Annotated in this window: 46 protein-coding genes (1 of these 46 only partly in view); 24 read left to right on the top strand and 22 right to left on the bottom strand. The window is 71.4% G+C overall.

Going from position 1 to position 57,671, the window contains the following annotated elements:
* Positions 1–23: 23 nt before the first annotated feature.
* Positions 24–782, top strand: coding sequence for a DeoR/GlpR family DNA-binding transcription regulator (locus tag ABGB14_RS33285; protein WP_347647806.1), 759 nt, complete (start codon positions 24–26; stop codon positions 780–782).
* 19 nt (positions 783–801) lie between these two features.
* On the opposite strand, the gene ABGB14_RS33280 is transcribed toward ABGB14_RS33285, so the two are convergent.
* Genes ABGB14_RS33280 through ABGB14_RS33265 form a run of 4 tightly spaced genes read right to left on the bottom strand, consistent with a single transcriptional unit; the run spans position 802 to position 4,678 of the window.
* A complete protein-coding gene (locus ABGB14_RS33280; RefSeq protein WP_347647805.1) occupies positions 802–1,398 on the bottom strand; it encodes an ATP/GTP-binding protein in 597 nt (198 codons plus the stop codon).
* The gene (locus ABGB14_RS33275) at positions 1,379–1,729 is read right to left on the bottom strand and encodes a DUF742 domain-containing protein (protein WP_201760457.1); all 351 of its coding nucleotides are present in this window, start codon (positions 1,727–1,729) and stop codon (positions 1,379–1,381) included. Before ABGB14_RS33275 ends, ABGB14_RS33280 begins: the two co-directional genes overlap by 20 nt.
* Positions 1,726–2,151, bottom strand: a complete 426-nt coding sequence (locus ABGB14_RS33270) for a roadblock/LC7 domain-containing protein (RefSeq protein WP_347647804.1) — start codon at positions 2,149–2,151, stop codon at positions 1,726–1,728. The genes ABGB14_RS33275 and ABGB14_RS33270 overlap by 4 nt, the downstream gene beginning before the upstream one ends.
* Positions 2,132–4,678 carry a nitrate- and nitrite sensing domain-containing protein gene (locus ABGB14_RS33265; RefSeq protein ID WP_347647803.1) on the bottom strand — a complete coding sequence of 849 codons (2,547 nt, stop codon included), beginning with the start codon at positions 4,676–4,678 and terminating at the stop codon, positions 2,132–2,134. Before ABGB14_RS33265 ends, ABGB14_RS33270 begins: the two co-directional genes overlap by 20 nt.
* A gap of 476 nt (positions 4,679–5,154) precedes the next feature.
* Between ABGB14_RS33265 and ABGB14_RS33260 the strand changes: the two genes are divergently transcribed.
* The 7 genes from ABGB14_RS33260 (at position 5,155) to ABGB14_RS33230 (ending at position 12,994) form a co-directional block, all read left to right on the top strand.
* Positions 5,155–5,934: an IclR family transcriptional regulator gene (locus tag ABGB14_RS33260; RefSeq protein ID WP_347647802.1), complete on the top strand. Its 780-nt coding sequence runs from the start codon at positions 5,155–5,157 to the stop codon at positions 5,932–5,934.
* Complete coding sequence (locus ABGB14_RS33255) at positions 5,931–7,238, top strand: aminotransferase class III-fold pyridoxal phosphate-dependent enzyme (RefSeq protein WP_347647801.1); 1,308 nt, start codon at positions 5,931–5,933, stop codon at positions 7,236–7,238. The genes ABGB14_RS33260 and ABGB14_RS33255 overlap by 4 nt, the downstream gene beginning before the upstream one ends.
* Positions 7,235–8,290 (top strand): ABC transporter ATP-binding protein, encoded by a 1,056-nt coding sequence (locus ABGB14_RS33250; protein WP_347647800.1) that lies wholly within the window; start codon positions 7,235–7,237, stop codon positions 8,288–8,290. Before ABGB14_RS33255 ends, ABGB14_RS33250 begins: the two co-directional genes overlap by 4 nt.
* A gap of 15 nt (positions 8,291–8,305) precedes the next feature.
* Positions 8,306–9,403 (top strand): extracellular solute-binding protein, encoded by a 1,098-nt coding sequence (locus ABGB14_RS33245; protein WP_347647799.1) that lies wholly within the window; start codon positions 8,306–8,308, stop codon positions 9,401–9,403.
* 13 nt (positions 9,404–9,416) lie between these two features.
* The gene (locus tag ABGB14_RS33240) at positions 9,417–11,123 is read left to right on the top strand and encodes an ABC transporter permease subunit (RefSeq protein WP_347647798.1); all 1,707 of its coding nucleotides are present in this window, start codon (positions 9,417–9,419) and stop codon (positions 11,121–11,123) included.
* Complete coding sequence (locus ABGB14_RS33235; RefSeq protein WP_347647797.1) at positions 11,120–12,052, top strand: succinylglutamate desuccinylase/aspartoacylase family protein; 933 nt, start codon at positions 11,120–11,122, stop codon at positions 12,050–12,052. The genes ABGB14_RS33240 and ABGB14_RS33235 overlap by 4 nt, the downstream gene beginning before the upstream one ends.
* A 90-nt stretch (positions 12,053–12,142) precedes the next feature.
* Positions 12,143–12,994: an SPFH domain-containing protein gene (locus tag ABGB14_RS33230; RefSeq protein WP_347647796.1), complete on the top strand. Its 852-nt coding sequence runs from the start codon at positions 12,143–12,145 to the stop codon at positions 12,992–12,994.
* A gap of 78 nt (positions 12,995–13,072) precedes the next feature.
* Here the strand turns inward: ABGB14_RS33230 and ABGB14_RS33225 are convergent, their stop codons facing one another.
* On the bottom strand, positions 13,073–14,029 hold the full coding sequence (locus tag ABGB14_RS33225; RefSeq protein WP_347647795.1) for an AraC family transcriptional regulator: 957 nt from the start codon (positions 14,027–14,029) through the stop codon (positions 13,073–13,075).
* A gap of 83 nt (positions 14,030–14,112) precedes the next feature.
* On the opposite strand from ABGB14_RS33225, the gene ABGB14_RS33220 reads away from it, so the two are divergent.
* Positions 14,113–14,967 carry an NAD(P)H-binding protein gene (locus ABGB14_RS33220; RefSeq protein ID WP_347647794.1) on the top strand — a complete coding sequence of 285 codons (855 nt, stop codon included), beginning with the start codon at positions 14,113–14,115 and terminating at the stop codon, positions 14,965–14,967.
* A gap of 70 nt (positions 14,968–15,037) precedes the next feature.
* On the opposite strand, the gene ABGB14_RS33215 is transcribed toward ABGB14_RS33220, so the two are convergent.
* Positions 15,038–15,268 carry a hypothetical protein gene (locus ABGB14_RS33215; protein ID WP_347647793.1) on the bottom strand — a complete coding sequence of 77 codons (231 nt, stop codon included), beginning with the start codon at positions 15,266–15,268 and terminating at the stop codon, positions 15,038–15,040.
* Between the two features lie 68 nt (positions 15,269–15,336).
* Entirely contained in the window at positions 15,337–15,741 is a 405-nt protein-coding gene (locus ABGB14_RS33210) for a hypothetical protein (RefSeq protein ID WP_347647792.1), read from the bottom strand.
* Between the two features lie 49 nt (positions 15,742–15,790).
* Here ABGB14_RS33210 and ABGB14_RS33205 point away from each other — a divergent pair, with 49 nt between their 5' ends.
* Positions 15,791–15,940: a hypothetical protein gene (locus tag ABGB14_RS33205; RefSeq protein WP_347647791.1), complete on the top strand. Its 150-nt coding sequence runs from the start codon at positions 15,791–15,793 to the stop codon at positions 15,938–15,940.
* 21 nt (positions 15,941–15,961) lie between these two features.
* Here the strand turns inward: ABGB14_RS33205 and ABGB14_RS33200 are convergent, their stop codons facing one another.
* From ABGB14_RS33200 to ABGB14_RS33190, 3 genes are all read right to left on the bottom strand, one after another.
* On the bottom strand, positions 15,962–17,491 hold the full coding sequence (locus ABGB14_RS33200) for an alpha/beta fold hydrolase (protein ID WP_347647790.1): 1,530 nt from the start codon (positions 17,489–17,491) through the stop codon (positions 15,962–15,964).
* Between the two features lie 146 nt (positions 17,492–17,637).
* Entirely contained in the window at positions 17,638–18,534 is an 897-nt protein-coding gene (locus ABGB14_RS33195; protein ID WP_347647789.1) for a sugar phosphate isomerase/epimerase, read from the bottom strand.
* A gap of 9 nt (positions 18,535–18,543) precedes the next feature.
* Positions 18,544–20,679 carry a PQQ-dependent sugar dehydrogenase gene (locus ABGB14_RS33190; RefSeq protein WP_347647788.1) on the bottom strand — a complete coding sequence of 712 codons (2,136 nt, stop codon included), beginning with the start codon at positions 20,677–20,679 and terminating at the stop codon, positions 18,544–18,546.
* 536 nt (positions 20,680–21,215) lie between these two features.
* Here ABGB14_RS33190 and ABGB14_RS33185 point away from each other — a divergent pair.
* From ABGB14_RS33185 to ABGB14_RS33120, 14 genes are all read left to right on the top strand, one after another.
* Entirely contained in the window at positions 21,216–21,851 is a 636-nt protein-coding gene (locus ABGB14_RS33185) for a GntR family transcriptional regulator (protein ID WP_347647787.1), read from the top strand.
* A 57-nt stretch (positions 21,852–21,908) separates the two neighbouring features.
* Positions 21,909–22,058: a hypothetical protein gene (locus ABGB14_RS33180; RefSeq protein WP_347647786.1), complete on the top strand. Its 150-nt coding sequence runs from the start codon at positions 21,909–21,911 to the stop codon at positions 22,056–22,058.
* 223 nt (positions 22,059–22,281) lie between these two features.
* Positions 22,282–23,043 carry an NAD(P)-binding domain-containing protein gene (locus ABGB14_RS33175; RefSeq protein ID WP_347647785.1) on the top strand — a complete coding sequence of 254 codons (762 nt, stop codon included), beginning with the start codon at positions 22,282–22,284 and terminating at the stop codon, positions 23,041–23,043.
* A gap of 50 nt (positions 23,044–23,093) precedes the next feature.
* On the top strand, positions 23,094–23,795 hold the full coding sequence (locus tag ABGB14_RS33170) for a PIG-L deacetylase family protein (RefSeq protein WP_347647784.1): 702 nt from the start codon (positions 23,094–23,096) through the stop codon (positions 23,793–23,795).
* A complete protein-coding gene (locus ABGB14_RS33165) occupies positions 23,792–24,430 on the top strand; it encodes a 4-carboxy-4-hydroxy-2-oxoadipate aldolase/oxaloacetate decarboxylase (RefSeq protein WP_347647783.1) in 639 nt (212 codons plus the stop codon). The genes ABGB14_RS33170 and ABGB14_RS33165 overlap by 4 nt, the downstream gene beginning before the upstream one ends.
* Positions 24,427–25,506 (top strand): ABC transporter ATP-binding protein, encoded by a 1,080-nt coding sequence (locus ABGB14_RS33160; RefSeq protein WP_347647782.1) that lies wholly within the window; start codon positions 24,427–24,429, stop codon positions 25,504–25,506. The genes ABGB14_RS33165 and ABGB14_RS33160 overlap by 4 nt, the downstream gene beginning before the upstream one ends.
* Positions 25,506–27,260 (top strand): iron ABC transporter permease, encoded by a 1,755-nt coding sequence (locus ABGB14_RS33155; protein WP_347647781.1) that lies wholly within the window; start codon positions 25,506–25,508, stop codon positions 27,258–27,260. The genes ABGB14_RS33160 and ABGB14_RS33155 overlap by 1 nt, the downstream gene beginning before the upstream one ends.
* A gap of 23 nt (positions 27,261–27,283) precedes the next feature.
* Complete coding sequence (locus ABGB14_RS33150) at positions 27,284–28,381, top strand: ABC transporter substrate-binding protein (RefSeq protein WP_347647780.1); 1,098 nt, start codon at positions 27,284–27,286, stop codon at positions 28,379–28,381.
* Between the two features lie 88 nt (positions 28,382–28,469).
* Positions 28,470–29,111, top strand: a complete 642-nt coding sequence (locus ABGB14_RS33145; protein WP_347647779.1) for a GntR family transcriptional regulator — start codon at positions 28,470–28,472, stop codon at positions 29,109–29,111.
* Positions 29,105–30,157: a 4-oxalomesaconate tautomerase gene (locus ABGB14_RS33140; protein WP_347647778.1), complete on the top strand. Its 1,053-nt coding sequence runs from the start codon at positions 29,105–29,107 to the stop codon at positions 30,155–30,157. The genes ABGB14_RS33145 and ABGB14_RS33140 overlap by 7 nt, the downstream gene beginning before the upstream one ends.
* A complete protein-coding gene (locus ABGB14_RS33135) occupies positions 30,154–31,317 on the top strand; it encodes an MFS transporter (RefSeq protein ID WP_347647777.1) in 1,164 nt (387 codons plus the stop codon). Before ABGB14_RS33140 ends, ABGB14_RS33135 begins: the two co-directional genes overlap by 4 nt.
* A 76-nt stretch (positions 31,318–31,393) precedes the next feature.
* Positions 31,394–33,436 (top strand): serine/threonine-protein kinase, encoded by a 2,043-nt coding sequence (locus ABGB14_RS33130; RefSeq protein ID WP_347647776.1) that lies wholly within the window; start codon positions 31,394–31,396, stop codon positions 33,434–33,436.
* 45 nt (positions 33,437–33,481) lie between these two features.
* Positions 33,482–35,470, top strand: a complete 1,989-nt coding sequence (locus ABGB14_RS33125) for a serine/threonine-protein kinase (RefSeq protein WP_347647775.1) — start codon at positions 33,482–33,484, stop codon at positions 35,468–35,470.
* A 33-nt stretch (positions 35,471–35,503) separates the two neighbouring features.
* Positions 35,504–36,322 (top strand): hypothetical protein, encoded by an 819-nt coding sequence (locus ABGB14_RS33120; protein ID WP_347647774.1) that lies wholly within the window; start codon positions 35,504–35,506, stop codon positions 36,320–36,322.
* 50 nt (positions 36,323–36,372) lie between these two features.
* On the opposite strand, the gene ABGB14_RS33115 is transcribed toward ABGB14_RS33120, so the two are convergent.
* The 12 genes from ABGB14_RS33115 to argG form a co-directional block, all read right to left on the bottom strand.
* Complete coding sequence (locus ABGB14_RS33115) at positions 36,373–37,512, bottom strand: M20 family metallopeptidase (protein ID WP_347647773.1); 1,140 nt, start codon at positions 37,510–37,512, stop codon at positions 36,373–36,375.
* Positions 37,513–37,537: 25 nt separating this feature from the next.
* Positions 37,538–39,085 carry an AbgT family transporter gene (locus ABGB14_RS33110; protein WP_347647772.1) on the bottom strand — a complete coding sequence of 516 codons (1,548 nt, stop codon included), beginning with the start codon at positions 39,083–39,085 and terminating at the stop codon, positions 37,538–37,540.
* Between the two features lie 187 nt (positions 39,086–39,272).
* The gene (locus ABGB14_RS33105) at positions 39,273–39,593 is read right to left on the bottom strand and encodes an AzlD domain-containing protein (protein WP_347647771.1); all 321 of its coding nucleotides are present in this window, start codon (positions 39,591–39,593) and stop codon (positions 39,273–39,275) included.
* On the bottom strand, positions 39,590–40,351 hold the full coding sequence (locus tag ABGB14_RS33100; protein WP_347647770.1) for an AzlC family ABC transporter permease: 762 nt from the start codon (positions 40,349–40,351) through the stop codon (positions 39,590–39,592). The genes ABGB14_RS33105 and ABGB14_RS33100 overlap by 4 nt, the downstream gene beginning before the upstream one ends.
* Before the next feature lie 2 nt (positions 40,352–40,353).
* Entirely contained in the window at positions 40,354–45,723 is a 5,370-nt protein-coding gene (locus tag ABGB14_RS33095) for an amino acid adenylation domain-containing protein (protein ID WP_347647769.1), read from the bottom strand.
* 17 nt (positions 45,724–45,740) lie between these two features.
* The gene (locus tag ABGB14_RS33090; protein WP_347647768.1) at positions 45,741–49,604 is read right to left on the bottom strand and encodes an amino acid adenylation domain-containing protein; all 3,864 of its coding nucleotides are present in this window, start codon (positions 49,602–49,604) and stop codon (positions 45,741–45,743) included.
* Positions 49,597–52,551, bottom strand: a complete 2,955-nt coding sequence (locus ABGB14_RS33085; RefSeq protein ID WP_347647767.1) for an amino acid adenylation domain-containing protein — start codon at positions 52,549–52,551, stop codon at positions 49,597–49,599. The genes ABGB14_RS33090 and ABGB14_RS33085 overlap by 8 nt, the downstream gene beginning before the upstream one ends.
* Positions 52,552–52,603: 52 nt before the next feature.
* On the bottom strand, positions 52,604–53,434 hold the full coding sequence (locus ABGB14_RS33080) for an SDR family oxidoreductase (protein ID WP_347647766.1): 831 nt from the start codon (positions 53,432–53,434) through the stop codon (positions 52,604–52,606).
* Positions 53,431–54,144, bottom strand: coding sequence for an alpha/beta fold hydrolase (locus tag ABGB14_RS33075; protein ID WP_347647765.1), 714 nt, complete (start codon positions 54,142–54,144; stop codon positions 53,431–53,433). Before ABGB14_RS33075 ends, ABGB14_RS33080 begins: the two co-directional genes overlap by 4 nt.
* A gap of 716 nt (positions 54,145–54,860) precedes the next feature.
* On the bottom strand, positions 54,861–55,388 hold the full coding sequence (locus tag ABGB14_RS33070) for a hypothetical protein (RefSeq protein WP_347647764.1): 528 nt from the start codon (positions 55,386–55,388) through the stop codon (positions 54,861–54,863).
* A gap of 92 nt (positions 55,389–55,480) precedes the next feature.
* Positions 55,481–56,206, bottom strand: coding sequence for a LuxR C-terminal-related transcriptional regulator (locus tag ABGB14_RS33065; RefSeq protein WP_347647763.1), 726 nt, complete (start codon positions 56,204–56,206; stop codon positions 55,481–55,483).
* A gap of 65 nt (positions 56,207–56,271) precedes the next feature.
* Positions 56,272–57,671: the 3' portion of an argininosuccinate synthase gene (gene argG, locus ABGB14_RS33060; RefSeq protein ID WP_347647762.1), read on the bottom strand. 46 nt of this gene lie beyond the right edge of the window; only the last 1,400 of its 1,446 coding nucleotides appear in the window; the start codon falls outside the window, past its right edge; its stop codon occupies positions 56,272–56,274.

Below are 57,671 nucleotides of genomic sequence, written 5' to 3'. Positions count from 1 at the left end.
CAACAAGGGAGAACGAAGACGGCATGGGCGTCAGGAGCAGCGTGGACCTGGAGAGCAGGCGTCAGGCTCTGGCCGACCTGCTGTCGTCCAGCGGCAGTCTGCGCATAGAAGACCTGGCCGCCCGCTTCGAGGTCAGCACCATGACCATCCGCCGGGATCTGCAGGCGCTGGAGGACGAAGGCCTGGTCCGCCGGGTGCGCGGCGGCGCCGTCAGCTCGGCGCAGCCCTTCGAGGCCCGTAAGAGCCGGGCATGGAGGGCCAAGGAGGAGATCGCGCGGAAACTGACCAGCCTGGTGCCCTCGGGCGGGGTGGGCATCTGCATGGACGCCTCGTCGACGCTGGCCGTGCTCGCCGGCTCGATGCCTCCCGCCGACAACCTCTCCGTCGTCACCGACGGGATCGAGACCTTCCTGACCCTGACCAGGAACCCACGCGTACACGCCTATCTGACCGGAGGTCAGAAGGACCCCAACGCGGGCAGCCTCGTCGGTCCCCTGACCTCACTGACGCTGAAGCAGTTCTCGTTCGCGCGGGCGTTCCTGTCCGCCGCCGCCATCGACCCGCACTTCGGCACCAGCGAGTTCAGCGCGGAGGAATGCGAGATCAAGCGGCTCATGGCCGAGCTGTCCGAGCACGTCGTCATGGCGGTCGACTCGCAGAAACTCGGCACGGGAGCCGCCGCCCGCTGCCTGCCCTGGGACGGGATCGACCTGATGGTCACCGAGCTCGATGTCTCCGACGACCGGCTCGACCCCTACCGCGACCACGTCGAGCTGCTCTGACCCCGCCCCTGCGCCGCCGCTACGGCATCCCGCGTCCTGCGCCTTCCACCGCGTACGTGACCAGCGTGGTGAGCACGTCCCTGACCGACGTGCGGTCGCGCACGTCGCAGAGCACGATCGGGACGTGCGCGGTCAGTCCGAGCGCCCGCCGTACCTTGGCCGGGTCGTGGCGGCGGGCGCCGTCGAAGCAGTTCACGCCGACCACGAACGGGATGCCGCGCTGCTCGAAGTAGTCCACCGCGGGGAACGAGTCCTCCAGGCGGCGGGTGTCGGCGAGCACGACCGCGCCGAGCGCGCCGAGCGCGAGCTCGTCCCACATGAACCAGAACCGGTCCTGCCCGGGGGTGCCGAACAGGTACAGCCAGAGCCCCTCGCGAATGGTGATGCGGCCGAAGTCCAGTGCCACGGTGGTGGTGCTCTTGGACTCCACCCCCGAGACGTCGTCCACCCCGACGCCGCGCTCGCTCAGCAGTTCCTCGGTGTGCAGCGGCCGGATCTCGCTGATCGTGCCCACCATGGTCGTCTTGCCGACACCGAACCCGCCCGCGACGAGGATCTTGATGGCCAGCGCCGAGGTGACCGCGGTCGCCCCCGGCTCATAGGCTGCGTAGTCCATCCAGCACTTCCCTGTAGATGTGTTCGTCGATCGTCTGCGCGACCGGGCGCGGGCGCTCGATGGTGACGAAACCCTCGCGCCGGAGGTCACCCAGGATCACCCGGGTGACGTTGAGCGGCAGCCGGAGGTGCGCCGCGACGTCCGCCACCGGCGTCGGTCTGCGGCACACCGACAACACGGCCCGATACTCCGGGATCAGGTCCGCGAGAGTGTGCGGGCCGCCGACCGTCGTGACGATGGCCACCAGGTCGAACGTCTCGCCCTGCGGGCGCGCTCTTCCCCCTGTCAGGCCGTACAGCCGGATCAGCGGCCCGGGATCCTGGCCTGTCACGGCCGCGAGCCGTTCCAGGCGGGTGCCGGTGCCGCTCCTCTCGGCTGCGCGGAGAGGTGCTCGCCGACCCTCTTGACCATGAGCGCCATCTCGTACGTGACCATGCCCAGCTCGGCGTCACTCGCGGCGAGCACGGCCAGCCGCGCGCCCTGACCGGCGGCGGTGACGAACAGGAAACCACCCTCCATCTCGATGATGGTCTGCCGCACGCCGCCCAGGTCGAAGTGCCGTCCCGCGCCCATGGCGAGGCTGTGGCTGCCGGCGGAGATGGCGGACAGGTGCTCGGCGTCCTCCCGGGTCAGCTCCCGGGAACCTCCCATGGCCAGTCCGTCGGAGGACAGCACGATGGCGTGCCGGATGCCGGGGACGCGCTGGGTGAGGTCGTCGAGGAGCCAGCTCAGTTCACTTCTGGGGTCGGGCATCGGGATGGTCGTCCTTTCGGTTCCACATGTCGGCTCCGTGCTCGACGTGGCGGCGTCCTTGCCGCCAGCCCTGCTGCATGGACGACATGAGTTGTGCGAGTTCCTCAGGCGAGCGCGCCGATACCGGTCGCCGCGCAGGGCCTCCGGTGGAACGCAGCTGGGGAGCCATGCTTGCCTGCGGTATCCGCATCGGCAGCCCGTCGAGGTCTTCGTCCGCGTCCTGAGCCGGCACCGTGACGCTCCAGTCGACGGGCGGTCCTGGCGGGTGGGTGGCGGAGGGGGGAGCCTGCCATGGGACCGGCCCGGAGATAGGTCCCGGGATCGGCCCGGAGATCCGCCTAGAGACAGGGCCGGAGACAGGGCCGGTCAGCGGCTCGTCCGCCGGCCGGGCCGGGTCGCCGCGTCTCGGCGCGGGCACGGCCTCGAACCAGGTGGGTCGTGCGGGCTCGGGAGAGGGACCGGCCGGATCGGCGTGCTCGCCGGGGACGCTCGCGCCGTTCACCCCGTCCGGCCGTTCGGGAGCCGCGGACACGGTGCCAGAAAGGGCGCCGGAAAGTATGCCGGAGGGAGGGCCGGCGGGCGCCGTGCCGAGCGCCCGCGTCGGCTTGCCCGCGCGGTCTCCCGCGGTGACCGAGGGGTTGCCGGCCTCGGCGAGCAGGACGGTGGGCAGCAGCACGATCGCGGTGGTCCCGTCGTACGGCGAGGGGCGCAGCGAGACCTTGATCCCGTGCCGGGCCGCGAGCCTGGCCACCACGAAGAGGCCGAGCCTGTCGCTGTCGGCCAGGTCGAACTCGGGCGGCTCGGCCAGCCGGGCGTTGTACTCCTGGATCACGGCCTCGGGCAGCCCCAGCCCTCGGTCCTCCACCTCCAGGGCGAAGCCGTTGGCCGCGGTCATGCTGCGGATCTGCACGGTCGTGTCGGGTGGGGAGAAGACGGTGGCGTTCTCGACCAGCTCGGCGACCAGGTGGATCACGTCGGTGACGGCCGCGCCGACGAGCAGCGGGGCGTCCGGCATGGGGGCGACGGAGACGCGGGTGTAGTCCTCGACCTCCAGCACGGCCGCGCGCACGACGTCGAACAGCGGCACCGGGTCGCGCCAGCGGCGGGCGGGGGCGGAGTCGGCCAGGATGATCAGGTTCTCGGCGTGCCGGCGCATGCGGGTGGTGAGGTGGTCGAGCTTGAACAGGTCCTCCAGGACCTCCGGCTCCTCGACGCGGCGCTCCATGGTGTCGAGCAGCGAGAGCTGGCGGTGCAGCAGCGCCTGGTTGCGCCAGGCCAGGTTGAGGAAGACCTGGCTGACGCCCTTGCGCAGGGTCGCCTGGCCCACCGCGGCCTCGACCGCGGTGCGGCGTACGGCGGAGAACGCGTTGACCACGCGGTCGACCTCGGCCGTGTCGGCGGGGGCGAGGCCGGGCGCCTCGGTGGCCGGGTCGACGTCCTCGCCGCGGCGCAGCCGCGCGACCAGCCGGGGCAGCCGCTGCTCGGCCAGCTCGACCGCCGAGGCCTGCAGCCGCTTGAGCTCGTCGATCAGGGACTGGCCGAACCGGTACGACAGGGCCAGCGACGCGACCATGGCCGCCAGGCCCAGCAGCAGGACGAGCCCGATCCGCCAGTAGGCGCCGGTCTTCTGCCCCTCGGCCTCGGCGGCGGCGCGGGCCAGCTCCTCCTGCGTGTCGCGGTTGATCGTGTTGAACACGGCGTCGGCGTCGCTCTTCCACTGGGCCGGCTCGACCGGCGGCGCCCCGTTGGTGTCCCAGCTGAACAGCTCGTCCTCGACCTCGACCAGCCGCTTGTAAGCAGCGCTCGCGACCAGCTTGTCGTAGTCGGCCCGCAGGTCGGGGCCGGCGTCGCGTTCGGCGTTGGCGAAGACGAGCCGGCGGCTGGTCATCGCGGCGACGAAGGCGGCACGGTCGGTGGCGGTCATCTTGCGCTGCACGATCGTGCTGGTGAGCACCGCGTGCTCGCGGCCCAGGTATTCCGCGGTGGTGTTGTAGGCGGCCATGCCGCGCACCGCGCGGTAGGAGGAGACGCTGCTCAGCGCGTCGCGGTCGTCGAACTGCCCGTTGGCGACGCTGATCAGGTTGTCGTACGCCTGGATGATCGTCAGCGGTGGGGCGAGCACGCCGCCGTCGGCGGAGGCCCGCAGCGACTGGAGCCCGTCGAGCGCCTGCACGAGCGCCTGCACCTGGGCCGGGGTCTCGGCGCCCGCGGACTCGACGTCGACGGCGCCGATGACCTCGCGTAGGCGTTCGACCTTCTCGTCGGTGACGTGCCGCTGCTCGGCCAGGGGCGCGTACGTCGCCGTGCTCTTCGGCGCCTCAGCCGAGAGCTGGCGTTCCCGCTGCAGCTCGACGATCAGTTGTAACAGGGGCGAGCCGATGGCTTCCCAGCGGTCCTGGGTCTGGGAGACCTCGACGATCTCCTCCACGCTGGAGTAGGCGATGAACCCCCAGAGGGCGACCATGGACACGAGCGGGAGCAGGAGGATCCTGAGCAGCTTGGTGCGGAGAGGTGGGGGCGAGCTCATGCATCTTGTCCAATTCCGCGCGTGATGATGCGCCGCTGGCAGTCGCAACCTGGTACCGGCCCCCGAGAATCCCGTCACGACTGGTACGCCTGTGGTCCGTCCACTATGCCGATGGGGCAGATGTACTTCAAGCAACAGATGTGAACATTCGTCCCGAATGGTGTGTTGACTCTTTGTCAGCACACGATTCGTGAAGGTAACCCTGGGTGAGGATCACGGACGGTGATTCCGGGTCCGCGTTTCCTTACCGGAAGGCCTTATCCGTAAGGCTTCACGGTCACCATGTTCGCCCCCTCCGCCACGGTTCGGCCGAGTCACGCCGGCGATGTCCGGGTGCTCGCTGCCTGCACGACGGCGGGGTTCCGTTCTGCCCCGATTCAAGGGACGATGCGGTAGGAACCGGGCAAAACGGTCAGGCAACGGTTTTTGGTCTGCTCTTGACGTCCGCTAAGGGACGTTCCTAAGTTGGCCTCCCAATGAACGCAAAGACAGTTCCACTGAGTGGAAGCGAAGCCCGCACCAGCTACCTCGCCCGGTTGCTCGACGTCCTGGACGTCGCGGTCACCCACGACCGCGCCCCCCTGCAACTGGGCGAGATCGCCGCGGCGGCGGGCGTACCGCCATCGACCGCGTCGAGGCTGGTCGCGCTGCTCGTCGAGCGCGGATTCCTGGTGCAGCTGGACAGGTCCGGCTACGCCGCGGGGCCCAGGCTGCTGCACCTGTCGGTGCGCACGCTCGACCAGATGCACGCCGCCGACCGGCTGAAGGCCTCCGTGGAGGCCCTGGCCGAGCAGACCGGCGAGAGCGCGAGCGCGGGGCTGCTGGTGGGCGACGAGATCGTGCTGGTGGCGCGGAAGGAGCCCGCGCACTCGCTGCGGGCCGTGGCGCGCGTCGGTGACGTGCTCAACCCGCACACCTCGGCCATGGGCAAGGCCGTCCTGGCGATGTTGCCGGCGCAGCGGCGGCTGGAGGTCCTCCGCACCGCCGTCGGCGACCGGGCCGAGCAGGCGCTGCGCGAGACGGAGGCCGAACTCGCCACCGCCCGCCGGGAGGGGTTCGCCGTCGACGAGGAGAGCTACGCGGTCGGCCTGCGCTGTCGCGCCGCCGCGATTCTCGACCGGTCGGGACACGCGGTGGGCGGCATCTCGATCGCCGGGCCCGCGGCGCGCTTCACGCGCGAGAACGCCAACGCCTGCGTGCCCGCGCTGCTGGCCGAGGTCAAACGGCTGTCCCTGGAGATCAGGAGAAACAATTGAGCACGTCGCAGACCCTCTACGAGCGCGCGAGCCGGTACGTCCCCGGCGGGGTGCATTCCAACACCCGCTTCCAGGCGCCGCATCCCGTCTATTTCCACCGTGCCGAGGGCGCGTACCTGTGGGACGTCGAGGGCGAGCGTTACCTCGACTGCACCATGGGCAACGCCTCGGTGATGCTCGGCCACGCCCGCCCCGAGGTGGACGCCGCCGTCGCTGGCGCGGTGAGCCGCGGGCTGACCACCGGCGTGGAGACCGAGGCCGCGGTGACCGCGGTGGAGCTGCTCGCCGGGATGATCCCGGATTTCGGCCGGGTCAGGTTCGCCAACACCGGCACCGAGGCGCTGATGCACGCGCTCACGATCGCCCGCCACCACACCGGCAGGGAGCGGGTGGCCAAGGCCGAAGGCGCCTACCACGGCTGGTTCGACCCGCTCTGGGTGTCGACCTGGCCCACCCCCGACCAGGTCGGGCCCGCCGAACGGCCGGCCGCGCCCCCCAGCTCCGCCGGCCTGTCGCGCTCGGCGCAGGGCACCGTGGTGCTTCCGTGGAACGACGCGGCCGCCACCGAGCGGCTGCTGCGCGAGCACGCCTCCGACCTGGCCGCCGTGGTCGTGGAGCCCGTGCTCATCGACATCGGTTTCATCCCGGCGACCGGCGAATACCTGCGGCTGCTCCGCGACCTCACCGCCGAGCTGGGCATCGTGCTCATCTTCGACGAGCTGCTCACGGGCTTCCGCCTGGCGCCGGGCGGCGCCCGCCAGGTCTACGGCATCACCCCCGACCTGACCACGTACGGCAAGGCCATCTCCAACGGTTACCCGCTGGCGGCGGTCGAGGGCCGCGTGGACCTGCTGGCCGCCACCGACCCGTCGAGCGGCGGCCCGGTCGGCTGGGTCGGCACCTACAACGGGCACGGCTCGGCGGTGGCCGCGGCCGCGGCGACCCTGCCGCTGCTGGCCGACGGCTCGGCCCAGGCCCGCCTCGACCGGCTCGGCGGCCTGGTGCGGGACGGCTTCGCCGAGTTGTCGCGCACGTACGGCATCCCGGCCGTGGTCGCGGGCGGGGGCGGCCACTTCCAGCCGTACTTCCTGTCGGAGCCGGTCACCGGCTACCGCACGGCCATGGTCAGCGACCCGGCCCGCTACGCGATCCTGCACGGCGTCGCGCGCGAGCACCGCATCCTGCTCCCGGCCAAGCCGCTGCTGCACGCGGCGCTGTCCACCGCGCACACGGAGGCCGACGTCGCCGCCCTGCTGAAGGCGGCCGAGGAGGCGTTCGCGGAGATGAGGAGGAGGACGACATGACCGGTGCCGCGACCAGCAGCGGGCCCGATGCCGAGCTCCGCGGCATCCGCAAGGTCTACGACAACGGCGCCAGAGGCGTCGAGCAGGTCGACTTCACCGTGGCCAAAGGGGAGTTCTTCTCCATGCTGGGCCCCTCGGGCTGCGGCAAGAGCACGACGTTGCGCATCCTGGCGGGGCTGGAGGAGCCCACCTCGGGCGAGGTGCTGATCCGGGGCGAGCCGATGCGGGGCCGTCCCGCGCACCGGCGCCCCACGAACATGGTCTTCCAGCGCCTGGCCCTGTTCCCGCACCTGACCGTGGCCGACAACATCGCGTTCGGGCCGAAACTGCGGCGCAGGCCGGCCAGGCAGGTGGCCGAGATCGTCGGCTCGATGCTGGACCTGGTGGACCTGGCCGGGTACGGCAAGCGCTACCCGGCCCAGCTGTCGGGCGGCCAGCAGCAGCGGGTGGCCATCGCCCGCGCGCTGGCCAACGAGCCGGCCGTGCTGCTGCTCGACGAGCCGCTGGGCGCGCTCGACCTGCGGCTGCGGGTGCAGATGCAGCAGGCGCTCAAAAGGATCCAGCACGACTCGGGCACCACGTTCGTCTACGTCACCCACGACCAGGTGGAGGCGCTGACGATGTCGGACCGCATGGCGGTGATGAACGAGGGCCGCATCGAGCAGATCGGCCCGCCGGCCGAGCTCTACCGGTCGCCGGCCACCACGTTCACCGCCACCTTCCTCGGCGACACGAACCTTTTCGAGGGCGTGTACGAGGGCGGCCTGCTGGAGTCGGAGGGCATCGGCGTCAAGGTGGCCAGGCCCGGCCGCGCGGTGTCCGTACGGCCCGAGCACGTCGCCGTAGGCAAGGGCTTGACCTGCGCAAACCGCTATCACGGCCGCCTGGAGGACGTGATCTTCCAGGGTGCGAGCACGCGTTACCACGTACGCCTGGCCTCCGGGGTCCTGGTGATCTCCGAACGGCGCGAAGAAGCCGGATCCACCCTGACGGTCGGCGACGAGGTCGAGATCGGCTGGGACGTGGACGCCGGTGTCGTCCTCGACCACTGAGGGAGTTAGATCGAAATGACGGATATCTCGCGACGCCGGTTTCTCGGTACCGCGGCCGGAACGGCGGGCCTGGCGCTCGCCACGGCCTGCGGCAGCGTGTCCCCCCAGTCCGCCGCGCCGTCCGCGTCGAAGGGCGGCAAGCTCACCCTGACCATGTTCGCCTTCCTGGGCGGCGACCTCGGCAAGATGCCCAAGGAGTTCGCCAAGGAGTACATGGCCTCCCACAAGAACGTCGAGCTCAAGATCTACGAGCAGTCGAACTCCGTCGGCTACACCAAGATGCTGGCCCAGAAGAAGGCCGCCCCCGACCGGCCGCTGGTCAACTTCGGCTTCTTCAACGCCCAGACCTCCGTCCAGGGCGCCGACGACAAGATGTTCACCAAGCTCGACTACGCGGCGATGAGCAACGCCGCCGACATCGACGAGCGGTTCCGCTACGACGACGGCATCGGGATCGGCATCGGCATCGACCAGCTCGGCCTGCTCTACAACAAGCAGGAGATCGCGCGGGCCCCCGGCTCGTGGGCCGACCTGTGGAACCACGCCCACCAGGGAAAGGTCGCGTTCTTCTCCTTCCCCTGGTACGCCGTCTACATGGCCGCCAAGCTCAACGGCGGCGGCCTGGAGAACATGGAGCCCGGCTGGGAGTTGTGGAAGCGCGAGGCCGGGCAGATCCGGCTGCTGGTCGAGTCGAACCCGCAGTACCTCAACGTGCTCAGCAACGGCACCGCGCCGCTGACCGCCTACTTCGCCGGCACCGGACAGCAGTGGATCAACTCCGGCGCCCCGCTGGCGTACGTCGTGCCCAAGGAGGGCGCGATCCCGCTGCCGGTCAACCTCCAGGCCGTCGCGGGCCAGTCGCAGAGCCAGCTCGAGGCCATCCACGACATCATCAACGAGATGCTCTCGCCCAAGTGGTGCGCCCGCTGGGCGGAGACGAGCGTCGAGGTGCCCGCCAACACCAAGGCCGAGCTGCCCGAGAACCTGGCCGGGCTGCCCGCCTTCAGCAAGGCGACCAGCGACGGGTTCCAGCAGATCGACTACGGCATCGTGGGACGCAACAACGCCGAGTGGCAGAAACGCTGGGAAACCGACGTCGCCTCGCGCATCTGAGAGGCCCGGCGACATGCGCAGACATCGCACGGCCTACCTGCTGGCGGCGCCCAGCGTCGTCCTGCTGGCCGGTGTGTTCGCAGGGGCCATGCTCACCCTGCTCGAATACAGCTTCCACCAGTATCTGCCCGACGGCACCGACATCGCGCACACCACGGCCACCTGGCAGACGTTCCTGACGGGCGGCTACCACTGGCAGATCGTCAGGGAGACCGTGGTGCTCGGCCTGATCACCACGGTCGCCGCCGCGGTGGTCGGCTATCCCACGGCCTACGCCCTGCACCGGGTGCGGCGGTCGCGGTGGCGTTACGTGGGCCTGTTCATCATCTTCGCCCCGCTGCTGACCAGCGTCGTGTCCCGCACCTACGGCTGGGAGCTGATCCTGGGCGACAGCGGGGTGCTCAACAGCCTGCTCGAACCGGCCGGGCTCGGCCCCGTGGAGCTGCTCTACGAGCGCTCGTCCGTGGTGATCGCGCTGGTGCACATCCTGCTGCCGTTCATGGTCTTCCCGATCACCCAGTCGCTCGGGCAGCTCGACCCGGCGTTCGGGGAGGCGGCGGGCGACCTCGGCGCGGGCGCGTTCCTGCGCTTCGTCAAGGTCACGCTGCCGCTGACCATGCCCGGCCTGATCGGCGGGGCACAGCTGGTGTTCGCGCTGTCGATCAGCTCGTTCGCCACGCCCAGCCTGCTCGGCGGCGGGCGGGTGAACGTGCTGGCCACCGAGATCTACGACAACGTCAACAACGTCGACTGGCCGCTCGCGGCGGTGTCGTCGTACGCGCTGCTCGCGCTGGCCGTCGTCGCGCTGGGCGTCTTCGGCTGGCTGCAGCGGCGCAGCGGGCGGGCCGAGCAGGGCGGGGTGACGGCGGCGGGCGCGGCCTCCACCGGAGCGCGCGGCTGGAGCGTGTGGCTCGCGATCGTCTACGCCTACGTGCTGCTGCCGCTGGTCATCATCGTCATCAACTCGTTCTCGTCCGTCTCGTACGGCACGTGGCCGCCGCCGGGGCTGTCGGCCAAGTGGTACGCCAACCTCTTCGAGCAGGAAGGGCTGGGCGCGGCGACCCTGCTGAGCCTGGAGGTGGCGATCGCGGCCACCGTCCTCGCCATGGTCATCGGCACGGCCGTCGCGGTGGCGCTGGTCCGGCACCGCATGCCGGGGCGCGGGCCGCTGCAGTCGTTCGTGCTCTCGCCCACCGTCGTGCCCAAGGTGGCCTTCGGCTTCGCCGGGTTCATCTACCTGCACCGGCTGGGCCTGTTCGGCGGGGTGGCCGGCCTGGTCGTGACGCACACCGTGATCGTGCTGCCGTTCGTCGTCATCGTGGTGACGGCGGCGCTGATGCGGGCCGACGCCACCCTCGACGCGGCCGCCAAGGATCTGGGGGCCGCGCCGCTGCGGGCCTTCCGGCTGGCCACGCTGCCGCAGGTCAGGCCCGCGCTGATCGCGGCCGCGCTGTTCGCGTTCGTGGTGAGCTTCGACGAGGTCGACATGACGGTCTTCCTGCTCTCGCCCGACCAGAACACGCTGCCGGTCTGGATGTTCGTCTACATGCAGAAATTTCAGGACCCGACGCTGGCCGCGCTCTCCACCCTGCTCATCGTCGCCGCCCTGGCCGTCGCCGCGACCGTCGCGGTGCTGCTGGCCCGCTCCGGCGTGTTCTCCTCGCTGACCACCTCCCCAGAAGAACCCGTAGAGAAAGTGAAGGAAGGAACCTCCGCATGACCGTCGAACAGATCCCGGTGACCACCCTGGCCAGTGGCCACCGCCTGGAGCTGACCGTGCACACCCTGCGAGGCGCCTCCGACGGCCCGCGCATGGTGATGTTCGGCGGCATCCACGGCGACGAGCCGATGGGATCGGAGACGGTCCGCCGCCTCCTGGATGCCATCGACCCCGCCCATCTCAGCGGCACCGTCGTCGCGGTCCCCGTGGCCAACCCGTACGCCCACCAGGCGCTGACCCGCAACACGCCGCTCGACGGCGTCAACCTCAACCGCATCTTCCCCGGCGACAGGGGCGGCAGCGTCACCGAGCAGCTGGCCGCCGTGCTCTCCGGGATCCTGGAGGGCGCCGACTACTTCATCGACTTCCACTCGGGCGGCAACTTCGCCACCGTCGAGTACGCCTACCTGCACGACGCCGGCGCCGAGATGTCGCGCGCGTACGGCACGTCCGTGCTCTACCGCGGCCACCCGTACGGCGGGTCGGCCACCGGCTGGGCGCTGGAGAAGGGCGTGCGCTGCATGGTCAGCGAGCTCGGCGGCGGCGGCCAGCGCATCGAGCACTACCTGAGGCGGGGCGTCGACGGCACGCTGAACGTCCTGCGCGCCGTCGGCATGCTGCCGGGCGACCCGGTGGCGCCGCCGGAGGACCAGGTGGTCGTGGACACGCTGACCACGCTCAGGCCCACCGTCGGCGGCACCGTGCTGTCGGACTTCGGCGCCGCACGCCTGGGCGAGCGCGTCCCCAAGGGCACGGTGCTGGCCAAGGTCGTCAGCCCGTACACGTCCGAGGAGCTCGAAGTGATCACCGCGCCGTACGAGCCGAGCATCCTGGTCCTCGGCCGCGAGCACCTGACCAACGTCGCGCCCGGCGACTACGGCTTCATGGTCGCCGACGGGGCCACCGCCAAGCCGGCCGACCCGGGCTGAGCGACAGGGACGCGTGGAGGGATGCCGAAGCGTCACGCAGCGTCGCCGTGATGCGTACTACCGTCATCGGGTATGAGGCACACCACCGTCATGACATCGTTAGCCGCCGCCTTTCTGGTCGCCGGTTGCTCGATCACCACCCCCGAGCCCGACCAGAAGGGCATCGTCTACGACGCGGGCATCTTCTCCGACACCACGTTCCAGAACTGCGTCGAGCCGGGCGTGCGCGACGTGTCCGGCCCGGGAGACCAGGGTTACGTCTATCCGGCCGGCCAGCGCACGTTCGAGTTCGCCGCCGACCCCAATGATCCGGAAGGGGAGAAGACGAAGCCGGGGGCCGAGTCCGGGCCGCTGACGATGTGGACCAAGGACCCGCTGGAGATGCGGGTGTCCGGCGTCGTCACGTTCTCGCTCACCAGCGACTGCAAGACGTTGCGGCAGTTCCACGAGCAGATCGGGCTGAAGTACGACGCCGACACCGACGAGGGCTGGGACAAACTGCTCAGCGTCTACATCGGGCAGCCGCTCGACCGGGCCCTCGACGCGGCCAGCAAGGAGTTCGCCTGGCGCGAGCTGACCTACCGCGACCCGCAGGCCAAGCAGCAGTGGGAGGCGAAGGTCGCCGAGTACATGGGGCAGTTCCTGCGCGAACAGGGCGGCACCGCCTTCTTCGACAAGTTCTCGGTCACGCTGCAGCAGCCGCAGCCGCCGCTGAAGGTGCGCGAGGCGATGGCCGCCGTACAGCAGGCTCAGGAGGAGAACACGGCGCAGAAGGCGAAGAACGAGAAGGCGCGCACCGAACTGGAGGCCATCAAGGCGCTGAAGGACGTGCTCGGCGCGCAGGGCGCGGTCATGTGGCAGGCCGTCAAGGACGGGCGCATCCAGATCATCGTCTCCGACAGCGGCCAGATCAACGTCACGCCGAACCAGGGTCGGAAGTGAACTGAGCGCCCGTGTACAGACTGATCGTCAGATCGATCGGAGCGGGCGCGGATCGCCCGAGCCGGCGACCCATGGCGGTCACGTCCGGTCGCGGTGGCGTTGTGGACTGATCCCCCGGGCTCGTTTGAAGGCGGCGCTGAACGCGAACGCGCTCCCGTAACCGACCTGACGGGCTATGGAGTCAATCGTGGCGTCTGAGTCCTCAAGGAGATCGGCGGCCAGGTCGATGCGCCGTCCTGTGAGGTATGCCATGGGTGGCATACCGATGAGATCGGTGAAGCGGCGGGCCAGCGTCGCTCGGGACACTCCGGTCCGCCCGGCGAGCGCAGCCACCGTCCAGGGATGGTCCAGGTGGCCGTGCATGAGTCGCAGGGCAGGCCCGACGACGGGATCCTGGCTGGCTCGGTACCAGGCTGGCGCATCGGCATCGGGCCGGATGAACCATGTGCGGAGGAGCGCGACGAGCAGGGAATCCAGAAGTCGGTCGAGTACGAGATCTTGGCCCGGCTCGTTCCGCACGGTCTCCTCGGCGAGTAGCGACACCAGCACAGATCCGCTGTGGGCGGCCCGGGGGATGACCAGAAGCGGCGGCAACGCGTTGAGCAGGCGCGTGGCGATCTCGCCTGGCGCCTGGTATTTGCCGATGAGCAGCACCGTCGAGTGATCCGGGCCGTCACCACAGGTTCGCATGCCGTTGGCCCAAGTGCGCACCCCGGTGTCGGCGACCTCGGGCGACCCCGGGCTGGCTCGGGTCGTGCGTCGGGGGCCTGGCTGAACGACTACCTGGATCGGAGTGCGGGGATCATCGGCGAAGGTGAACGTGTCCGGGCCACGCATCACCGCGATATCGCCTGCGTCCAGTCGGACCGCATCGCCGGCGCTGGGCACTACCCAGGGCATCCCGCGCAGGGTGGCGACCACGCTGAGCGGTGCCCTGTCCTGTACCTGCACCGACCACGGTGGGCTCTGGATGGTCCGCAGCACATACGCGTCCCTGGCTCTGGCTCCGTCGAGCAGGGTCGACAAGGGGTCCACTGGCGCAGTGTAAGACGCACCATTATGGATACGCGAGCCTCGAGCATGGCCGGTGAACACGACGTACTGGTGGACTGTGGATCATGACAGCGACTGCTCCAACGACGTTGGTCCTCGCGGGGACCGGTAAGACCGGACGCCGCGTCGTGTCCGGGCTCGTAGCGCGTGAAGTGCCGGTACACATGGGCTCACGGCGTGCCGAGCCGCCTTTCGACTGGCAGGACGACACCACATGGGAACCCGCGCTGCGAGGCATGGACGCGGCTTATGTGGCCTTCTATCCTGATGCGGCGTTCCCCGGTGCGGCCAGGACCGTGGGTTCCTTCGCAGACCTGGCGGTGGCCTGCGGCGTCCGGCGCCTCGTTCTGCTTGCTGACCGCGGTTCTGCCGAGGCCGAGCGGTGTGAACAGGCGGTGCGGGACTCGGGTGCGGAGTGGACCATCGTGCGGGTGGGCTTCATCACCCAGAACTTCAGCGAGGGGTTCCTCGTAGAGATGGTCCGCGCCGGTGTGGTCGCGCTTCCGGCTGGCGATGTCGCGGAACCGTTCACTGACGCAGAGGACATCGCGGATGTCGCCGTTGCGGCGCTGACGGAGAACGACCATGCCGGCCGGATCCACGAAGTGACCGGACCACGACTGCTCACCTTCGGCGATGCCGTCAGCGAGATAGCGAGGGCGACCCGCAGGGAGGTTCGGTATCTGCCGCTCAGTCCTGAGGAGTTCGTCTCATCCCTGACCGGACGAGGCGTACCGGCCGAGTACGCGACGCAACTGGCCGGCCTGATGGTCGAGGTCTTCGACGGCCGTAGGTCCAACGTGACCGACACCGTCGAGCGCATTCTTGGCCGGCCGCCCCGCGACTTCGCGGATTACGCGCACCAAACCGCAGCAACCGGTGTCTGGGATACCCACGCTCAGTCCTCTGGTGGAGCCTGACGTGCTACACGGGCACTGAGCGGCCCACCCCCGGTCGGCGCCTGTCCGCCGGGTCAGGCGAGCCGGGGCCTCAGAGCTTGAAGAGCTTGGGGTACGGCGCGGCGATGCGGCGGGTCTGGGCGCCGAAGTCGACGAGGACGGCGACGCCTTCCTCGACCCCGACGACCGAACCGAGGCCGTAGGTGTCATGGCTCACCATGTCCTGCAGGACGAAGCTCTCGAGCGGGGGCGGGGCGACTTCGGGGACGTTGAACGGGCTCCCGGGAAGGCGTCGCCGAGGTGCGGATCGGTTTGACGTCATTGATACAGTATGCGCTGTTTCAGGGGAAAATATCTCGATCTTCGCATTGAAAACGGTGTTTGTGCAGGTCAGGGGGTTGACGACGGGTGGCGATCCGGATCGCGAAGCGGCCGGTGACGTCGGAGCAGCCTGGACGATGCGGGGGCACCAATCTCGACGGCTCGACGCTGGTCAGCAGCAAGCCGGCGGGCGACGGGGTCTATGACTAGCGCAACCTGGTGGTGGCCACCCAGCTGCCCGTGCTGAACCACCGGCAGCTGCGCAACGACCTGGTGGCCACGCCCAGCTACAAACACCTGACCTCCGTTCCGCCCGACCAGGCGGCCATCGACATCACCGTCGAGCGGCCCATCCTGCACGTCGAACTCGACCAGGGCGGCGGCCGGCGACTGCACGTCATCAACGTGCACCTGAAATCCAAGCTGCCCACCGAGATCCCCGGTCAGAAGATCGACACAGACAGTCCCCGCCACGGCCCGCTACACCCTTTTCCACCAGGGCCGGGGCAACATGTTCGACCACATGCTCATCACCCGCAACCTGCTGGCGAACTACCTGGGCTCCGAGATCTACAACGAGCTCCTGCACGACGAGTCGGCCGCCTTCGCCGTCGATCGCAAGTATCCCGAATCGGACCACGCCCCGGTCGTCGCCACCTTCCAGTTCGACTGACCCCTGAGGACAGCCGCCCGGTCAGGCCGGTTCCGGGCGTGTGGGGCACGAGTCGGTGGTCCGGCCGGTCTCGAAGTACGCGAGCACCTTCGTGACGCAGCCGGGCACCTTGATGGCGGAGCCGTGCACGTCGTCGTCCATGCGCACCAAGGTGCCGCCGATGGTCTTCTGCGTGGCGACGACGCCCTCCCACGGCGACAGGTTCTCGTACCGGTGGCCCGACAACATCAACGAGCCGCCGTGGCGCTTGAGCGGCGTCTTGTTGACCGCCAGCGGCCATCCCGCGCACGCCGGCGCGACGGGGGTGGTCCTGCCGGTCACCGGATAGCGCTTCAGGCGCTTCTGGTAGGCGTTCCAGGCCGACTCGAACGAGCGCGAGCCCAGATCCTCGTTGCAGTGGTACGCGAGGTTCGCCGTCTTGTCGGTGCCGGAGGGCGCGCCGGACGGCGGGCTGCCGAACACCTTCCTGACCGTCGGCGGGGCGTTCGGCCCTTCGGCGTCCCGCAGTTCGCTCAGCACCTGGGCCATCTGGGACCAGTTGAAGCTCGGGCTGCCCGCGGCCTGGGAGATCAGGGCACCGTCCACGGTGAGGTCGATGTCGGTGAAGGTCAGAGGCTCCTCGTCATACGACTTCCGCATCTTCTCCACCGCCGACACCACCTGCCGGCGGGTCGTGCCGAGTCCGTACTCGTCGTTCCGCTCGGCGATCCAGGCGGCCATGCGCCGGAAGTTGCGGTCGGTGGCCTCGGCGCGCAACTCCGTGGCGACGTCCGTCCTGGAGTAGGGCGGTGCCGGGCTGTCGAGCCACATCCGGGCGATCTTGCCGCCGTGGATGCTGCGCAGGACGGTGCCGAGCCATCCGCCCCAGGAGACGCCGTAGAAGCTGATCTTCTTCTCGCCCAGCGCGGCGCGGATCCTGTCGACGTCATGGGCCGCGTTCTCGGTGGTGAGCTGCCCGATGAGCTCGGGGTTCGACTCGGCGCACGCCTTGTTCCGCTTGACCGTCTGGTCGTAGGCCTTCCTGGCCTGCTCCTTCGTGACCGGGCCCGGCTGCGGCCGTCCGCCCTGGCCGCCGTCGGAGCAGTCGGCCTTGGTGCTCCGGCCCACACCCCGAGGGTCGAATCCGATCAGGTCGTAGCGGTCGTCCAGCTCGACGCCCGTGGCGACGAACTCGACGGGCATCAGATAGCCGCTGCCGCCCGGTCCTCCGGGGTTGAGCACCATGGTGCCGAGCCGGCGCTTCTGGTCGGTGGCCTTCAGCCGGGTCAGAGCAACGGTGATCTGCTCGCCGCGCGGGTCGTCGTAGTCACGGGGGACGCTGATGGTTCCGCACTCCATGCGGTCAACCAGTTGCCTGGCCTTGGCGAGCTGCTCCTCGGACAACTTTCTGCCCAGCTCGTCGTCCGAAAACGCAGGGCACGTCGCCCAATCGACGGCGGAGGGCTTGGTCCAGGCGCTCACCGCCGCGGTCGGCGAGGCGAGGACGACGGAGCCCGTCAGCAGAGCTCCCAAGGTCATGCCGGTCATGCCGGCCGCTGTCGTGCGATTCACAACTCGAAGTCCTTCGGAAGGAACGCACCGCGGAGACGACACCGCGGTGTGCCGGGAATTCCGGGCTTCTCAGTTGTGCACCAGCGGCCGTTTCCGCTGCGTTTCCGAGCCGGCCCCCACCCGTGCCGGGTGAGGGCCAGGCGTCCCTAGAACCGCACCTTCCGCAGGTAGCGGTACCCGACCTCCGCCGTACGCCGGGGCGTCACGTCGGGGGTGTCGTTCTCGACGATGTACTCGATCACCCGGTGCTTGTCGAAGATCCGCCGGAAGTCGATCGTCCCGGTGCCGAGGTCGGCCATGTCGCCGTCGAGATGCCGGTCCTTGACGTGGAACTGCAGGACCCGCTGCGGCGCCCGGCGGATCACGTCGAGCGTGAAACGCACCGGATCGCGCTCGCCGCGCCCGACGCCGCCGGTGACCGCCCAGTAGAGGTCGATCTCCAGGTGGACCAGGCGCGGATCGAGCTCTGAGGTGAGCACGTCCCAGGGCGTCCTGCCGCCCCCGAGGTCGATGGTGAACTCGTGGGCGTGGTTGTGGTAGCCGTAGCGCAGCCCGGCCTTGCGCGCGGCGGCCGCCTCCACGTTCATGCGCTCGGCCCAGGCCTTCCACTGGTCCTCGCTGCCGGAGTTCAGGTAGGGCACGACCATGAACGACTGGCCGAGCGTCAGCGCGTTCTCGATCTTGGTTTCCAGCCCGGCGTCGTCGGCGCTGATGTCGTCGTGGCTGGAGGTGGAGCGGATGCCGATCCCGTCGAGGAACTCACGCAGCTGCTTGGCCGTACGGCCGAAATAGCCCAGCGCCAGCTCGACCTTGGGGTAGCCGATCTCGGCCAGGTAGGTGAGCGTGGCGTCGTAGTTCTGGGCGAGGTCGTCGCGCACCGTCCAGAGCTGCATGCTGATCTGGCCCGGCGGGATGCGGTGCTTGCGGTTGTGGTGGGGCGGCGTGGCGGCGGCGGGTGAGGCGGCGCCGGCGATGGCCGCCGTCCCGAGCCCGAGTCCCGCCGCCAGCAGCGAGCGCCTGCTGGGGCCGTAGCCGTAACACATGGGGATCTCCTATCGCGTGGGCTGGAGCACGACCCTGTCGGTGCCGGTCAGCGGCGGCAGATCGCCGCCGGGGTCGGTGTAGGTGGCGACGAAGACGCCGGTCAGCTCGTCGGTCTCCGGGTCGTGCCCGCTCGGCTCGGTGGTCTGGATGGAGCCGGTGCAGCCGCGGGCCGTCGTCTGCGGATGGCCGTGGTCGTCGTGGCCGAGGATGTAGTCCACGGTCACGTCGGCGCAGTCGACCTCCTGGTCATCGGTGACCCGCACCTCGAACTCGACCACGTCGCCGAACGTGAACGGGTCGCCGTCCACGGGCCTGACCAGCTCCACGACCGGCGTGGCGTTGCCCACCACGATCCGCACCGACGTCGCCGCCGACCTGCCGTGCCGGTCGGTGACCTTCAGCGTGGCCTCGTACAGGCCGTTCTCCTCGTACGTGAACGACCCCTCTGCGCGGCGGGAGTCGACCCGCCCGTCGGCGTCGAAGTCCCACGCGTAGCTGAGCCGGTCGCCGTCGGCGTCGGTGGTGCCGTCGGCGGTGAAGGCGACGGCGAGCGGCGCGTGGCCGGCCGTCACCGACGCCGTGGCCGCGGGGACGGGAGTGTGGTTGCCGGTGTTGCCGATGTAGTCGTAGCGCGCCAGCTGGGCGTCCTCGTTCTCCTGGAAGTAGCCGTCGCCGTACTCCAGCACGTAGAGGGCGCCGTCGGGGCCGAACTCCATGTCCATCGGGTTGTCGAAGACGAGCGACGGCAGCACGTCCTCGATGCGCCCGTCACGGTGGAACGCCTTCACGTAGTCGCGGGTCCACTCGTAGAACAGCGGGACGCCGTCGTAGTGCTTCGGCCAGCCCACCGCCGTGCGTCCGTGCGTGTCACGCCGGTCGTAGTCGTAGGCCGGGCCCGCCATCGGGCCGATGCCGCCGGTGCCCAGCTGCGGGAACTCCGCCGAGGGGCCGTACGAGTACCACACCTGCGGCTGCACGACCGGCGGCAGCTCGCGCCTGCCGGTGTTGTGCGGCGACTCGTTGACGGGCGCGGCGCAGTCGAACGCCGCGCCGGACGCGCCGGTCGCGAAGTCGTAGTCGACGTACGGGAGCCCCGCCGTCGCGCAGTACGGCCAGCCGTAGTTGCCGGCCTTGCGGATCGTCGTCCACTTGCCCGTGCCCGCCGGGCCGCGCTGGGGGTCGGCCTCCTGCTCGTCGGGGGAGTAGTCGCCCACGTACAGGTCCCCGGTGGAGCGGTTGAGCTCGATCCTGAAGGGGTTGCGCAGGCCCATCGCGTAGATCTCCGGCCGGGTGCGCGGCGTGCCGGGCTTGAAGAGGTTGCCGCGCGGGATCGTGTACGAGCCGTCCGCGCGGACCTTGACGCGCAGGATCTTGCCCCGCAGGTCGTCGGTGTTGCCGGAGCTGCGCTGGGCGTCGAAGGCGGGGTTGCGGTCGGGCCGCTCGTCGATCGGGGTGAAGCCGTCGGAGGAGAACGGGTTGGTGTCGTCGCCGGTCGACAGGTAGAGGTTGCCCTGGGCGTCGAACACGATGTCGCCGCCGACATGGCAGCAGATGCCGCGGTCCACCGGCACGTCCAGCACGCGCTGCTCGGTGCGCAGGTCGATCGTGTCGCCGGTGAGGCGGAATCGGGACAGCCGGATCAGCCCCTTGAAGGGCGCGAAGTCGTCCGGCGTGCCGGTGAGCGGGGCGTCGCCCTCGTTGACGTCGGGGGTGGCCGGGTCGTCGACGGGGGTGTCGAGCGGCGGGGAGTAGTAGAGGTAGACCCAGTCGTCCTTCTTCGATCCCTGGCCGAAGCCGGGGCTGAGGGCGATGCTCTGCAGCCCTTCCTCGTCGTGCTGGTAGACGTCGAGCCGCGCGGCCAGGGTGTTGAGGCCGGTCTCGGGGTCGTGCAGCCAGACCTCGCCCTTCCTGGTGGTGTGCAGCACCCGCGAGTCCGGTAACACCGCCAGGTCCATGGGCTCGCCCGGATGGTCGTTCAGCGTCACCTTCTGGAACTGGTCGTCGGGCGGCGGGGCCGCGCCTCCGGACGTCCCGGAGGCCGGCGCAGCGGCCGTCGCGGTGGCGGTCGCGGCGGCGTTCGTGGTGGCGGCCGGCAGGAGGATCGCCGCAGCAGCGATGGCCGCGATCACGGTTCTCGTTCCCATCAGATCCTCCTGAGGGGGCCGTCGCCCTGAGGCGACGGGGGAATGGGGAGCGGGAGGGGCGCCAAGGCCCGAGCATGCCCTGACCTGTCGGGTCCGCGCATCACGGATGCCCTTCCTGTTTGCCGGCGCCAGCAGATATCGTGACGTTGTCGTTACCGAGCGTGATGAGAGGTGGGCCGGGTTCGCCTGTACGGCGTGCGGGCAGGCCGCGCTCGCCGACGCGAACGCGGCGGTCAACATCTCGGGGGCAGGGCTCGCCCTTCGCCAGGCTGCGGAAGCGGCTCAGCGAGAAGCCGCTCCCTTCAGGAAGCGGAGGAGTCACGCCTCTCCCTTCGGTCTGCTCGGGGGGTCAAGAGAGAGCGAAGCACCGTGAATGTAACCCGGCTTCCGCCGGCCAAGGAGGCCCCAATTTCGTTGGCTGGAGCACTTTCGCCTCCGATCGGACTAAGTGCTTCGCGCGGCCTGCGGGCACCTCCGAGCACGGCGCCGGCGCTCGGCCTGAGCACGCGCGGCGGGGGGAGAGCGACGCGGACGCCGTGCTCGGCGAGATCCGCGATGCCATCGTCAGGGGCGAATACGTGCCCGACCAGCGCCTGGTGGAGGCCGACCTGAGCGCGCGCTTCGGCGCCGGCCGCAGCGCCGTCCGCGCGGCGCTGCTCCAGCTGGCCAACGAAGGGCTGGTGGAGCGCGTGCAGAACCGTGGCGCGCGGGTGCGGACCGTCTCCCTGGAGGAGGCGATCGAGATCTCCGAGGTGCGGATGGTGGTCGAGGGCCTGTGCGCGGCCAAGGCGGCCGGGCGGGCGACCGCCGCCGACGCGGCGGAGCTGCGCGGGATCGGCGCCCGGATGGAGGCGGCCGTGGCCATGGGCGACGTGCTCGGCTACTCCGAGGCCAACCAGCTGCTGCACCGGCGGATCCGCGACCTCAGCGGCCAGGGCACCGCGGAGCGGGTCCTGGAGCGGCTGCGCGCGCAGGGCGTGCGCCACCAGTTCCGCCTGGCGCTCCAGCCCGGCCGCCCCGCCGTCTCGCTGCCGGAGCATCTGGCGATCATCGAGGCGATCTGCGCCGGTGACGCCCGGGCGGCCGAGCGGGCGGTCCGCCGCCACCTCACCAGCGTGATCGAGGCCCTGAAGGCGACGAATCCCCGACCGGCGGGAACGTCGTTGCGGTAATCGCCCGGCCCGCCCGCCTCTTGACGGTTGTCGCACAGATTGTTACTCCGGGCTGCGTTGACGTCGGCGTGCTCAACGAAACCGCACGGTTTCGCCCGGGCCTCCTACGACACCGCCGTCGAGTTCCACCGCGAGACCGGCCTGATCGACCGGTTCCCGTCGTACGAGGAGATCGTCCCGGAGAGCCTGAGGATCGCCGGGTCCTGACGCCCGCCGCCAGGACTTCAAGATCGCGGGTCGCGGCCGGTGAGGCGGCCGGTGGGGTGGCCGGCAGACGCCGGGGCCCATGAGCCGGGGCCCGGCTCGGCGGCATGCCCGCAACCAGGTCCGGAAATCCGCCGGTCATTCGACCGAAATAGGGTTGACATTGGCCATCAGATTGTCAACAATTCTGGCTACTGTTTCATCGACAGGATGGTCGGGAGCCGGCGTGACAAAGATCGCGATGTTGGGACTGGGCGAGGCTGGTCGGATTTACGCACGTGACCTGCGTGCGGCCGGTTTCGACGTGCGGGGCTTCGATCCGTACGCGCAGGCCGGCGACGACGTGGAGCAGGTGTCCTCCGTGGAGGAGGCCGTGGCCGGCGCCGACCTCGTCCTCAGCCTCGTGGGCGCCCGCGCCGCGGAATCGGTCGCCCGGCAGGCTCTTCCTGGTTGTCCGAAACATGCTATCTACGCCGACCTCAACACCGGTTCTCCGGCCCTGAAGCGCACGCTGGCGGAGCTCGCCGCGGCCGAGGACGTCCGGTTCGCCGACGTCGCGGTGCTGGCGCCCGTGCCCCGGCAGGGCGCGCGCACCCCGCTGATGGCCAGCGGGACCGGCGCCGGGACGTTCGCCGACCTCGTGCGGCCCGCCGCCGTGCCCGTGGAGAACATCCCCGGCGGAGCGGGCGCGGCCGCCGCCAGGAAGTTGTTGCGCAGCGTCTTCATGAAGGGCATGGCCGCGCTGATGCTGGAGTGCGAGACGGCCGCCGTCGCCGCGGGCGAGCAGGAATGGCTGCGGGCGCAGATCGTGGCCGAGCTCTCCGGCGACGTCGACCAGCTGATCGACCGGCTGGTCGAGGGCAGCAAGGTGCACGCCGCCCGGCGGGTGCACGAGGTCGAGGACGCCGCAGGCTACCTCGCGGAGCTCGGCCGGCCCTCCTGGGTCATGGAAGCCTCCCGCAGCTGGCTCGCCTCACTGCTGGACTGACCGTCCCCCTCCACCACGAAAGGGCTGTCCAAGACATGACCGTACGAAGAATGCTGGTCGTCGGAGCGCACAGCGCGGACTTCGTCTGGCGCGCCGCGGGCGCCATCGCCAAGCACACCCTGGCCGGCGGCGAAGCCCGCGTGGTGACGCTCTCGTACGGGGAGCGCGGCGAGTCCGGCGAGCTATGGAAGGAGCCCGGCCAGACCGTCGAGAACGTCAAGCGGATCCGGCACGCCGAGGCCACCGAGGCGGCGCAGGCCGTCGGCGCGAGCTACGAGTGCTTCGACCTGGGCGACTACCCGCTGCGCGCGGGCGGCGAGGCCATCGACAGGCTCGCCGAGCTGATGCGCGACTACGCCCCCCACGTCGTCCTCACCCACCCGGAGAAGGACCCGTTCAACCCCGACCACCCCGTGGCCTACCAGGTGGTCTCGCAGGCCCGGCTGCTCACCTCCGGCGCGGTCGTCGAGGCGGGGTTCCGCACCGCGCCGCCGTCGGAGTTCCTGGTGTTCGAGCCGCACCAGCCGGACCTGTGCGGGTTCGTCCCCACGGTGTTCGTGGACATCACCGAGGTGTTCGAGGCGAAGGCCAAGGCCATGGACGCGATGAGCGCGCAGGCGTACCTGAAGCAGTACTACACCGAACGCGCCGGGCACCGGGCCAACCACGCCCGCAAGGTCACCGGCGACAAGGCGATCCGGCACGCGGAGGCGTTCCAGCGGATCGTCCCGAACGTGGTGGGGGCGCTGTGAGCGGGCGCGACGACAGGTTCGACGAGCTGGCCCGCCTCGGCGTGGCGACCGTGTACGAGGCGTCCGGCCGCCAGGGCCTGGTCGACGAGGACTTCGTCCAGCTGATTCCCGGCACCGCCGTCGCGGGCCCCGCGCGGATCGCGGTGTGCGGCCCGGCCGACAACCGCGCCGTGCACGAGGCCGCCGCCCGCACCCGTCCCGGCGACGTCGTCGTGCTCACGATGGACAACCCGGTGCCCGTGGCGGTGGTCGGAGACCTGCTCGCCACCCAGTTCAAGGCCCAGGGCGCGGCGGGCCTGCTGATCAACGCCTCGGTGCGCGACGCGGACACGCTGCGCGAGCTCGGCCTGCCGATCTGGGCCCGGTGGATCCGGGTGCGCGGCGCGGCCAAGGCGCACCGCGGCGCGATCGACCGGCCCGCCGTCGTCGGCGGCACGCTGATCCGCCCGGGAGACGCCGTGCTCATGGACGGCGACGGCGTGGCCGTCGTCGCCGCCGAGCGGATCGACGACGTGGTGGCGGCCGGCCAGGCCCGCGAGGCGAAGGAGGCCAAGGCGCGCGAGCAGTACCTCGCGGGCGGGCTCTCCTACGACCTGCACGGCTTCCGCGCGGCCGACGAGAAGGGCTCCCCATGAAGGTCGACGTCCACGGGCTCACCCTGAAGTACGGCGACGCGGTCGCGGTGTCCGACCTCGACCTGACGGTGAACGAGGGGGAGTCCCTTGTCCTCCTCGGCCAGTCGGGCTGCGGGAAGACCAGCACCATGCGCTGCATCGCGGGCCTGGAGACGCCGGCGTCGGCCGTCATCACCATCGGCGACCAGACGGTCTTCGACAGCGGCAGGGGCATCAACCGCGCGCCGAACAAGCGCAACGTCGGCATGGTGTTCCAGTCGTACGCCATCTGGCCGCACATGACCGTCTTCGAGAACGTGGCCTTCCCGCTCAAGATGAAAGGCAGGAAGAAGGCGGAGATCGACCAGGCCGTCCACGAGACGCTCGAACTCGTCGGCCTCGACCACCTCGCCGAGCGCGGGGCCAGCCTGCTGTCCGGCGGCCAGATGCAGCGGGTCGCCCTGGCCCGCAGCCTCGCCATGCAGCCGTCGGTGCTGCTGCTCGACGAGCCGCTGTCCAACCTGGACGCCCGGCTGCGCCACCGGCTCCGGATGGAGCTGCGCGAGCTGCAGTTGCGGCTCAGACTGACCTCGTTGTACGTCACGCACGACCAGGACGAGGCGCTGGCCCTGGCCGACCGGATCGCCCTCATGCAGTCGGGCAAGATCGTGCAGATCGGCGAGCCGCACGAGATCTACGCCAACCCGAAGAGCGCCTCCATCGCGGAGTTCCTCGGGGTCGACAACGTCATCCCCGTCACCCCGCAGGACGCCACCTGCGTCCAGCTGACGGCGACCGGGCAGAAGCTGAAGGTCGAGCCGTACGAGGCGGCCGGAACCCTGCGGCTCTGCGTCCGGGCCGAGGACGTCCTGCTCGCCGCGGGCGGCGCCGGTGACGTCAACGCGCTGCCGGGCACGATCGTCAGCTTCGCGTTCCAGGGCTCCACCGTCGCCTACCGCGTCCGGGTCGGCGACGGGCTGGAGCTGGACGCCGTCCAGATGAAGTCCGCCGGGCCGCCGTTCGGCATGAACGACGCCGTCACCGTGTCGCTGCCGGCCCGCGCGATGCGGGTGCTGCCCGCGGAAGTGGCCGCGTGATGACGTCACAGACCGCCGAGAGGCCCGTACGGAACCGGCCGGCGGGGCTGCCGGGACGCGCCCGCCGCCTGCTGCGGGAGCTGTCGCTGCCCGCGGTGCTGTTCGCGCTGCTCGCCCTGCTGATCCTCGCGCCCGTGGGGCTGGTCGTGTTGTCGGCGTTCGCGTCGGACACCCCACGGCCCGGCAACTTCGACCTGAGCGGGCTGACCCTCGACAACTTCGTCAACGTGGCGAGCGCGGGCTCCTTCAAGGCGGCGCTCAACTCGCTCGCCGTGGGCCTCGGAGCCTCCGCGCTGGCCCTGCTCATCGGCGGTTTCCTGGCCTTCGTCACCGCCCGCACCAACGTGTACGCGCGCGGATTCCTCTACCTGGTGGGCCTGCTGCCGATGTTGCTGCCGTCCTACGTGGGCGCGCTGGCGTGGTCGGTGCTGGGCAGCGAGAACGCCGGGCTGGCCAACATCACGCTGCGGGATCTCGGGCTGCCCGGGTTCGTCGACATCAACAACATCGCCGGCCTGATGGTGGTGCTCGCGCTCTACTACGCGCCGTACGCGTTCCTGCTGATCCACGGGGCGCTGAGCCTGATGAACCCCGACCTGGAGGAGGCCGCCAACGTGCACGGCGCGCCGTTCGGCCAGGTGTTGCGCCGGGTCACCCTGCCGCTGGTCACCCCGGCGTTCCTCGGCGCGGCCGTGCTGATCTTCGTGCTCACCATCGAGAACTTCCCGGTGTCGCAGATCATCGGCGGGGCCGCCGGCGTGGAGACGCTGCCCACGTACATCTACCGGCTGATGAACTCGACGCCGTCGCGCGGCAACGAGGCGGCCGCGGTGGCGATCGCCCTGGTCGTCGTCGTGCTGGTCGTCACCGCGCTGCAGCGGCGGATGCTGGCCAGGCGCACCTTCACCACCGTCTCGGGCAAGGGCATGAAGCCGCGCCGGATCGACCTCGGCGGCTGGCGGCTGCCCGCGCTGCTGGCCGGTCTCGGCTACTTCGTCCTGTCGACCGTGCTTCCCGTGCTCGCGCTGCTGTTCGTGGCGCTGCACGACTCGCCGTACATCGGCACGGTGCTCGGGGCGTTCGGCAAGCCGGACGCGTTCACCGTCGAGGCCTTCACCGACGTGCTCGACTCCAGCATCGCCCAGCGGGCCACGGTCAACAGCGTCGTGGTGTCGGTCGCGGCGGCGCTGCTCGGCACCCTCCTGGCGTTCGCGGTGGCGTACGTGGTGCAGCGCACCAAGCTGCCGGGCCGCCAGCCGCTGGAGTACGTGTCCATGTTGCCCCTGGCGATCCCGGCGATCGTGCTCGGCCTGGGCCTGCTGTGGACGTGGCTGATCATGCCGATCCCGGTGTACGGGACGCTCGCCGTCATGGTGATCGCGTTCGTCGCGGCGCAGATGCCGCAGGGGTTCCGCGGGGTCGCCTCGTCGATCGGCCAGGTCGACCGCGACCTGGAGGACTCGGCCGTGATGCACGGCGCCTCCCGCACCCGGGCGATCGCCACCATCACGGCGCCGCTGCTGCGGGTCGGTCTCACCTCGACCTTCCTGCTGTTGCTCATGTTGTCGATGCGCGAGCTGACGGTGCCGTTGTTCCTCTTCACGTCGGACACGCGGTTGTTGTCGATCGTGATCTTCGACGACTTCGACAACGGGATCCTGCAGCGGGCGGCCGCCACCAGCCTGCTCTACTGCCTGGTGATCCTCGCCCTGTCCATCTTGTCCAGGCGTTTCGGCGCCAGCGAGCAGAGATAGCTCAACTTTCGTAGGGAGACGTCATGAAAGCTGGCCGTACGGGTCGCAGAGCCCTCGCGACAGCCGTCGCCGCGGTCCTGGCGCTGGCCGGATGCGGCGGGTCCGCCGGCGGCGCCGGCGAGGCCTCGAAGCTGGAGGTCGGCGGCGAGCTGATCGCCGACGAGCAGCTGTTCTCGGCCGCCAAGGAGGAAGGCTCCCTGGTCTTCTACACCGGCGGCAGCGAGCACTCGGAGAAGGCCGTCACCGACGCCTTCACGGAGGCGACCGGGATCGAGGTCGAGACCATCCGGCTGGCCCCGAACAAGCTCGCCGAGCGCGTGCTCTCGGAGGTCGGAGCCAAGAAACTCGGCGCCGACGTGATCCGCATCTCGGGGGAGGACATCATCGTCTCCCTCGCCAAGGCCGGAACGTTCCAGAAGACCCCGCTGCAGGCCGCGGTGAAGACCGCGGCGGGTGACGCGATCAAGGACGACGGGCTCTACTTCTCCAGCTTCGACCGGGTCTACTCGTTCGCGTTCAACAACGCCGTCGTCCCCAAGGGCCAGGAGCCGAAGAACTGGGCGGACCTGCTGGACCCGAAGTGGCGGGGCAAGCTCGGGATCGTCCAGGTCGGAGCCGGCGGCAGCACCGCCGCGCTCACCCGGTTCCAGATCGACGAGATCGGCGACGACTTCCTGAAGAAGTACGCCGCCAACAAGCCGCGGATCTTCGACTCGTCCGCGGGGCAGACCGACGCGCTGACGCGCGGCGAGGTGTCCGTGTCGACGATGCCGGTGGCGACGGGGGTCGGGGCCATCGCCGACGGGGCGCCGCTCACGATCGCCGTCCCGGAGGAGGGCGCGGCCGGCTACCCGTTCTACGCGGGCGTGGGCGCGCAGGCGCCGTCGCCGAACGCCGCCAAGGTCTTCTCCGCCTGGCTGCTGTCCAAGGACGCCCAGAAGATCGCCGTGCAGCAGGGCGACTATCCGGTGCGCGCGGACGTCGGCACCCCGAAGGTCGGCGACCAGACCTTCCCCGCCGCCGACTCCGGCTGGCTCTACCGGACGGACGCCGAGACCTCGCTGAAGCACGTCGAGGAGGACGCGAAGCGGTGGCGGCAGATCTTCGGCTACACCGGCTGACGAACCGGTGGCCATCCTCTGGCAGTCCCGGCGGGCGGTCCCGCCGGGCGAAATGATCAAGTGAGTCAGGATCGGGGACGTCCGACCAATGAAAGTAGTGGACCGGATTCGTGAAGCCATCTTCGCGGGGGACCTGGCGCCGAATCAGCGGCTCATCGAGGTGGATCTCTGCGCCCAGCTCGGCGCATCCAGGTCGCACGTGCGCAACGCGCTGGCCGACCTGGTGAGCGAGGGCCTGGTGGAGCGGATCCCGAACCGGGGCGCGCGGGTCCGGGCGATCACCCTCGCGGAGGCCATCGAGTTCACCGAGATCCGCATGGTCGTCGAAGGGCTCTGCGCGGCCAAGGCGGCCGCCAGGGTCACCGACGGCCAGGCCGCCCAGCTGCGCTCCATCGGGGAGCGGATGCGGCAGTACGAGGCGTCCGGCGACCTCATCGAATACTCCAACTGCAACAAGGAACTGCACGCGTTCATCAGGACGATCAGCGACCAGTCGGCGGCCGGCGACATCATCGAGCGCATCCGCGGCAACCTGACCCGCTACCAGGTGCGGCTCGCGCTCCAGTCGGGCCGCGCGGCCGTGTCGCTGCCGCAGCACCTGGAGATCATCGAGGCCATCTGCGCCCGCGACGAAGGCCGGGCGGAGGCCGCCATGCGCGCTCACCTGCGCAGCGTCATCGAGGCCCTGGAGAAGACCCGGCCCGCCACGGAGAACGGAGACCCATGGTGACCGGACATTCCGGCATCCCCTGCATGATCATGCGCGGGGGCACGTCGAAAGGGCTGTACTTCCTCGCGGACGACCTGCCGGGCGACCCAGGGGAGCGCGACGAGCTGCTGCTGCGGATCATGGGCTCGCCGGACGACCGGCAGATCGACGGCCTCGGCGGCGCCCACCCGCTCACCAGCAAGGTGGCCGTGGTGTCCCCCGGGGACGACGGGTCGGTCGACTACCTGTTCCTCCAGGTCTTCGTCGACCAGGCGCTGGTGTCGGACCAGCAGAACTGCGGCAACATCCTCGCGGGCGTGGGGCCGTTCGCCATCGAGCGCGGCCTCGTCGCGGCGGGGCGGGACACCACGTCCGTACGCATCGCGATGGCGAACACCGGCGGCGCCGTGACCGCGACGGTGCGCACGCCCGGCGGCGAGGTCACCTACGACGGCGACGTCGAGATCGCCGGGGTGCCCGGCACGGCCGCGCCCGTCGTCCTCGACTTCCAGGGCACGGCCGGCTCGACGTGCGGCTCGCTGCTGCCCACAGGACAGGTCAGCGAGATCATCGACGGCGTCGGCGTCACCTGCGTGGACAACGGCATGCCGGTCGTGGTGATGCCCGCGGCCCAGCTGGGCGTCACCGGCGTGGAGAGCCCCGAGGAACTGGAGAACGACGCGTCGCTGCGCCGCCGCCTGGAGGCGCTCCGCCTGGAGGCGGGCCGCCGGATGGGGCTCGGCGACGTCAGCGACACCACGGTGCCCAAACTGACCATGGTCTCCCCGCCGCGGGCCGGCGGCGCGTGCGGCACCAGGACCTTCATCCCGCACCGGTGCCACACCTCGATCGGCGTGCTGGGCGCGGCGAGCGTGGCGGCGGCGCTGCGGCTGCCGGGCAGCGCGGTCGACGGCATCGCCGAGCTCTCCGGCGGCCCGCGGGTGCGGGTGGAACACCCGACGGGCTACCTCGACGTCGAGGTCGCGCTGGACGGGCACGACGTGACCAGGACCGGAGTGGTGCGCACCGCGCGAAAGCTCATCGACGGCATCGCCTACCCGCGGTGACCGCGGGCCGGGCCTTCTGGCCGCTGCTCGTGGTCCACGCGATCCTGGTCCAGGTCGTCAGCTACGGGCTGCGGCCGTCGTTGTCGTACGCGGTGATCGAGCTCGGGTACGGGTCGGTCTGGCTGGCCGTGCTCGCGATGATGTTCGCGCTCCCCCCGCTGATCCTGGCGGTGGCCACGGGCCGCCTCGTCGACCGGGTGGGGGAGCGGCCGAGCATGGTGATCGGCGGGGCCGCGCTGACCGGCGCCTCGGCGATCGCCCTCGTCGCCTCCGAGCACCTCGCGCTGCTGATCGCCGCCACCGCCCTGCTCGGCATCGGCATCATCTTCTCGATGGTCGCCGAGCAGTCGGCGGTGACCGGCCAGGCGCGGCGGCGCGGCATGGACACCGTCTTCGGGGTCTACACGTTCATCACGTCCCTGGGGCAGGGCGTCGGGCCGCTGCTCCTGCTGATGCCGCCGGCGCCGGGCAGCCTCTCGCCGCCGCTGGAGCCGATCGCCGCCGCGTGCGGGGTGGCGAGCCTGGTGACCCTGGCGGCCTCGTTCGGGTTCGGCAGCCATCACCGCGCCGCGCCGAAGCCCGCCTCCGGGGGCCGCTGGCCGGCACGGCGGCTGCTCGCCATCCCGGGCATGTACCGGGCGCTGCTGGTCAGCGGGCTGATCCTGGCGTCGATCGACGTGACGCTGGCGTACCTGCCCGCCCTCGCGCACAGCAGGGGCATCGCCCCCGGCTGGGTGACAGCGATGCTCGCCGCCCGCTCCCTCATGACGATGGCCTCGCGCATCAACCTGGGTTCCCTCGTGCGGATGCTCGGGCGCAGGAAGCTCACCGTGGCGGCCTGCGCGGTGTCGGCGCTCGCGCTGTGCGGCCTGCCCCTTCCCGTGCCCGTCGGCGTCCTCATCGGCCTCACCGCCGTGTACGGCTTCGCCTCGGGTCTCGGCCAGCCTATGACGATGGTCTGGGTGACCCGGCTGACGCCGTCCGGCACCCAGGGGACGGTGCTGTCCCTGCGGATCGCGGGCAACCGGCTGGCCCAGACCCTGATCCCGGCGGTGTCCGGGGCGGCCGCCGCGGTGAGCGGCGTCGCGGGCGTGCTGGTGCTGACCGGCGCGGCCCTGGGGGTCGCGGCGTGGTCGGCCACGGCGGTCCCCGACGACTGAGATCGGGGAAGGCGATTCAATAACGTCCTCCCGAGTACGGTTCTGCTGATCCCCTGCGTAGGGACACAATCACTGCATGCCATCCTTCATGCCGCTGATTCCCGGCGACCCGGAGCGTCTGGGAGGCCTCGACCTTCTCGGCAGGCTGGGCGAGGGCGGACAAGGTGTCGTCTACCTGGCCAGGACGCCGATGGATGCGTACGTGGCCGTCAAATGGCTGCGCCCGGACCAGTCGGGCGACGAGGAGAGCGTCGAACGGTTCCTGCGCGAGGCGCAGGTCGCCCAGCGGGTGGCGTCGTTCTGCACCGCCGACGTGCTCAGCACGGGCGTCGAGCACGGCCGGCCGTACATCATGAGCGAATACGTCGAGGGGCCCTCGCTGGACCGGGTCGTCCGCCAGGATGGCCCCCGCGTGGGCCCCGCGCTCGACCGGCTGGCCATCGGCACCGCCACGGCGCTGGCCGCCATCCACGAGGGCCAGGTCGTGCACCGCGACTTCAAGCCGGGCAACGTCATCATGGCCGGCGACGGGCCGCGCGTGATCGACTTCGGCATCGCGCGCACGCTCGACCCGGTGCAGATGACCAGCAGCACCCAGATCGGCACGCCCGCGTACATGAGCCCCGAGCAGATCAGGGGCAGCGCGGTCGGGCCGGCGGCCGACATGTTCTCCTGGGCCGCCACGATGGTCTTCGCGTCCTGCGGGCGGGCGCCGTTCGGCGCCGACGGCACGCACACGGTGATGCAGCGGGTGCTCTACGAGCAGCCCGACCTGGGCGCGCTCGAAGGGCCGCTGCGCGAGGTGGCCGAGCAGTGCCTGGCCAAGGACCCGGCGCGGCGCCCGACGGCCAAGCACGTCATGATGCGGCTGCTGCGCAGGTCGGAGCCCGGGGCCCAGCCGAGCGCCGGGCACGTCGACGAGAGCGGCGGGCCGGCGCCCGCCACCCCGCCCACCCCGCTGGCGGCCGCCCCGCCGTCCGTCCCCCAGCGGCCCGCGCGGGCGCTGCGGCGCAAGACCGTCGTCGTCGGCGCGGCCGTGGCGACGGCGCTGCTCCTCACGGTGGCGGGGGTCGCGGCGACCGGGCTGATGACGCCGAACGGCAGCGCGGCCCAGCCCACTGCGTCCTCGCCGTCCTCGCCGTCGTCGCCCGCGCCGTCGAAGGCGGCGACCCCGGCGCCGAGCCCCACGGCCGCGCCCGTCGACACCGATCTGCCCGGCGGGGCCGAGCTCTTCGAGCGGCCCGGCGACCCGATCAGGCTGATGTCGTACAGCATCGAGAACGAGAAGACCGACGAGGACGTCTATTACGCCAGGAAGGTGCGGCAGGGCACGTTCGGGAAGTACACCGGCATCCTCGACTCGCTGGTCTCACCTGACGGCCGCTACCACGCGATCAGGCAGACCGACTACACCTCCGACGGCTACGACTCCGTGCTCATCACCAACGGCGAGGCAGGGGCCAGCTTCCGGGTCAAGACCGTGCACGATCCGCTGGAGAGCACCATCACGGCCTGGTCGACGGACAGCTCGAAGATCCTGCTCAACGTGAGCAAGCCGACCAAGGACGCGCAGGGCAAGGAAGGCCGGGCCACCACCGGCTTCGCCATCATCGACGTGGACCGGGCCGACCTGGCCCGGAGCAAGGCGAACGTGGTCGACGTGCACGACGCCACGCTCGGCGACGACGAGTTCGGCTGGGACGCCCGGGGAGAGGGCGTGATCTACTTCCACGAGAAGATCAAGGGGCTGCGCTTCTACGACGCCTCCGGCCGGCCCGCGCGCGACCTGCCCGGCGTGGGCGCGCTCGAGGCCGGAGCCGAGCTCCAGTTCTCGCCCTCGGGCAAGACCTTCGTGACCGACTGCCGCGACGGAGAGGCCGACGGCGACCACTGCCTCTGGGACACCGCGACCGGCAGGCAGGCCCGTACGTTCTCCTCCGACTGCGACAAGGTGCTCGGCTGGTTCGACGAGAACCATCTCTTCTGCTGGGAGCAGGACAACGGCGCCAACGACGAGATCCAGGTCGTGACCCTGGACGGCAAGCTGGTGCGCAGGCTGCTGGACGTCCCCAAGGACGTGGATCTCTCCCCCCGGTACGCGGCGAACACCTCCTCATGACAGCGACCTTGCCCGCGATCCCCAGCGTCACGACACAATGACGCCATGCCATCCTTCACATCGCTCGTGCCCGGCGATCCCCCCGACCTGGGTGGCCTGGAGCTCCTCGGCAGGCTGGGTGAGGGCGGGCAGGGCGTCGTCTACCTCGCCAGAACACCCATGGGTGCGCACGTGGCCGTCAAATGGCTGCGCGGCGACCAGGCGGACGACGAGGAGAGCGTCCAGCGGTTCCTGCGCGAGGCGCAGGTCGCCCAGCAGGTGGCGCCCTTCTGCACCGCCGTCGTGCTCAGCACGGGCGTCGAGCACGGCCGGCCCTACATCGTCAGCCAGTACGTCGAGGGTCCCTCCCTGGAGCGGATCGTGCTGGACGAGGGCCCCCGCGCCGGCGCCGCGCTGGACCGGCTGGCCATCGGCACCGCCGCCGCGCTGGTCGCCATCCACGAGGGCAAGGTGGTGCACCGCGACTTCAAGCCGGGCAACGTCATCATGGCCGGCGACGGGCCGCGCGTGATCGACTTCGGCATCGCGCGCACGCTGGACCCGGTGCAGATGACCAGCAGCACCCAGATCGGCACTCCCGCGTACATGAGTCCCGAGCAGATCCTGGGCCGGCCGGTGGGGCCGGCGGCCGACATGTTCTCCTGGGGCGCCACGATGGTCTTCGCGTCCTGCGGGCGGGCGCCGTTCGGCCATGACGGGCCGCACGCGGTGACGGACCGGGTGCTCAAGGCCCCGCCCGACCTCGGCGTGCTGGACGGGCCGCTGCGCGAGGTGGTCGAGCGCTGCCTGGCCAAGGATCCGGCGGAGCGCCCGACTGCCCAGCAGGTGATCATGCAGCTGCTGCGGAAACCGCCGGCCGCCGGCGACCCGCTCAGGGAGGTGACCTGGGAACCGCCGGGGGAGGCCGGCCCGCCCGCGAGCCAGGAACGCACGCGCCGGCCCGTCGCCGGCGTGGCCGCCGCCGTCACCGCGCTCGTCCTGGTGTCGGGGGCGGCCGGGGTGGCCGTGGGCAAGGCCGTCTACGAGCCCGACCCGCTCACCACCCGGACCGCGGCCGTCACATCGCCGACGCCACAGGACGCGAGCACGCCGGAACCCGTCGAGACCAAGCCGCCAGGCGGCCGGATCACCCTCTACGAGAGCCCGGCCGACCCGATCAGGCTGACGGCGTACGAGCTCAAGGACAAGAAGTCCGACACCTACGTCGACTACGCCAGGCAGTCGCTGGAGGGCACGTTCGAGAAATATCCCGACAACGACAAGTCGCTGGTCTCCCCCACCGGCCGGTATCTCGCGGAGAGGCCCAAGCTCTACACCGACGACGACTACAGCTCGGTCCTGCTCACCAACAGGGACACGGGGGCCAGTTTCCGGGTCAAGACCGTGCGCAAGCCGATGAGCGGCTCCATCCAGGCCTGGTCGAAGGACGGCACGAAGATCCTGCTCAACGTCACAAGGAAGGCCGGGGAGGAGTGGCTCACCGTGGGCTTCGCCATTCTCACGGTGGACCACACCGACCTCGCGAGGAGCGCGGTCAGCGTGGTCGAGGTGGCCGACAAGGCGATCGCAGACCACGAGTTCGTCTGGGGCCCCGGCGAGCAGAGCGTGGTCAGCGCCTACGGCGACGGCGAGGGGTTACGCGTCTACGACCCTTCCGGCAAGCTCACGCGCGACGTGCGGGACGTCGGTGAGCCGCCGTTCGACGACGCGCAGATCTTCTCCCCCTCGGGCGCGACGTTCGTGACCGACTGCCCGAGCGGCCACGACGGCGACCACTGCCTCTGGGAGTCCGCCACCGGCAAGCAGGTCCGCGCGTTCTCCTCCGACTGCGACACGGTGATCGGCTGGTACGACGAGAGGCATCTCTACTGCTGGGAGCGGGACAACGCGAGCATGATCGAGCTCAGGGTGGTGGACTTCGGCGGCAAGCTCGTGGACAGGCTCATGGAGGTGCCCGACGGGGCCGGCGTGATCGTCCACTACACGGTCAACCCGTCCAGGACCCGGGGACCCCTCCCGGAGGGCGGCGGCTAGCGTCATCAGGTGCATGGAGAGAGGATCGACGGCATGGCGTGGACAGTGCGCAGGCCGCAGAGCAAGGTGGACATCCTGCCGAAGGAGCTCGGAAACTTCGCCGAAGGGCTTCCCCCGGCGCAGCCGGGCACGTTGTTCGTCCGGGGCAGCAACGGAGGGATGCGCGTCGCGCCGGATGCCGAGTTCGACGTGGTGTTCGGGCGTTGCGAGCCGGACGTCCACGTCTGCGTCGGCCCGAACGATCCGCACGTCAGCCGGCGGCACGGATACATCACGCGCGAGGACTCCGCCTGGATGTTGTACAACCTCGGCAGGCTGCCCATCCGCCTGCCGGGCGCGCGGCTGGTGCTCACCGGCCACCGGACGAGGTTGCCGGTGGCGCACACGCCGCTGTTCATCGTCGCCCCCGAGCAGGAACACCTGCTCGAGGTCCGGATCGTGATGGGCAGGGAGGGCCCGGGCCGGGACGACCGCCATGACGCCGAGACCCGCAACCCGCCGGGGTGGAAGCTGAGCTCGGTCGAGCGCCTCGTGCTGGTCTGCCTCGGCCAGCGCTATCTGCGGCCCGAGCCCTGGCCGCAGCCGCTGACCTGGGCTCAGGTCGCCGACGAGCTCAACCGCATCCGCCCCGGTCAGGGCTGGACGGCCAAGCGCGCCGCCCACATCGTCACCCAGACGCGCAAGCGGCTCAGCACCAAGGTTCCGGGGCTCATGGAGGAGGAGATCCCGCCGCCGCTGGGCAACACGCTCAACCACAACCTGATCACGGAGCTGCTGGCCACGTCCACGATCGGCCCGTCCGACCTCGTCCTGCTCGACGGGCCGGACACGACGGGAGCTCCGCCCGCGTAGCCGGGGCGGGCGCTCACCGCGCCCGCCCCGGCCGGTCCGGCTGCGCCCGCCTAGCCGGCGTAGCCGGTGATGATGCCCATGGTGAGGGCGGTGCGCTCCGGGATGTGCTCGACGATGGCGTGCTCGCCGCGGGAGTGGGAGCCCGCTCCCACAGGGCCGAGCCCGTCGAGCACGGGGCGGCCGAGCGCGGAGACGAAGTTGGCGTCGCTGGCGCCGCCGACCCCCGCCTCGCGCAGGTCGAGGCCCTGCTCGATGGCGGCTTTGCAGGCCCTGGCGAACAGGTCTTCCGAGGCCGGGTTGGGGGTCATCGGGGGGCGGTTCCAGCCGCCGGTCAACGCGATGGACACGCGCGGGTCGGGCGAGCGCAGCGCGACGAGCGCGGCGTCCACGCGGTCCATCTCGTCGGTACGGGAGACGCGCACGTCGATCCCGCACGTGGCGCGCCCGGCGGTGACGTTGGTGCCGGTGCCGCCGTTGACGACGCCGACGTTGACCGTGGTGCCGCGCTCGGGCGCGCCGAGTGCGGCGATGTCGAGGATCAGCGCGGCCAGCGCGTGCACGGCGCTGGCGCCGGCCGTGGGGTCGAGCCCGGCGTGCGCCTCGATGCCGGTGGCGGTCACCTGGAAGATGCCCACCCCCTTGCGGGAGGTCTTCACCGCCCCGTCGATCGCGCCCTCGAAGACCAGGGTGGCCAGCGCGCCCTCGCTGGCCCTCTCGATCCGCTCGCGGGAGGCCGGGCTGCCGATCTCCTCGTCGCCGTTGAACAGCAGCCGGACCGAGGGGTGGGGGAGGCCGAGCTCGCGCAGCCCTCGCACCGCCCACACCGCCTGGACCAGGCCGGTTTTCATGTCGAAGACGCCGGGCGCGCTGATGACGCCGTCGCTGACCCGCCACGGCCAGCCGGCGAGGGTGCCGGCCGGCCAGACGGTGTCGTAGTGGCCGACCAGCAGGACGAAGCCGGGGGCCGTGCCGTGGTAGGTCAGCTCCAGCACGTCACCGTGGCGCCCGCCGTTGTGACGCTGGAGCAGGTCCGGCTTCCCGATGCGGTCGGCGGCCCAGTCGCCGATCTCGTCGAGAGCCCGGTCGAGCAGTGCCTTGTCGTCGCTCGGGCTCTCCAGCTCGACGAGCCTGCGCAGGTCGCCGAGCATGGCGGGAAGGGCCTGGTGGGTCCACATGGGAGCCGGTGTCACTGAAGGATCCTTAATCTAGAGGGAATTACCGGACGGGTACGCCCGGTCCGAGGGGGATGCCGAGGGCCCACCACGCCAGGAACAGCAGCGTCCAGGTGACGAGCATGACCAGGCACAGGGGCAGCACGAGGGCCATCAGGGTGCCGATGCCGGCCGACTTGCGGTAGCGCTGGACGAACCCGAGCACCAGCACGAAGTAGGGGCTCATCGGCGACAGCGCGTTGGTGCAGGAGTCGGCGATCCGGTAGAGCGCCTGGGTGGTCTCCGCCGGGATGTCGAGGAGCATCAACATCGGCACGAACACCGGGCCGACCAGCGCCCACTGGGCGGAGCCGCTGGTGATCAGCAGGTTGATGATCGTGACGATGAGCAGGATGCCGATGAACACCACGGGCCCGGTGATGCCGGCCGCCTTGAGCAGGTCGGCGCCCTTGATCGCCACGATCGTGCCGATGTTGGTCCACTTGAAGTAGGCCAGGAACTGCGAGATGGCGAAGAACAGCACGATGACCGGGGCCATCTCCTTCATGCCGTGCGCCATGAACTCGGGCACGTCGCTGCTCGTCTTGATGGTGCCGACGATGCGCCCGTAGACGATGCCGACGACGCAGAAGGCGACGCCGATCAGCAGGGCGATCGCACCGAGCAGCGGGCCGAAGTCGAGGTCGCCGTTCTCGTCGCGCAGCGGCGAGCCGGACGGGATGATGGCCAGCGCGACCAGCGCGACGATCACCAGCAGCGAGATGCCGGACCAGCGCAGGCCGCGCCGCTCCACGTCGGACAGCTTGAGGTCGCCCAGGTCGCCGACGTCGGCGTCGTCGTCGATCGGCATGCTCTTGGCCCGCTTGGTGAGCAGGGTCTCCGTCACCAGCGTGATGATGGCGGCGAGCACGAACGACGAGGCGAGCGAGAAGAAGTAGTTGGCGAGCGGCGTGACGGTGACGCTCGGGTCGATGGTGTGCGCGGCCTCGGTGGTGATGCCGCCCAGGATGACGTCGGTCGGGGTGACCACGGGGCTGGCGTCGAAGCCGGCCGCGACCGAGACGTACGCCACGATCACACCGATGATCGGGTTGCGGCCGACCGCGTAGAAGGCCAGGCCGCCCAGCGGGATCAGCACGATGTACGCCGAGTCGGCGGCCGCGTGCGAGATCATGCCGGTGAAGGCGAGGGCGAAGGTGACCCACCGCGCGGGCACGCGGGAGATGCCTCGCCTGAGCACCGCCGCCAGCAGCCCCGACTTGTCGGCCACGGCCACGCCGAGCATGACGGCGAGCACCGTGCCCAGCGCGGGGAAGGTGGCGAAGTTGTCGATGGCGTCGCCGAGCATCACCGCGACGCCCTCGGCGGACAGCAGGTTCTGGGCGACGACCGTCTTGTTGTCGGCGGGGTTGACCGCCGAGACGTTCAAGGTCGCCAGCAACCAGCTGAGCGCCATGAGGAAGGCACTCAGGAAGATGAACAGCCAGAACGGATGGGGGAGCTTGTTTCCGGCGCGCTCAATTCCATTCAGAACGCGCAGGGTCGCGCTCATCATGCGCGACTCTTTTTCCACGGTCAGGGGGGTGGACATGAAGTCAGATATTAACCGCACAGGTAACGGATGCGCAAGCGGTAAGCGTCCGTACCGAAGCGCCTTCTTGACTCTATCAGAGACAATTCGTCGCAGTGAACGTCAACGGCATCGTGCCATGTCAAAGGCGTTATGTAACGTTCCAAAAAATGGAGTGCAGGATTATCCAGTAAAGGCAGTTCATCTTTCAACCGATCAGCCACCTACTCAAATAGAAAGCAGCAATCCCGATCGACGTCGAGAGCAGGAACCTTTTCGAGACCATGCCCGCCACGAAGGTGACCGCGCCGCCGACCAGATAGGGATTGGCCAGGGTCAGCTCGAAGCCCTTTCCTGACGGCGTCAGAACGGCCGGGAACACCAGCGCGGCCAGCACCGCCGGCGGCGTGTACTTCAGGAGGGTCTCCACCACCGCGGGCAGCTCCCGGCCGGCCAGGATCGCCAGCGGCAGATAGCGGGGCAGGAAGCTGCACAACCCCATGCCGATGATCAGTAGCAGCATGTTCATGCCACGTTCTCCTTCTGCTCGCTCGCCTTCGGCTGGTTCTTCCGCGTCGCCAGCTCGCACCCCGCGCCGACCCCGGCGCCGACGATCGCGGCCAGCACCACCCCGAGGTTGTACGGCAGGCCCTGCGCCAGCATCACCGTCACGCCGGCCGAGCCGATGGCCGCCGCGACCCGCCAGTTCGTCAGCCCGATCGCGAGCATGGCGATGAACATGGCGGTCACCGGGAAGTCGAGGCCGAGCTTCTCCACGTCGGGCACGGCCGACCCGAGCGACATGCCGATCACCGTGCACGTCATCCAGGTGACGTACAGCAGCCCCGACGCCCCGAGGAAGAACAGGTGCTTGTGGTGGGTGAGCCGCCCGTTGCGCAGGCGGTCGATGGCCACGAAGAACACCTCGTCGATCAGCCCGAAGCCGAGCACGATCCGCCAGCGCTGGGGGACCTCCTTGACGTACGGGATGAGGATGGTGCTGTACAACAACATCCGCAGGCCCAGGATGAGCGTGGTCAGGATGATCGCCGGCCAGCTCGCGCCGTCGGCGATCAGGGCGAACCCGACGAACTGCGCGGTGCCGGAGTTCACCGCCATGGCCAGCCCCAGGGTGGCGAACTCCGACAGCCCGCTCGACAACCCCAGCACACCTCCCGCGATCCCCATCGGGATGGCGGAGGCGAGGAAGGGCATCGTGCTCCTGGCCCCGGCCAGGAACACCTGGCGCGGGGTGGGCGGCGCCTCGGGTGGGTCGGTGGCGGACATGCTCAGCGCTCTTCCTTCCATAGCGTGCGCACGAGGGCGGCCACGGCGTCGGGGGCGGTGCGGCAGAAGTAGTGGCCGGCCGGGCCGATCTCGGCCATCCGGGTCGTGGTCGCGAAGCGCGACCACTCCGTGTGGCGCCGGGCGTACCCGGGGGTGAGCGGGTCGTCGGCGGCGTACACCGCGGTCAGCGGCACGCCGAGCGGGGGCCCCTCCTGTTCGAGCAGGTACGTGTTGGCGGCGCTGGAATCGTGCCGGAACACGCCCGCCACGAAGGCGGCCTGACCGGGGTCGAGCGCGTCGAGCCCGGTGAGCCCCGTGACGCCGGCCAGCCAGGCCACGACCTCGTCGTCGCCCATCGCCTCCGCCTGCCGGATGGACTCGCGGGTGGTGCCGGCGTCGTGCAGCAGCTTGCCGGCCACGACGACGTGCCGCGGCGGGACGCCGGCCGCCTCCATCAGGCGTGCCGTCTCGACCGCGATCGCCGAGCCGACGCAGTGGCCCCACAGCAGCACGGGAACGCCGACGGCGGCGCGGATCTCGTCCGCCACCAGCCGGGCCGCCTCCCGTACGGGCACGAACGGCTCGCCGGGCCGTCCCGCGTCGTGGCCCGGCAGGTCGACGCCGTAGACGGCGATGCGGCCGTCCTTCTCCGCGAGCGCGGCGGCCAGCGGCTCGAAGTTGGCGGCGTCGCCACCTGCGTACGGGAAGCAGACCAGCGCGCACGCGGCCCGGTCCGGGTCGTCCGTCAGGGACCTGAGCAGGCGCCGGGGGCGGGGCTCCGCGTCGAGCCCGGCCTCCGCGTCGAGGTTGGCCTGGGCCACCGCGCACAGCGGCCCCAGCGTGGAGTTGCGCATCAGGTCGGTGAGCGTCACCAGGCCGCCCATCTCCATGACCACCCGCATCGCCGACAGCGAGCCGCCGCCCAGCTCGAAGAAGTTGCTGTCGAGCGTGATGGACTCCGCCGGCACGTCGAGCACCGTGGCCCACGCCTTCGCGATGCGCTGCTGCACGGCGCCTTCGGGGCGGACGCCCGGGCGCGCGGAGCCGCGGCCGGCGGAGCGGCGGAAGGTCCTGCGCTCCGGCTCGGGCACGAGCTCCACGCGGCCGTGCAGGCGGCGGCCGTGCAGCCCGGTGTCCACCATGACTCCCTCGTCGCCGGCCGCGACGAGCACGGCCCTGCCCGGGGTGGCGAACGGCACCCGCAGGCCGTGCGCGTCGGCGATCCGCAGGCGGGCCGGGCGGGGGAGGAGCCCCGCCACCTCCGGGGGCAGGTCCTCCGACTCCTCGGCCGCGGCCAGGGCCGCGCTCTCCTCGGCGGGAAGCAGGTCGGCGAGGTGATGCGGGGCGTCGGGATCGGCCGTCATCGCCTCGAAGGCCGCCCGGTAGTACGCGCCCATCCTGGCCACCTGCCAGGGCTCGAAGAGGTGGGCGTGGTAGTGCAGGCTCAGGCGTACCTCGTCGGTGACGAAGTGCCGGGAGAACTCGGCCCGCAGCACGAACTCGGTCTCCGAGTTGGCCCGCACGTCGAGCAGCGCGAACCCGTCGCGCTCCGCCAGCTGCCTGAGCAGGTAGAAGTGGGTGAAGTTGAAGGCCGTCTCGAACAGCGGGTCCTGGGTCTCCAGGTCGTGCTTCATCTGCGCCATCGGATAGCGCCGGGCCGGCAGCAGCTCCACCTCCGACCGGTAGACCTGGCGGACCAGGTCGGCCCAGGAGCCGGTCTCCATGCGGGCGCGGAACGGCACGGTGTTGAGGAACAACCCGATCGCCTCGGTGGCGCCCTCCGTCTCCGGGCGGCCGCTGTGCTCGTACCCCGTGATGACGTCGCGCTCGCCGCTGATCAGCGAGAGCACCTTCACGTGCGCGGCCAGCGCGACGTTCTTGACCGGCACCGACAACTTCGCGGCCAGCGCCACGATCCGGTCCGACAACCCGGCAGGCAGTTCCACCTCGTGGAACACCACGGGGAACACGTCGGGCGCGGCCGGCTCCCTCGTCCTCGGCAGTTCGGTGAAAGCGCCGCCGGCCAGCACCTCCGCCCAGTGCGCGCGGTGCTCCGGGTCCGCGAGCGAGCGCCGTTCCAGCGCCACGTAGTCGCGCACGTGGTTGCCGGCCGGGGCGCCGGGCAGGGGCAGGCCCTCCGCGAGCCGGTGGTACACCTCGAACAGCGTGGTGTGCACCAGCGTGATGCTCCAGCCGTCGAGCGCCGAGTTGTGCTGGCTGAGCGTGTACCTGAACAGGTCGTCGGCCAGCACGTGCACGTGCAGCCGCACCAGGCCGGGCTCGGCCCACACGAAGCGGTGCGCCTTCTCCCGCTCAACCCAGTCGTGGTACCACGCCTCCTGCTCCCGCTCGGTCATGCCGCGCAGGTCGGCGATCGACAGCGGGCTCGGCGCGTCCTCGTGCACGAGCTGCAGGTACTCGGTGTACCCGGTGAGCTGGTAGCTGGTGCGGAAGATCGGATGGCGGGCGGCGAGGACGCGCACCGCCTGCTCGAACCGCTCGGCGTCGAACGCGCTCTGGATCGTGTAGCTGATGATGTCGCGATATTCGACGGTGCCGTGCGACAGCTCGCTCTGGAAGACGAGCCCGGCCTGGAGCTGCGTCATCGGGTACGCGTCCACGACCCCGCCCGGGATCTTGGCCCGGTCCTCCGGCTTGAGCAGCTCGAACGGCTGCGGCGCCCCGCCGTCGTCGCCCGTGCCGTCCTCACCGGCGACCTCGGCGAGGCGGGCCACCGTCGGGTTCTCGAAGAGCTGCCGGAACGTGAAGTCAAGGCCGATGGCGCGGGCCCTGGCCAGCACGGTGACGAAGCGGATCGAGTCGCCGCCGAGCGCGAAGAAGTTGTCGTGCACGCCGACCCGCTCGATGCCCAGCACCTCCGCCCAGACGCGGGCCAGACCGGCCTCCCTCGGCGTGCGCGGCGCCTCGTACGCGGCGCTCTCCGCGGGCTCGGGCAGCGCGCGGCGGTCCAGCTTGCCGTTCGGCGTGAGCGGCCAGCGCTCCAGCGTGACCAGCCGGGCGGGCACCATGTACGCGGGCAGCGCCCGCCGCAGGTGCTCCTTGAGCTCGTCCTCCGGGATCGGCTCGGCCGACAGCACGTAACCGCGCAGGCCGTCGGGCTCGCGCGCCACGACGACGGCGTCCCGCACCGACGGGTGCCGCCGCAGCCGCTCCTCGATCTCGCCCGGCTCGACGCGGTGCCCGCGCACCTTGAGCTGGTGGTCCATCCGGCCCAGGAACTCGATGGAGCCGTCGGGCAGCCGCACCGCCCGGTCCCCCGTGCGGTAGACGCGCTCCTCGCCCGCGTGCGGCGCGGCGGTGAACCGCTCGGCGGTCAGCTCGGGCCTGCCGAGATAACCCCGGGCCAGCTGCACCCCGGCGACGCACAGCTCGCCCGGCACGCCGACCGGCTGCGGGCGCAGCCCGGCGTCCAGCACGTGGACGCGGGTGTTGGCGACCGGCCAGCCGATCGGCACCCGGGTCTCGTCTCCCCGGCACGCGTAGTGGGTGACGTCCACGGTGGCCTCGGTGGGGCCGTAAAGGTTCACCAGCCGGGCCGACGGGATCACCTCGCGGAAGCGCCGCACGTGGTGCGGCGCCAGCGCCTCGCCGCTGGCGAACACCTGGCGCAGCGGGTCGGGGCTCTCCTGCGCGCCGGACACGAAGTCGAGGAACGCGCCGAGCATCGGCGGCACGAAGTGCATCGTGGTGACGCGGTGCCGCCGGACGGCCGCGACCAGCGCCTCGGGGTCGCGTTCCGCGCCGGGCGCCGGCAGGCACACGGCGGCGCCCGCGAGCACGCCCCAGAACAGCTCCCACACCGAGACGTCGAACGACGTGGGCGTCTTCTGCATGATCACGTCGGCGGCGTCGACCGGGTACGCCCGCTGCATCCAGGCGATCCGGTTGACGGCCGCGCGGTGCTCGATCTGCACGCCCTTCGGCTCGCCGGTCGACCCCGACGTGTAGATGACGTACGCCAGGTCGCCGGCGTCCCCGACAACGGGCGGCGGGCTCGTGTCCGGCGCGTACGCGGCCTCGTCCGTGATGTCCAGGGTCACCGCCCCCGCGCCCGCCACTGTCCCGGCGAGGTGGGGCTGGGTCAGCACCAGGCGCGCGCCGCTGTCCCGCAGCAGGTACGCGATGCGTTCCCGCGGGTTGCCCGGGTCGATCGGAAGGTAGGCGCCGCCCGCCCGCACCACGGCATGGATGGCCGTGAACATCTCCGGCGACCGGTCGGCCAGCACCGCCACCAGGTCGTCCCGGCCGACGCCGCGGGCGCGCAGCGTGTGCGCCAGGCGGTTGACCCGGGAGCCCAGCTCGGCGTAGGTGAGGCGGAAACCGTCCCCCACCAGGGCGACGGCGTCCGGGGTCGCCGCCACCCGCCGGTCGAACAACTCGTCCAGCCGGGCCGGGCCGTCGAAGGACGTTCGCGTGGCGTTCGCACCGGCGCTCAGCGCGCGGTCGGCGACGGAACGCAGGTCCAGGGCGCCCAGCTCGGCGTCCGGGTGGGCGCTGGCCTGGTCGAGCAGGAGCATGCAGTGGGTGAGCAGGCGCCGCGCGGTGCCGGGGGCGTGGGTGGCGGGCCGGTACCGCAACCGCAAGGTCAGGCCCTCGGCCCGGCGAGCGAAGGAGAACACCACAGGAAACCCGGAGAACCCCCCGCCGTCCGCCGGTCCGTCCGCCGGTCCGTCCGCCGGTCCGTCCGCGGGGCCGTCCGCCGAGCCGTTCATGGGGGCGTTCGCCGGATCGCCTGTCGCGGTTGTCGTGCCGTTCGTCGAGTCGTGCACCGCGTCGACGAGCACTTCGGCGAAGGGGTCGTCGCCGCCGTGCGGCGCGGCGCCGGACGAGCGGGCGAGCAGCTCGATCGGGTAGTCCTGGTGCTCGGCCGCCGCCCGCAACCGGCTCGCCACCTCGCCGAGCAGGCTGCGCAGCGTACGGTCGCGCCCGATCGGCAGGCGCAGCGGCAGCGTGGCGGCCAGCGGCGGGGGGCCGCCCGCGACCGGGAGGGCGGGCACGGCGAGGACGACCTCGTCCTCACCCGTGTGCCGCTGGAGCAGCGCGCCGGCCGCGGCGACCAGCAGGGCGTGCAGGGCGGCGTCCCGGCCCCTGGCCAGCTTGAGCAGCCGGCCCGCCAGGGACGGGTCGAGCTCGCGGGCGGCGACGGCGACACCGGCCGAGCCCCGACCGCCGGCGGAACCGGCGTCGGACGAGTCCTGACCGCCGGAGGAACCGGCGTCAGGCGAACCGCGGTCGGCGGGGAAGCCGGCGCGTTCGGGCAGGGCCGCCAGCTCCGCACGCCAGAACGCGCCCTCGCGGGGACGTTGCGCGGCGGCGACCTTGAGCCTGCCCAGGCTCTCGATGGATTGCATGTGCTCCCTCACCCAGATCAGAAGTCGAAGTCGAACGCGAGCTCGGACAGGTCATGGGGGGTCACGGCGACGCGCCGGAGCTCGCCGAGCGGCGTGCCCGGGTCGGCGATCGCGGCGTCGAGCAGCGCCAGCAGCTCGTCGCGGAACAGTTCCACGGTCGGTCGCAGGAACAGCGTGGTGGCGTACGCCCAGCTGGCGGCGTAGTCGTCGGGCTCGACCTCGATCTGCAGGTCGAGGTCGAAGATCGTGCGCCCGGTGACGTCGGGCCGCCAGCACGGGCGGCCACCGAGGAAGTCCACCCTCCGCAGCCCGGTGTCCTGGACCGCGAAGAACGTGTCGAAAAGGGGGTGCCTGCCGTGGCCGGACGGACGCGCGTACCGGGCGGTGTCGAGGGTGTGGTCCTGGTGGTCGACGGCGGCCACGGCGTGCGCGGCCACGGTCCGCAGGTGCTGGAGGAACGGCAGCTCGGCCGAGGGGCGCGCCCGCAGGCAGAGCGTGTTGACGAACATGCCCTGCACCCGGTCCACGCCCGGCAGGTGCCGCCCCGACGCCGCCGTACCGACCGTCACGTCCGCGCTGCCGCTCACCTGCCCGAGGAAGGCCGTGTACGCGGCCAGCAGCACGTGGAAGGGGGTCACGGATTCGGCGCGGGCCAGCTCCCTGACCGCCAGGGCCCGCTGCGGGCCGAACCGGAACGCGAGATGGCCGCCCTCCGTCGTACGCACCGAAGAGCCCGGCCCGCCGGTGGGCCGGTCGGTGGGCCGGTCGGTGGGCAGGTCGGTGGGCAGGTCGAGCGGCGGGACCGGCCGGTCGAACGTCTCCTCCCAGAAGGGCCGCTGGCTCTCCGACAGCGCCCGGCGCTCGGGCCCGGCCGCCCACTGGGCGTAGTCCCGGTAGCTCAGCTCGGCCCCGGGCGGCCGCTCGCCCCTGACCAACGCCGCCCATTCGCCCATGAGCAGGGTCAGGGCGTGGCCGTCGGTGAGCAGGTGGTGGATGTCGAGCACCAGCCGGGCGCCGTCGCCGTGCCGGACCAGCGCCGCCCGCCACAGAGGTGCCCTGGCGAGGTCGAACGGGCGGATCCAGCGCTCCGCCCACGCGTCGGGGTCCTCGCCCGGCGCCAGGTCCACCACGCCGATCGTGACGTCCAGCGGTTCGCGGACCCGCTGGTAGGGGTGGCCGTCGCCGTCCACGGGGAACTCGGTGCGCAGGATCTCGTGTCGCTCCACGAGCGTGGCGAGCGCGGCCGTCAGGCGCTCGTGATCCACCGGGCCGGGCAGGTCCACGAAGATCGGCAGGTTGTACTGGGTGTCGGCGGGGTCCTTGACCTGTTCGACGTGGACGCCGTGCTGCTGGGGCGACAGCGGGGTCCGTTCGGTGGCCAGGCCGGGACGCGGCCCGGTGACCTGCGTACGGTCCGCCGCCCGTACGAACTCGGCCAGTTCGGCGACCGTGCGGGCCGACAACACGGCCGACACCGGGCAGGACACCCCGAAGCGGCGGCGTACGAGCGCGGACACGCGGGTCGCGGTCAGCGAACTGCCGCCGAGCCGGTCGAGCGGGTCGTCGGCGCCGATCCCGCGCACGCCGAGCACGTCCTCCCAGAGCCCGGCCAGGGTGCGCTCCACCTCGTCGACGGCCGCCCTGCCGCCGCTCGCGACCTCGGGGGCGGGCAGCCCGGCCAGGTCGACCTTGCCGTTGGGGGTCAGCGGCAGCTCGGGAAGCACCACCACATGCGCTGGCACCATGGGGGCGGGCAGCCGCCGCCCGATCTCCGCGCGCACGTGCTCCGCCTCGACGCGGCCCTCGACGTACGCGCACAGGTGCGGCTCGGGCGTGCGGCGCAGCACCACCACCGCGCCGCTCACCCCCGCCACGCCCAGCAGGGCCGTTTCGACCTCGCCCGGCTCGACGCGGAAACCGCGCACCTTGACCTGGCGGTCCTCCCGGCCGAGGAAGTCGATCGAGCCGTCGGGCAGCCGGCGGGCCCGGTCGCCCGTCCGGTAGAGCAGCCGCCCTTCACGGCGGACGAAGGCCCGCCCGGTGAGTTCTGGCCGCTCGTGGTAGCCGGTCGCCATGCCGTCGCCGCTCACGTACAGGTCTCCTGGGACGCCGACGGGCAGCGGGAGGCGGTCGTGGTTGAGCACGTACGCGGCCGTGTCGGGGACGGGACGGCCGATGGGCACCCGCGCGCCGATCGGCCCGGCGACGGTGTGGACGGTGGAGATGACCGCGTTCTCCGTCGGCCCGTACGCGTTCACCAGCCGCAGACCGGGGTTGGCGCGCAGCACGGCCCGCGCGTGCCCGGGGGAGAGCACGTCGCCTCCGACGAGCAGGTCCCGCAGCGGCCGGAACACCGCCGGGTCCTCGTCCGCCAGCCTGGCGAACAGCGCGGACGTGAACAGCGCCGTGGTGACGCCGGCATCGGCCAGCGACCGCCGCAGCTCCTCGGCGTCGAGGAACGTCTCCCTGTCGAGGAGGTGCAGCGTGCCGCCGTTGAGCAGCGCGCCCCAGATCTCCCAGACCGAGGCGTCGAACCCGGTCGCCCCCACCTGCGCCATCCTGGTGGTGGCGTCCAGGCGCACGTATCCGACGCCGCGCACCAGCCGTACGACGCCGCGGTGGGGAATCATGACGCCCTTGGGGCGTCCCGTCGTGCCCGAGGTGTACATCAGGTACGCGGGCGCGCCCGCATCGCCCACCGCCGGCCCCTCCGGCTCCGGCTCGGCCGTCCAGTCGTGGTCATCGAGGTCGACGACCCGCGACCCGGCGGGCGTCGCGGGGGGCCGTCCCGAGGTGATCAGCAATCTCGCGCCGCTGTCCTCCAGCGTGAACGCGACGCGGTCCCGGACGGTCGTGGGGTCGATGGGCAGGTAACACCCGCCCGCCTTCACCACGGCCAGCGCCGAGACGACCAGCTCGACGGTGCGCGGCAACAGCAGCGCGACCGGCTCGCCTGGACGCAGCCCCTCCCGGAGCAGCGAGCCCGCCAGCGACGAGCTGCGGCGGTGCAGCTCGGCATAGGTGAGGGTGGTGCTCCCGTGCACCACGGCCGGATGGGCGGGGGCCCGCTCGGCCTGCTCGGCGAACAGCTGCTCGATGCGTGCATCCCGCTGGTAGCCGGTGGCGGTGTCGTTCCAGCGCTCGAGGCTCGCGTGTTCGGCGGGGGACAGCGGGTCGAGCTCGCGGATCGTGCGGTCCGCCGGCATGGCCAGCACGGCGGCCAGGTGGGCCGCGTGGCGGGCGACCATGTCCGCGCTCAGGGCGTCGCCGGCAGGGCCGTACCGCAGCCATGCCCCGTCACCGTCCAGCCCGAGCACCAGCGCGCCCGGCTCCCGCCCGAGCGCGCCCGGCTCCCGCCCGTTCCCGCGTACCAGTACGGGCATCGGCCCGGTGCCCGGCGTGTGCGGTTCGGCGGCGGGCAGCGCGCGCGTCACCGACGCCGCCAGGCCGGCGAGCGTACCGGCGGGGTCGATCGTGAAACGGACCACGCCGTCCGCCCCGTCGCCGGCGGCGCGGAAGGCCACGTCGTGGCGGCCCGTGTGGTGGTGGAGAAGCGCGCCCCAGGCCGCCAGCACCTCCGGCGCCCCGGCGCCGGGCGGGCACGCGACGGGGAACCCTGACGCGCCTTCGCTGCCCCCGCACTCCGCGCCGACCGGCTCCGCGCCCGCGACCTGCGCGCCCGCGACCTGCGCGCCCGCGACCTGCGCGCCCGCGACCTGCGCGCCCGCGACCTGCGCGCCCGCGACCTGCGCGCCCGCGACCTGCGCGCCCGCGACCTGCGCGCCCGCGAGCGCCGCGTCCCTGCGTTCCGGGCTCGGGGGATCGGTGCCGGCGGGTTGTGCGCTGGTGAGCCAGTCCAGCAGTCCCGCGTCCTCACTCATGGCCGAGCACCCGCGCGAGACCGCGTACCGTCGGATGGAGATACAGCTCGCGCAGCGGCAGCGCGGGCAGGCCCCGTTCCCGCATGGCCGCCCCCAGCCGGATCGCCAGGAGCGAGTTGCCGCCGAGCTCGAAGAAGTTGTCGTCGGGCCCCACCGGCGCGTCGAGCACCGACTCCCAGACCGCGGCGAGCGTCCGGGTGAAATCCTCCGCAGGGGCGGGCGGGGGAGTCGGGGTCGAGGCCGGTTCCGGCAGGGCGCGGACGTCAAGCTTGCCGTTCGGGGTCAGCGGGAGCGCGGGCAGCGCCGTGATGGTGGCGGGCATCATGTGCTCGGGCAGCACCTTCGCCGCCCGACGCCGCAGCGCGGCCGGATCGGCGTCCGCCGGCGTCACGTACGCGTCGAGCCGCGCCAGGGCGTGATCGGCCGCCGCCCCGCGCGGGGCGCCCGGCGGGTCGCCCGGGCGGCCGTCACGGAGGACCACGGCGGCCGAGGTCACCGAGGGGTCGTCGAGCAGGACGCTGCGGATCTCGTCCAGCTCGATGCGGAAGCCACGTATCTTGACCTGGGTGTCCAGCCGGCCCAGGTGCTCGAGCCGCCCGTCGGGGCGCAGGCGGCCGCGGTCGCCGCTGCGGTACATGCGGCCGCCGGCGAACGGGTCGGGGACGAAGCGCTCAGCGGTCAGTTCCGGGCGGCCCAGGTATTCGGCGGCGACTCCCGCCCCGCCGACGTGGATCTCGCCGGGCGCGCCGGTGGGGACGGGCCGGCCCCGCTCGTCCAGGACGTACACATGCCAGCCGGGCAGCGGGTGCCCCACCGACCTGGACCCGGCGATGGCGTCGCCACGGGCGAGAGTCTGCGCGGTCACGTGGACCGTGGTCTCGGTGATGCCGTACATGTTGACCAGGCGGCAGTCCGGATACCGGTCGAGCCAGCCCAGCAGCGGGCGCGCGTCGAGCGGTTCGCCGCCGAAGACCGCCAGCCGGACGGCGAGCCGCTCGTCCCGGAGCCGGTCGGCCTCCATGAGCTGGGCGAAGGCGGACGGGGTCTGGCTGAGTACGGTGACCCGCGCGCGCACCAGCAGCTCGTGGAACTCCTCTGGCGACCTGGAGACCCAGTACGGGACCAGGACCAGCCGCCCCCCGGTGAGCAGCGCGCCCCAGATCTCCCAGACGGAGAAGTCGAAGGCGCTGGAGTGGAAGTTCGACCAGGTGTCGCCCGGGCCGAGCCCGAAGTCGTCCTCGGTGGCCGCCAGGAGGGCGACGACGTTCCTGTGCGGCACCACGACGCCCTTGGGGCGGCCGGTCGAACCGGAGGTGTAGATGACGTACGCGGCGTCGTCGGGGCCGCCCCGCTCCGGCGCGCCCCCGCCGTCAAGGGAGCTGTCGCCGCCGGCCGCCAGCTGTTCGGGGGATACGACGGTCAGGTGCTTGCCGGGAGGGAAGTCGCGATGGGTGACGATCACGCGCAGCGCGGCGTCGCCGGCCGTGTACGCCAGCCGGTCCGCCGGATAGGCGGGGTCCATCGGCACGTAGACGGCTCCGGCCTTCAGCACGGCGAGCATGGTGATCACCAGGTCGGGCGTGCGTTCCAGGCAGAGGCCCACCCGGTCGCCCGGCCGTACGCCCATGCCGTGCAGGGAGGCGGCGCAGCGGCCGGCGCGCTCGTCCAGTTCGGCGTAGGTGAGCGTGCGGTCCTCGCCGGTGAGGGCGACGGCTTGCGGCCGTTCCGCGACCCGGGCGGCGAAGATCTCGTCGATCCGCTCCGGCCGCCGTTCCAGGGGTCTGTCCGGGCGGCCGAGGCGGATCACGTGGCGGCGCTCGGGTTCGTCCAGCAGGTCGACGTCGGCGGGGGCCAGGTCGTCGTCGGCCAGCAGTTCGTGGACGCGGGCGACGTGGCGGGCGAACCGCCGTGCGGACTCCTCGTCCACGTCCTCCAGCCGGTGGCGTACGTCGAGCCGTGGGGAGCCGTCAGGGTCCCGGCCGGGTACGAGGGTGAGCGGGAAGGGAGCGGTCTGGCAGGGGACGACGTCCTCGTCGGACGTCCGGCCGGGGACGACGCTCTCGCCGGCCGTCCGGCGGGGCGGGTCCTCGCCGGAGGGAGTGGCCAGGAGCCCGGCCAGGACCCGGCCGCCCGTCTCCGCGCACAGCCGCGCGTACTGGCGGGAGTCGCACCATCCGCCCTCGCCGTCGAGGATCCGGGCGCTCCCGGCCACCAGCTCGCCCGTCGTGGCGGCGCCGGACAGATCCACCGCCAGCAGCGTCCCTGCGTCGTACGCTCCCAGCGCTCCCTCCGGGCGCGAGGGCAGCCCGGCCAGGGCGCCGATCACGGGACAGCGCCGGCCCTCGTACCGTCCGAGGACCAGCGCGGCCGCCACCGCGATCCGGGCGGCCAGGTGCGCCGACTCGCGGACCGGCACGCTCACGACCCCGGTACGGTCGCCCGCCGCGGCGTCCCCGGCCGCCCACTCGACGGTGGCTCCCGAGTAGTCGGCCTCCTGCCACCGCTTGACCAGCTCGGCGTCGGGGGCGGGCGCCGGCGTATGACCGGCGTGGAAGCGCTCGCGGGGAACCCGCTCGGTGAGCACCTCGGCCACCATCCGCAGCGACGTCGCGTCGAAGCGCGCCCTGTGCGCGACGAGCACCAGGTCGGCGGGCCCGTCGGCGTACTCCAGCAGGACGGCCCGCAGCCCGGTTCCTTCCGGGTGCACCGGCCTGAACAGCTCGGCGTCGAGCCTCCTCCCGGCCTCCGCCGAGCCGGCGGCGGCGGGCACCCGTTCCGTCCACAGGCGGGCGGGCCCGCCCCACCAGAGGCGGGCGGCCTGGTCGAGGATCCGCGCCATCCGGGCGGCGTCGGCGCCTGCGGGCAGCCGGGTCCGCCGGGCATGGCAGTGCCCGGACGGCGGGCCGGCCGCGGGGATCAGCGGCCAGGCGTCAACGGTGCGGTACACAGAGTGATCTCCTGTGGGTTCGGGAGGGCGGCACGGCCGGGTCGGCGGGGCGTCAGCGCGTGGTGAAGCCTCCGTCGACGGTGAGCACGCTGCCGGTGACCTGGCGGGACTCGTCGGAGGCCAGCCACACGGCGGCGGAGGCCACGGCGTCGGGCTCGATGAGCGCGTTGGCCGGCTGGGCCTGCAGGAACGTCTCCTCGTGCGTGCCGACGGGCACGTCGAGCGAGCGGGCGATCTCCGCCAGCATCCGGCCCTCGACCTGCGGGTCGTCCCTGACCGAGCCGGGGCACACCGCGTTGACCCGCACCTGGCGCGGGGCGTAGTCGAGCGCCGCCGCCTTGGTCAGGCCGATGAGACCGTGTTTGGCGGCGACGTAGCCGGCGAAATTCCGGTAGCCCACCAGCCCGGCGGTGGACGCGACGTTGACGATGCTGCCCGAGCCGCGCTCGGACATGAGCTTGCCGACCGCGCGGATGGCCCGCCAGGCGCCCGAGAGGTCGACGTCGAGCATCAGCTGCCACTCGTGCTCGTCGATCTCGTGCGTCACCTTGCCGGACGGGGCGGCGATGCCCGCGTTGTTGACGAGCACGTCGACGCCTCCGAACCGGTCGACCGCGATGCTCACCGCGTCCTCGACCTCGCTCAGGTCGCGTACGTCGGCCTCCTTGACCAGCACGGCGACGCCGGCCTGGCGGCAGAGCTCCTCGGTGTGCCGGAGCTGGCCGGCGGAGCCCAGCGGGTAGGGGACGCCCGGCAGGTCGCGCGCGATGTCGATCAGCACCAGGTCGGCTCCCTCGCGGGCGAACGCCTGGGCGGTGGCGCGTCCGAGACCGCGGGCCGCGCCGGTGATGACGGCCGTCTTCCCGGCCAGGCGCAGCGTCACGTGCCTGCCCTGGAGAGCTCGTCCGTGATCAGCTGGAGCAGGGGGGTGGGGTCGTCGGCCAGGTACATGTGGCCGCCGTCGAGCTCGGCGGTGCTGAACTCCGTGCTGGTGACCCGCCCCCACTGCGCGAGCTGCGCCGTGTCGACCAGCTCGTCGTCGCGGCCGCGCAGCGCGGTGACCGGGATCGGCAGCGGCTTGTCCGTGGCGGGCTCGTACGTCTCGTGCATCTCGACGTCGGCCCGGATCACGGGCAGCAGCAGCGAACGCATCTCCGGGTCTTCGAGGGCCGGGTGCGTGTAGCCGGAGAACTCCCTGACCCTGGCCAGGAACTCGTCGTCGCTGAGGCCGCTGGCCTTGGTCTCGCGCCCGTCGTGCGGGCTGGGCGACCCGCTCACGAACAGCCGTTCCGGCCGCACGCCTCTGACGTTCGCGAGGTGGTTCGCCAGCTCGTACGCGAGCACGGCGCCGAGACTGTGGCCGAAGAGCGCCACGGGCGGGGTGGCGCCGTCGATCCTGGCCAGGACCTGGGTGCAGGCCGCCTCGGCAGCGCGGGTGACGTCGGTGTAGGGGGCTTCGTTGAAGCGTTCTTCGCGGCCGGGCAGCTGCACCGGCAGGATGTTCAGTTCGTCGGGGGCCTGCCGCTGCCATCCACGGAAGAACGACGCTCCAGCGCCGGCGAAGGGCAGGCAGACAAGGTACGTGGGTTCCATGAAGCGGACTTTCTCCGATCGATCGTCCAGAGGCGGAATCCTGGCCTGCGGGGACGTCACCGTTCGGGTGAGTATCTCCTCAGCCGATTACGTAGTGGTCCAACCCGGTGACTTTGGGTGATGCTCCTGGTCGGACCGCTGGCCTCTATCGCCTCCCCCGTCCATTCGCGACCGCAAGCCGGGCCGGGCCCGGGGCGGGCGTCGCGCATCGCTCGTTGCGGCCCCAAGCATGCCGAACGACGGCCAAAACTACGGAGTTTCGGTCCTTTAGGTCAAGCCGAACATGAAGATCCTGTGACAGACGGTGGCGGTTCGGTGCCCTCCGGCGTCACAGGCCGGACCCTGCTTCGAGGGCCTGCCATTGCTGTTCCGACCTGCTGCTATATAGCCGTCTCCGGTGTGGGTCCGGCGGATCTTGCATCGTTCCATCGGGCGCCCGGATGCCTTCCTGATTCTTTGCCAGGAAGCACGCGCCCGAGAGCGTATGTCCTGAATCTAAAGTTTGGGGTAGCCGTATGTAAATCACCTGTGTCAGAATGTGAGACGGCGGGTTGATCGCATCTCTCGGGTGCATGCGGGTTCGAGGCTTGCGAACCGGGGCGAGCGCGGCCTGTTCGCCCGGCTTCGGCCCCCGCTGGGCGTGCGGGGGCGACGAGCGCGTTCTCTGAGGAGGAAGGGTTGTCCAACGAGTCGACGGAGTTCGTCGGCGCGGGCCGTCAGGCCGCCGGGCGCAGGACGGCGCGCCAGCCCAGGGTGACGGCGCCGGCCAGGAGCACGACGCCCGACAGCACGCCGCTGACGACCGGCACCCACGCCACGGCCGCCGTCGGCGTCATGACGAGCCCGGCGACGCCGAGCAGGGTGAGCACCACGCCGGGCACGGCGATGCTCCAGTCCTTCCAGACGGGCGCCAGCGCGACGAAGTGCACGCCGACCACCAGCGCCACCCAGGCCACGTTGGCCTGCTCGGGGAGCCCCCAGGCGGACAGCACCCTGAGCCCGCCGAACAGCAGGATCACCTCGGCGGCGACGATGAGCAGATAGCCACGGCCGAACATGCCGCGCCGCGCCTCCGCCCCTTGCCGTTCTCTCCTGGCGGTGGCGAACCACATGGCGAGCACCCCCGCGGCGGCCAGGCAGGCGGCCACCCGCAGCACATTCACGGTCACGGTGTTCAGCGGGCTCTGCGCGTTGACGACGACGAAGACCGCGCCGAAGACCGCACCGACCAATAATCCAGTCATACGTTGCACGGCGTTAGTAAAGCGCATGCCGGCTCGCGCCCACATGGGGGCTGGGCCGAGAACGCGGTGGGCCTGGCCCTACCCCCACCGCGCTACCGCGCCGCTCCGCGCAGGTAGGCCAGCACCGCCAGCACCCGGCGGTTGTCGTCCTCGGTCGCGGGCAGCTCCAGCTTGGCGAACACGCCGGCCACGTGCTTGCCGACGGCCGCCTCCGTGATCGACAGGGCACGGGCGACGGCGCTGTTGGAGCGGCCCTCGGCGATCAGCGCCAGCACCTCGCGCTCGCGCGGGGTCAGCCGGTGCGCCGGCTCGGTGACCTCTCTGGCCCTCGCCCACGTCTGCTCGAACAGGTCGATGAGGGTGGTGATCAGGCTCTGCTGCCTGATCACCAGGGCTCCGGGCGCGTAGGCGACGGGGGTGATGCGCAGGAAGGCCACCGCGCGGTCGAAGACGAGCAGCTGCTGGATCTGCTCGTCGACGACCCGGTGCAGGTCGCCGGCTGCGTGCAGCTCCCTGATGCGGGCCGCTTTGTACGGGTCGTCCAGCACACCGGAGTGGATGATCGTGCGCATCGTCATGCCGCGCCGCAGGGCGTCGAGCACGCTGCGCCGGCTCTTCTGCTCCTCGCGGCCCCGCGCGGGCATGCCCACCGGATGCATGGCGCGCAGCTCGCGGGCGGAACCGGCGAACTGCGCGATCTGCTGCCGTACCAGCTCGCTGTCTTCGAGCCGCTCGACGTCGACGGGGATGCCGCGGAGCTCGCCCACCACCTCTTCCAGCCGATGGGCAAGCTGCGTCAGCGACACGCCCTCGTCCATACGCCTCCTCGCCGCGTTCTCCGACGATTGTGGCGTACGGGGCCCAGGTCTGCTGGAGCGGAGGGTCAGTCGGTGCCGGACTCCATCGCGGCGTGGTCGAGGAGTTCGTCCTCGGGGGCCTCGCCACGGGAGGCGATCGCCTCGGCCCCGCCCTCCGGCATCGCGCCGATCAGCCTGGTCGAGGGCGCCTGCGCGGCGGCGATCAACGCCGAGTGGTCGGCGCCGACCATGCCGAGCCCGGCGTACTGCTCCAGCTTGGCGCGGGTGTCGGCGATGTCGAGGTTGCGCATGGTCAGCTGGCCGATGCGGTCGACCGGCCCGAAGGCGGAGTCTTCCGTGCGCTCCATGGAGAGCTTGTCCGGGTGGTAGCTGAACGCCGGCCCCGACGTGTCGAGGATCGAATAGTCCTCGCCGCGCCGCAGCCGCAGCGTCACCTCGCCGGTGATCGCCATGCCGACCCAGCGCTGCAGCGACTCGCGCAACATCAGCGCCTGCGGGTCGAGCCAGCGGCCTTCGTACAGCAGGCGGCCGAGCCGGCGCCCCTCGCTGTGGTAGACGGCGAGGGTATCCTCGTTGTGGACCGCGTTGACCAGCCGCTCGTAGGCCGCGTGCAGCAGCGCCATGCCCGGCGCCTCGTAGATGCCCCGGCTCTTGGCCTCGATGACGCGGTTCTCGATCTGGTCGGACATGCCCAGGCCGTGCCGCCCGCCGATGGCGTTGGCCTCCAGCACCAGGTCGACGGCGGAGCCGAACTCCTTGCCGTTGATCGTCACGGGGCGGCCGCGCTCGAAGCCGATGGTGACGTCTTCAGGTGCGATCTCGACGTTCTGGTCCCAGAACCGCACGCCCATGATCGGCTCGACGGTCTCGATGCCGGCGTCGAGGTGCTCCAGCGCCTTGGCCTCGTGGGTCGCTCCCCAGATGTTGGCGTCGGTGGAGTAGGCCTTCTCCGTGCTGTCGCGGTAGGGCAGGCCGTGCTCCAGCAGCCACTCGGACATCTCGGTGCGACCGCCGAGCTCGCTGACGAAACCGGCGTCGAGCCACGGCTTGTAGATGCGCAGCGACGGGTTGGCCAGCAGGCCGTAGCGGTAGAAGCGCTCGATGTCGTTGCCCTTGAAGGTGGAGCCGTCGCCCCAGATCTGCACGCCGTCCTCGAGCATCGCGCGCACCAGCAGGGTGCCCGTGACCGCCCGCCCCAGCGGGGTCGTGTTGAAGTAGCCCCGGCCGCCGGAGCGGATGTGGAACGCCCCGCAGGCCAGAGCGGCGAGGCCCTCCTCCACGAGGGCGGCCCGGCAGTCGACCAGCCGGGCGACCTCAGCGCCGTAGGCCGTCGCGCGCCCGGGCACCGAGGCGATGTCGGGCTCGTCGTACTGGCCGATGTCTGCGGTGTACGCGCACGGCACCGCGCCCTTCTCGCGCATCCACGCGACCGCTACCGAGGTGTCGAGGCCGCCGGAGAAGGCGA

The sequence above is a fragment of the Nonomuraea sp. B10E15 genome (genome assembly GCF_039871615.1).
GTDB lineage: Bacteria > Actinomycetota > Actinomycetes > Streptosporangiales > Streptosporangiaceae > Nonomuraea.
This window is presented reverse-complemented; position numbering and strand designations above follow the sequence as displayed.

What these genes read in the sequence shown, in the direction of transcription:
- ABGB14_RS33285 (WP_347647806.1), top strand. Translation starts at nt 24, where the DNA reads ATGGGCGTCAGGAGCAGCGTGGACCTGGAGAGCAGGCGTCAGGCTCTG.
- ABGB14_RS33280 (WP_347647805.1), bottom strand. Translation starts at nt 1,398, where the DNA reads ATGGACTACGCAGCCTATGAGCCGGGGGCGACCGCGGTCACCTCGGCG.
- ABGB14_RS33270 (WP_347647804.1), bottom strand. Translation starts at nt 2,151, where the DNA reads ATGCCCGACCCCAGAAGTGAACTGAGCTGGCTCCTCGACGACCTCACC.
- ABGB14_RS33265 (WP_347647803.1), bottom strand. Translation starts at nt 4,678, where the DNA reads ATGAGCTCGCCCCCACCTCTCCGCACCAAGCTGCTCAGGATCCTCCTG.
- ABGB14_RS33260 (WP_347647802.1), top strand. Translation starts at nt 5,155, where the DNA reads ATGAACGCAAAGACAGTTCCACTGAGTGGAAGCGAAGCCCGCACCAGC.
- ABGB14_RS33250 (WP_347647800.1), top strand. Translation starts at nt 7,235, where the DNA reads ATGACCGGTGCCGCGACCAGCAGCGGGCCCGATGCCGAGCTCCGCGGC.
- ABGB14_RS33245 (WP_347647799.1), top strand. Translation starts at nt 8,306, where the DNA reads ATGACGGATATCTCGCGACGCCGGTTTCTCGGTACCGCGGCCGGAACG.
- ABGB14_RS33240 (WP_347647798.1), top strand. Translation starts at nt 9,417, where the DNA reads ATGCGCAGACATCGCACGGCCTACCTGCTGGCGGCGCCCAGCGTCGTC.
- ABGB14_RS33235 (WP_347647797.1), top strand. Translation starts at nt 11,120, where the DNA reads ATGACCGTCGAACAGATCCCGGTGACCACCCTGGCCAGTGGCCACCGC.
- ABGB14_RS33230 (WP_347647796.1), top strand. Translation starts at nt 12,143, where the DNA reads ATGACATCGTTAGCCGCCGCCTTTCTGGTCGCCGGTTGCTCGATCACC.
- ABGB14_RS33220 (WP_347647794.1), top strand. Translation starts at nt 14,113, where the DNA reads ATGACAGCGACTGCTCCAACGACGTTGGTCCTCGCGGGGACCGGTAAG.
- ABGB14_RS33215 (WP_347647793.1), bottom strand. Translation starts at nt 15,268, where the DNA reads ATGACGTCAAACCGATCCGCACCTCGGCGACGCCTTCCCGGGAGCCCG.
- ABGB14_RS33205 (WP_347647791.1), top strand. Translation starts at nt 15,791, where the DNA reads ATGCTCATCACCCGCAACCTGCTGGCGAACTACCTGGGCTCCGAGATC.
- ABGB14_RS33195 (WP_347647789.1), bottom strand. Translation starts at nt 18,534, where the DNA reads ATGTGTTACGGCTACGGCCCCAGCAGGCGCTCGCTGCTGGCGGCGGGA.
- ABGB14_RS33190 (WP_347647788.1), bottom strand. Translation starts at nt 20,679, where the DNA reads ATGGGAACGAGAACCGTGATCGCGGCCATCGCTGCTGCGGCGATCCTC.
- ABGB14_RS33170 (WP_347647784.1), top strand. Translation starts at nt 23,094, where the DNA reads ATGCTGGTCGTCGGAGCGCACAGCGCGGACTTCGTCTGGCGCGCCGCG.
- ABGB14_RS33160 (WP_347647782.1), top strand. Translation starts at nt 24,427, where the DNA reads ATGAAGGTCGACGTCCACGGGCTCACCCTGAAGTACGGCGACGCGGTC.
- ABGB14_RS33155 (WP_347647781.1), top strand. Translation starts at nt 25,506, where the DNA reads ATGACGTCACAGACCGCCGAGAGGCCCGTACGGAACCGGCCGGCGGGG.
- ABGB14_RS33150 (WP_347647780.1), top strand. Translation starts at nt 27,284, where the DNA reads ATGAAAGCTGGCCGTACGGGTCGCAGAGCCCTCGCGACAGCCGTCGCC.
- ABGB14_RS33145 (WP_347647779.1), top strand. Translation starts at nt 28,470, where the DNA reads ATGAAAGTAGTGGACCGGATTCGTGAAGCCATCTTCGCGGGGGACCTG.
- ABGB14_RS33140 (WP_347647778.1), top strand. Translation starts at nt 29,105, where the DNA reads ATGGTGACCGGACATTCCGGCATCCCCTGCATGATCATGCGCGGGGGC.
- ABGB14_RS33130 (WP_347647776.1), top strand. Translation starts at nt 31,394, where the DNA reads ATGCCATCCTTCATGCCGCTGATTCCCGGCGACCCGGAGCGTCTGGGA.
- ABGB14_RS33125 (WP_347647775.1), top strand. Translation starts at nt 33,482, where the DNA reads ATGCCATCCTTCACATCGCTCGTGCCCGGCGATCCCCCCGACCTGGGT.
- ABGB14_RS33120 (WP_347647774.1), top strand. Translation starts at nt 35,504, where the DNA reads ATGGCGTGGACAGTGCGCAGGCCGCAGAGCAAGGTGGACATCCTGCCG.
- ABGB14_RS33110 (WP_347647772.1), bottom strand. Translation starts at nt 39,085, where the DNA reads ATGTCCACCCCCCTGACCGTGGAAAAAGAGTCGCGCATGATGAGCGCG.
- ABGB14_RS33105 (WP_347647771.1), bottom strand. Translation starts at nt 39,593, where the DNA reads ATGAACATGCTGCTACTGATCATCGGCATGGGGTTGTGCAGCTTCCTG.
- ABGB14_RS33100 (WP_347647770.1), bottom strand. Translation starts at nt 40,351, where the DNA reads ATGTCCGCCACCGACCCACCCGAGGCGCCGCCCACCCCGCGCCAGGTG.
- ABGB14_RS33095 (WP_347647769.1), bottom strand. Translation starts at nt 45,723, where the DNA reads ATGCAATCCATCGAGAGCCTGGGCAGGCTCAAGGTCGCCGCCGCGCAA.
- ABGB14_RS33090 (WP_347647768.1), bottom strand. Translation starts at nt 49,604, where the DNA reads ATGAGTGAGGACGCGGGACTGCTGGACTGGCTCACCAGCGCACAACCC.
- ABGB14_RS33075 (WP_347647765.1), bottom strand. Translation starts at nt 54,144, where the DNA reads ATGGAACCCACGTACCTTGTCTGCCTGCCCTTCGCCGGCGCTGGAGCG.
- ABGB14_RS33070 (WP_347647764.1), bottom strand. Translation starts at nt 55,388, where the DNA reads ATGACTGGATTATTGGTCGGTGCGGTCTTCGGCGCGGTCTTCGTCGTC.
- ABGB14_RS33065 (WP_347647763.1), bottom strand. Translation starts at nt 56,206, where the DNA reads ATGGACGAGGGCGTGTCGCTGACGCAGCTTGCCCATCGGCTGGAAGAG.